Annotated in this window: 46 protein-coding genes, 1 tRNA gene and 1 pseudogene (2 of these 48 cut by a window edge); 21 read left to right on the plus strand and 27 right to left on the minus strand. The window is 70.0% G+C overall.

All coding sequences use genetic code 11. The annotated features are described in order from the left end of the window. Both ACZ7OI_RS19870 and ACZ7OI_RS19875 read left to right on the plus strand, forming a co-directional pair. A protein-coding gene (locus tag ACZ7OI_RS19870) for an ABC transporter ATP-binding protein (protein WP_470265659.1) crosses the window boundary here: on the plus strand, positions 1 to 589 show its 3' portion. Its footprint begins 347 nt before the window's first position; the window shows 589 of its 936 coding nt (coding positions 348–936); its start codon lies off the left edge, out of view; it ends in the stop codon at positions 587 to 589. Continuing rightward, positions 586 to 1407 carry an ABC transporter permease gene (locus tag ACZ7OI_RS19875; RefSeq protein ID WP_470265660.1) on the plus strand — a complete coding sequence of 274 codons (822 nt, stop codon included), beginning with the start codon at positions 586 to 588 and terminating at the stop codon, positions 1405 to 1407. The genes ACZ7OI_RS19870 and ACZ7OI_RS19875 overlap by 4 nt, the downstream gene beginning before the upstream one ends. An 18-nt stretch (positions 1408 to 1425) precedes the next feature. Here the strand turns inward: ACZ7OI_RS19875 and ACZ7OI_RS19880 are convergent, their stop codons facing one another. The 5 genes from ACZ7OI_RS19880 to ACZ7OI_RS19900 are packed head-to-tail and all read right to left on the minus strand — an operon-like array spanning position 1426 to position 13193. Then, complete coding sequence (locus ACZ7OI_RS19880; RefSeq protein ID WP_470265661.1) at positions 1426 to 2559, minus strand: glycosyltransferase; 1134 nt, start codon at positions 2557 to 2559, stop codon at positions 1426 to 1428. Beyond that, entirely contained in the window at positions 2535 to 3311 is a 777-nt protein-coding gene (locus tag ACZ7OI_RS19885; protein ID WP_470265662.1) for an alpha/beta fold hydrolase, read from the minus strand. The genes ACZ7OI_RS19880 and ACZ7OI_RS19885 overlap by 25 nt, the downstream gene beginning before the upstream one ends. Then, positions 3299 to 3589: a phosphopantetheine-binding protein gene (locus tag ACZ7OI_RS19890; RefSeq protein ID WP_470265663.1), complete on the minus strand. Its 291-nt coding sequence runs from the start codon at positions 3587 to 3589 to the stop codon at positions 3299 to 3301. Before ACZ7OI_RS19890 ends, ACZ7OI_RS19885 begins: the two co-directional genes overlap by 13 nt. Then, on the minus strand, positions 3586 to 7422 hold the full coding sequence (locus ACZ7OI_RS19895; RefSeq protein ID WP_470265664.1) for a beta-ketoacyl synthase N-terminal-like domain-containing protein: 3837 nt from the start codon (positions 7420 to 7422) through the stop codon (positions 3586 to 3588). The genes ACZ7OI_RS19890 and ACZ7OI_RS19895 overlap by 4 nt, the downstream gene beginning before the upstream one ends. After that, positions 7416 to 13193, minus strand: a complete 5778-nt coding sequence (locus tag ACZ7OI_RS19900) for an SDR family NAD(P)-dependent oxidoreductase (protein WP_470265665.1) — start codon at positions 13191 to 13193, stop codon at positions 7416 to 7418. Before ACZ7OI_RS19900 ends, ACZ7OI_RS19895 begins: the two co-directional genes overlap by 7 nt. A 272-nt stretch (positions 13194 to 13465) precedes the next feature. On the opposite strand from ACZ7OI_RS19900, the gene ACZ7OI_RS19905 reads away from it, so the two are divergent. The 3 genes from ACZ7OI_RS19905 to ACZ7OI_RS19915 are packed head-to-tail and all read left to right on the plus strand — an operon-like array spanning position 13466 to position 16117. Further along, positions 13466 to 14254, plus strand: coding sequence for an SDR family oxidoreductase (locus ACZ7OI_RS19905; protein ID WP_470265666.1), 789 nt, complete (start codon positions 13466 to 13468; stop codon positions 14252 to 14254). Position 14255: 1 nt separating this feature from the next. Continuing rightward, positions 14256 to 15224 carry an aldo/keto reductase gene (locus ACZ7OI_RS19910; protein WP_470265667.1) on the plus strand — a complete coding sequence of 323 codons (969 nt, stop codon included), beginning with the start codon at positions 14256 to 14258 and terminating at the stop codon, positions 15222 to 15224. 53 nt (positions 15225 to 15277) lie between these two features. Next, positions 15278 to 16117 (plus strand): hypothetical protein, encoded by an 840-nt coding sequence (locus tag ACZ7OI_RS19915; RefSeq protein ID WP_470265668.1) that lies wholly within the window; start codon positions 15278 to 15280, stop codon positions 16115 to 16117. 10 nt (positions 16118 to 16127) lie between these two features. On the opposite strand, the gene ACZ7OI_RS19920 is transcribed toward ACZ7OI_RS19915, so the two are convergent. Continuing rightward, positions 16128 to 17045 carry a helix-turn-helix transcriptional regulator gene (locus ACZ7OI_RS19920; RefSeq protein ID WP_470265669.1) on the minus strand — a complete coding sequence of 306 codons (918 nt, stop codon included), beginning with the start codon at positions 17043 to 17045 and terminating at the stop codon, positions 16128 to 16130. Positions 17046 to 17194: 149 nt separating this feature from the next. On the opposite strand from ACZ7OI_RS19920, the gene ACZ7OI_RS19925 reads away from it, so the two are divergent. From ACZ7OI_RS19925 to ACZ7OI_RS19945, 5 genes are all read left to right on the plus strand, one after another. Next, entirely contained in the window at positions 17195 to 18133 is a 939-nt protein-coding gene (locus ACZ7OI_RS19925; RefSeq protein ID WP_470265670.1) for an aldo/keto reductase, read from the plus strand. Between the two features lie 99 nt (positions 18134 to 18232). Beyond that, the gene (locus tag ACZ7OI_RS19930) at positions 18233 to 18439 is read left to right on the plus strand and encodes a hypothetical protein (protein ID WP_470265671.1); all 207 of its coding nucleotides are present in this window, start codon (positions 18233 to 18235) and stop codon (positions 18437 to 18439) included. 8 nt (positions 18440 to 18447) lie between these two features. Next, a complete protein-coding gene (locus ACZ7OI_RS19935; RefSeq protein WP_470265672.1) occupies positions 18448 to 19512 on the plus strand; it encodes a serine hydrolase domain-containing protein in 1065 nt (354 codons plus the stop codon). 37 nt (positions 19513 to 19549) lie between these two features. Further along, positions 19550 to 20599 (plus strand): serine hydrolase domain-containing protein, encoded by a 1050-nt coding sequence (locus ACZ7OI_RS19940; protein ID WP_470265673.1) that lies wholly within the window; start codon positions 19550 to 19552, stop codon positions 20597 to 20599. Positions 20600 to 20817: 218 nt separating this feature from the next. After that, a complete protein-coding gene (locus ACZ7OI_RS19945; RefSeq protein ID WP_470265674.1) occupies positions 20818 to 22056 on the plus strand; it encodes an LppP/LprE family lipoprotein in 1239 nt (412 codons plus the stop codon). An 8-nt stretch (positions 22057 to 22064) separates the two neighbouring features. Here the strand turns inward: ACZ7OI_RS19945 and ACZ7OI_RS19950 are convergent, their stop codons facing one another. The 6 genes from ACZ7OI_RS19950 to ACZ7OI_RS19975 all read right to left on the minus strand — a co-directional run bounded on the left by ACZ7OI_RS19950 (position 22065) and on the right by ACZ7OI_RS19975 (position 26242). Next, positions 22065 to 22220: a hypothetical protein gene (locus tag ACZ7OI_RS19950; protein WP_470265675.1), complete on the minus strand. Its 156-nt coding sequence runs from the start codon at positions 22218 to 22220 to the stop codon at positions 22065 to 22067. 202 nt (positions 22221 to 22422) lie between these two features. Continuing rightward, a complete protein-coding gene (locus ACZ7OI_RS19955) occupies positions 22423 to 23064 on the minus strand; it encodes a plastocyanin/azurin family copper-binding protein (RefSeq protein WP_470265676.1) in 642 nt (213 codons plus the stop codon). Beyond that, entirely contained in the window at positions 23061 to 23588 is a 528-nt protein-coding gene (locus ACZ7OI_RS19960) for a hypothetical protein (RefSeq protein ID WP_470265677.1), read from the minus strand. The genes ACZ7OI_RS19955 and ACZ7OI_RS19960 overlap by 4 nt, the downstream gene beginning before the upstream one ends. Positions 23589 to 23656: 68 nt before the next feature. Further along, a complete protein-coding gene (locus tag ACZ7OI_RS19965) occupies positions 23657 to 24676 on the minus strand; it encodes a cupredoxin domain-containing protein (protein WP_470265678.1) in 1020 nt (339 codons plus the stop codon). Between the two features lie 29 nt (positions 24677 to 24705). Next, positions 24706 to 25620 carry a copper resistance D family protein gene (locus ACZ7OI_RS19970; protein ID WP_470265679.1) on the minus strand — a complete coding sequence of 305 codons (915 nt, stop codon included), beginning with the start codon at positions 25618 to 25620 and terminating at the stop codon, positions 24706 to 24708. Between the two features lie 4 nt (positions 25621 to 25624). After that, the gene (locus ACZ7OI_RS19975) at positions 25625 to 26242 is read right to left on the minus strand and encodes a hypothetical protein (protein WP_470265680.1); all 618 of its coding nucleotides are present in this window, start codon (positions 26240 to 26242) and stop codon (positions 25625 to 25627) included. Between the two features lie 104 nt (positions 26243 to 26346). On the opposite strand from ACZ7OI_RS19975, the gene ACZ7OI_RS19980 reads away from it, so the two are divergent. Both ACZ7OI_RS19980 and ACZ7OI_RS19985 read left to right on the plus strand, forming a co-directional pair. Beyond that, complete coding sequence (locus ACZ7OI_RS19980) at positions 26347 to 27117, plus strand: copper resistance CopC family protein (RefSeq protein WP_470265681.1); 771 nt, start codon at positions 26347 to 26349, stop codon at positions 27115 to 27117. A 157-nt stretch (positions 27118 to 27274) separates the two neighbouring features. Beyond that, positions 27275 to 28126: a formate/nitrite transporter family protein gene (locus tag ACZ7OI_RS19985; RefSeq protein ID WP_470265682.1), complete on the plus strand. Its 852-nt coding sequence runs from the start codon at positions 27275 to 27277 to the stop codon at positions 28124 to 28126. Positions 28127 to 28411: 285 nt separating this feature from the next. Here ACZ7OI_RS19985 and ACZ7OI_RS19990 read toward each other — a convergent pair whose 3' ends face one another. The 3 genes from ACZ7OI_RS19990 to ACZ7OI_RS20000 all read right to left on the minus strand — a co-directional run bounded on the left by ACZ7OI_RS19990 (position 28412) and on the right by ACZ7OI_RS20000 (position 31341). Beyond that, the gene (locus ACZ7OI_RS19990; RefSeq protein ID WP_470265683.1) at positions 28412 to 28765 is read right to left on the minus strand and encodes an MFS transporter; all 354 of its coding nucleotides are present in this window, start codon (positions 28763 to 28765) and stop codon (positions 28412 to 28414) included. A gap of 268 nt (positions 28766 to 29033) precedes the next feature. Continuing rightward, positions 29034 to 29855, minus strand: a complete 822-nt coding sequence (locus tag ACZ7OI_RS19995) for an MBL fold metallo-hydrolase (RefSeq protein ID WP_470265684.1) — start codon at positions 29853 to 29855, stop codon at positions 29034 to 29036. Between the two features lie 649 nt (positions 29856 to 30504). Further along, complete coding sequence (locus tag ACZ7OI_RS20000) at positions 30505 to 31341, minus strand: helix-turn-helix transcriptional regulator (RefSeq protein WP_470265685.1); 837 nt, start codon at positions 31339 to 31341, stop codon at positions 30505 to 30507. Between the two features lie 102 nt (positions 31342 to 31443). On the opposite strand from ACZ7OI_RS20000, the gene ACZ7OI_RS20005 reads away from it, so the two are divergent. Next, entirely contained in the window at positions 31444 to 32334 is an 891-nt protein-coding gene (locus tag ACZ7OI_RS20005; protein ID WP_470265686.1) for an alpha/beta hydrolase, read from the plus strand. Positions 32335 to 32416: 82 nt separating this feature from the next. Here the strand turns inward: ACZ7OI_RS20005 and ACZ7OI_RS20010 are convergent, their stop codons facing one another. Next, positions 32417 to 32626 (minus strand): hypothetical protein, encoded by a 210-nt coding sequence (locus ACZ7OI_RS20010; protein ID WP_470265687.1) that lies wholly within the window; start codon positions 32624 to 32626, stop codon positions 32417 to 32419. A 378-nt stretch (positions 32627 to 33004) separates the two neighbouring features. Continuing rightward, complete coding sequence (locus tag ACZ7OI_RS20015; protein WP_470265688.1) at positions 33005 to 33277, minus strand: hypothetical protein; 273 nt, start codon at positions 33275 to 33277, stop codon at positions 33005 to 33007. A 274-nt stretch (positions 33278 to 33551) separates the two neighbouring features. On the opposite strand from ACZ7OI_RS20015, the gene ACZ7OI_RS20020 reads away from it, so the two are divergent. Next, on the plus strand, positions 33552 to 33749 hold the full coding sequence (locus tag ACZ7OI_RS20020) for a hypothetical protein (RefSeq protein ID WP_470265689.1): 198 nt from the start codon (positions 33552 to 33554) through the stop codon (positions 33747 to 33749). Beyond that, a complete protein-coding gene (locus ACZ7OI_RS20025; RefSeq protein ID WP_470265690.1) occupies positions 33749 to 35572 on the plus strand; it encodes an HEXXH motif domain-containing protein in 1824 nt (607 codons plus the stop codon). The genes ACZ7OI_RS20020 and ACZ7OI_RS20025 overlap by 1 nt, the downstream gene beginning before the upstream one ends. A gap of 3 nt (positions 35573 to 35575) precedes the next feature. On the opposite strand, the gene fxsT is transcribed toward ACZ7OI_RS20025, so the two are convergent. From fxsT to ACZ7OI_RS20040, 3 genes are read right to left on the minus strand one after another with little or no spacing between them, the layout of a single operon-like run. Further along, positions 35576 to 39973, minus strand: coding sequence for an FxSxx-COOH system tetratricopeptide repeat protein (fxsT, locus tag ACZ7OI_RS20030; protein ID WP_470265691.1), 4398 nt, complete (start codon positions 39971 to 39973; stop codon positions 35576 to 35578). 1 nt (position 39974) lies between these two features. Further along, on the minus strand, positions 39975 to 41054 hold the full coding sequence (locus tag ACZ7OI_RS20035; RefSeq protein ID WP_470265692.1) for an AAA family ATPase: 1080 nt from the start codon (positions 41052 to 41054) through the stop codon (positions 39975 to 39977). 13 nt (positions 41055 to 41067) lie between these two features. Further along, on the minus strand, positions 41068 to 42879 hold the full coding sequence (locus ACZ7OI_RS20040) for a VMAP-C domain-containing protein (protein ID WP_470265693.1): 1812 nt from the start codon (positions 42877 to 42879) through the stop codon (positions 41068 to 41070). A gap of 347 nt (positions 42880 to 43226) precedes the next feature. Here ACZ7OI_RS20040 and ACZ7OI_RS20045 point away from each other — a divergent pair. After that, positions 43227 to 43858: pseudogene (locus tag ACZ7OI_RS20045) on the plus strand (hypothetical protein); the annotation flags it as partial. Between the two features lie 1246 nt (positions 43859 to 45104). On the opposite strand, the gene ACZ7OI_RS20050 reads toward ACZ7OI_RS20045, so the two are convergent. After that, positions 45105 to 45178, minus strand: a tRNA-Ile gene (locus ACZ7OI_RS20050). A gap of 153 nt (positions 45179 to 45331) precedes the next feature. On the opposite strand from ACZ7OI_RS20050, the gene ACZ7OI_RS20055 reads away from it, so the two are divergent. Beyond that, positions 45332 to 45592 (plus strand): hypothetical protein, encoded by a 261-nt coding sequence (locus ACZ7OI_RS20055; RefSeq protein ID WP_470265694.1) that lies wholly within the window; start codon positions 45332 to 45334, stop codon positions 45590 to 45592. Between the two features lie 18 nt (positions 45593 to 45610). Here the strand turns inward: ACZ7OI_RS20055 and ACZ7OI_RS20060 are convergent, their stop codons facing one another. Next, positions 45611 to 46219, minus strand: coding sequence for a TetR/AcrR family transcriptional regulator (locus tag ACZ7OI_RS20060; RefSeq protein ID WP_470265695.1), 609 nt, complete (start codon positions 46217 to 46219; stop codon positions 45611 to 45613). Between the two features lie 45 nt (positions 46220 to 46264). Between ACZ7OI_RS20060 and ACZ7OI_RS20065 the strand changes: the two genes are divergently transcribed. Then, positions 46265 to 46714, plus strand: a complete 450-nt coding sequence (locus ACZ7OI_RS20065) for an SRPBCC family protein (RefSeq protein ID WP_470265696.1) — start codon at positions 46265 to 46267, stop codon at positions 46712 to 46714. Between the two features lie 51 nt (positions 46715 to 46765). Here the strand turns inward: ACZ7OI_RS20065 and infA are convergent, their stop codons facing one another. From infA to ACZ7OI_RS20085, 4 genes are all read right to left on the minus strand, one after another. Next, entirely contained in the window at positions 46766 to 46987 is a 222-nt protein-coding gene (gene infA, locus ACZ7OI_RS20070) for a translation initiation factor IF-1 (RefSeq protein ID WP_344284179.1), read from the minus strand. Continuing rightward, the gene (locus tag ACZ7OI_RS20075; RefSeq protein ID WP_470265697.1) at positions 46977 to 47768 is read right to left on the minus strand and encodes a GNAT family N-acetyltransferase; all 792 of its coding nucleotides are present in this window, start codon (positions 47766 to 47768) and stop codon (positions 46977 to 46979) included. Before ACZ7OI_RS20075 ends, infA begins: the two co-directional genes overlap by 11 nt. Before the next feature lie 189 nt (positions 47769 to 47957). After that, positions 47958 to 48890, minus strand: a complete 933-nt coding sequence (locus ACZ7OI_RS20080; RefSeq protein ID WP_470265698.1) for an NADP-dependent oxidoreductase — start codon at positions 48888 to 48890, stop codon at positions 47958 to 47960. Then, positions 48890 to 49288 (minus strand): hypothetical protein, encoded by a 399-nt coding sequence (locus ACZ7OI_RS20085; RefSeq protein ID WP_470265699.1) that lies wholly within the window; start codon positions 49286 to 49288, stop codon positions 48890 to 48892. The genes ACZ7OI_RS20080 and ACZ7OI_RS20085 overlap by 1 nt, the downstream gene beginning before the upstream one ends. A 36-nt stretch (positions 49289 to 49324) precedes the next feature. Between ACZ7OI_RS20085 and soxR the strand changes: the two genes are divergently transcribed. Continuing rightward, positions 49325 to 49777: a redox-sensitive transcriptional activator SoxR gene (soxR, locus tag ACZ7OI_RS20090; protein ID WP_470265700.1), complete on the plus strand. Its 453-nt coding sequence runs from the start codon at positions 49325 to 49327 to the stop codon at positions 49775 to 49777. Between the two features lie 271 nt (positions 49778 to 50048). On the opposite strand, the gene ACZ7OI_RS20095 is transcribed toward soxR, so the two are convergent. Then, positions 50049 to 52301, minus strand: coding sequence for an ATP-binding cassette domain-containing protein (locus tag ACZ7OI_RS20095; protein WP_470265701.1), 2253 nt, complete (start codon positions 52299 to 52301; stop codon positions 50049 to 50051). A gap of 923 nt (positions 52302 to 53224) precedes the next feature. On the opposite strand from ACZ7OI_RS20095, the gene ACZ7OI_RS20100 reads away from it, so the two are divergent. Then, the gene (locus tag ACZ7OI_RS20100; RefSeq protein WP_470265702.1) at positions 53225 to 54331 is read left to right on the plus strand and encodes an aldo/keto reductase; all 1107 of its coding nucleotides are present in this window, start codon (positions 53225 to 53227) and stop codon (positions 54329 to 54331) included. Positions 54332 to 55194: 863 nt separating this feature from the next. Further along, positions 55195 to 56936, plus strand: the 5' portion of a protein-coding gene (gene helR, locus ACZ7OI_RS20105; protein ID WP_470265703.1) for an RNA polymerase recycling motor ATPase HelR. Its footprint extends 439 nt past the window's final position; the window shows 1742 of its 2181 coding nt (coding positions 1–1742); it begins with the start codon at positions 55195 to 55197; its stop codon lies off the right edge, out of view.

Here is a 56936-nt window from a genome sequence, read left to right on the forward strand (position 1 = left end):
GGCCGCGGAACTGCTCGCGTCGTTCGGGCTCGAGGACGCGGCGGACCGGCCGTCCCGCACCTATTCCGGCGGCATGCGGCGGCGGCTCGACCTGGCCGCGGGACTGGTGGGCGCGCCGGAAGTGCTGTTCCTCGACGAGCCGACCACCGGACTCGACCCGGTGAGCCGGTCCGGGCTGTGGAACGTCGTCGAGGAACTGGCCGCGCGCGGCACCACGGTCGTGCTGACCACCCAGTACCTCGAAGAGGCGGACCGGCTGGCCGACCACGTCGTCGTCCTCGGTCTCGGGCGCGTCACCGTTTCCGGCACGCCCGCTCAGCTCAAAGCGCGGCTCGGCAGCCGCACCGCGACGCTGACCCTCGGCAGCGAGCTCACGCTGCGGCGCGCGTCGGACGCGGTGTCCCGCCTCGGTCTCTCGGCGGGCCACGCCGGGCTGACGCTGACTGTCCCGCTGCGCGGCCCCGGAGACATCACGATGCTGGTGCGCGCGCTCGATGCGGCCGAAGCCCCGCTGCGGGACCTGACGGTGACCGAGCCGACGCTCGACGACGTGTACCTGTCCCTGCACGCGACGGCGGCGGGTTCGTGACGCAATCCCGCCACCGTGCGCCGGTCGCGCCGCTGGCATGGCCCGAAGCCGGCTTCTCGACCCAGGTCCGCGTGCTCGCCGAGCGTTCGCTGCGCACCGCGTTCGGCGACTGGCGGCTGGTTTTCTTCGGCTTGCTGCAGCCGGTCGTCCTGCTGTTGTTGTTCAGCCAGGTGTTCAGCGGCGTCGGGGCGTTGCCGAGTGTCGCGGCCTACCAGGGATACGTGAACTTCCTGGTGCCCGCGACGCTGGTCAACATCTCGATGACGACCGCGATGAGTTCGGGCGCGGGCCTGCTCGCGGAGATCTACAGCGGGTTCACCGCGCGGCTGCGCTGCCTGCCGATCTCGTTGTTCTCGGTGCTGGCGGCCCGCACCCTCGCCGATTCCGCGAGGCTCGGCGTGCAACTGCTCGTGACATCGGCCGCGAGCGTGCTGTTCCTCGGTTTCCGCCCGGCGGGCGGGGTGGTCGGGCTCGGCCTGGCCTTGGGGCTGACGCTGGTCGTGGGCTGGTGTTTGAGCTGGGTGTTCGTCGCGATCACGACGTGGCTGCGCAAGGCCGAGACGCTTCAGGCCGCGTCGTTCGTGGTGATGTTCCCGCTGATGTTCTCCTCCAGCGCGTACATGCCGCTGGACTCGATGCCGGAATGGGTCCGCGCGGTGTCGGCGGTCAACCCGCTGACGTACGCGATCGACGCGACCCGCGCGCTGGCTCTGCACCGCCCGGTCGGCTGGTCGGTCGCGGCGGCGCTCGCGATCGCGGCGGTCGCCGCGGTGGCGGGGAGTACGTTGGCGGCGCGTACGTTTCGCGATCGCGGCTAGCCGCACCGCCAAGCTCGCCTAGGCCAACGCCTCCAACCGAGACGCCGCCTCCGACGCACCCCCGGCCGCAGCGAACGACGCACCGATCCGAGCCGCACCCTCGCGATACTTCGAAGCCGATTCGATCGCCTCGCGAATATCCGCGGCCTGGGCACGGTCGAACCGCAACCGAACCCCGGCCTGCGCGGCGACCACCTGCTGCGCCAGCATCGACTGGTCGTCCCGAATCGGAGCGAGCACCAGCGGCAGCCCGGCCGCCAACGCCTCGCACACCGTGTTGTGCCCGCCGTGGCAGACCACCACCGACGCCTGCGCGAACACCTCGACCTGCGGAATCCGCCACGCCAGAGCGACTTCCTCGCTCTCCAGCGTGCCCGTCGGATCGACGACCAGCCCTTGCACGTGCGGCATTCCGGCCAGCGCGGCGACGCTCTCGGCGAGAAACCGCTGTCCCGCCGAAGCGTTGGAGGTTCCGAGGGTCACCACCACCAGCGGCCGAGTGTCCACAAAGGACCTCGCGAATCCGCTGGGGGAGGCGGGAAGCACTGGTCCGACGTAACAGACCGGTGCCGCCACCCTGGCTTGCCCGGCCAAGGCCCGCGTGGTGAACGCCAGCACCAGGTGCGGCGAGAACCGCAGATCGGCGACGGCGGCTCCGTGCCGCGCGCACAGTCTCGTCCGGAGCCCGGCCGCCCAGGACGCGATTCTCGGCATCGAGGCGAGGGGGTCGGCCAGTTCGGTGGACGTCGAGGCCGACGTCGCCCACGGCAGCCCGCACCGCGCGGCGACCAGCGCGCCCGCCAGCGCCTGCTGGTCGGCCACGACGACGTCGGGGCGAAACGCGTCGAGCGCCCGCTGGACACCGGGGACCATCGCGTCCGCGAGCGGGACCAGATAGGACTCCCAGAGATATTTCAACGCGGCGAACCCGCGCAGTTCCGGCGGCCGGAGCGCCACCGAAAACTGCCGCGAGTCCCCCGCTGCGAACACCTGTCCGGAGACCATTTCGGACACTCCTGGCGAGGGCCCGCACCAAGCCACCTCGTGCCCGCGCGCGGAAAGCTCCTCGGCCACTCCGCGCAGCGGTGCGATGTGCCCGGCCAGCGGCGGGACGACCAGCAGGAACCTCATGCCGAATGCCGTCCGATCCATTCGAGCACCAGCTTGCGCACCTCGCGATGCTGTTCCACGAGCACCGAATGCCCCTGTCCTTCGAACACGTGCAGTTCGCCGCGCGGCAGCATCGAGGTCAGCGCTTCGAGATCGTCGGCCTGGTAGCCGTGGCTGCCCAGCACGGACAGCACCGGGCAGCCGATCGCCGCCACCTGCTCCCAGGTGAGCAGCGGTCCGAGCGGCACCTCCTCGGCCATTTTCGTCGACATGATCCGCTCGGCCGCCAGCCGCGCCAGCCGCCGGTGGTGCGCGCTGAAGTTCGCCTCGATCCAGGCGAAACTCTCCTCCGTCCGGAGGAAGCGCAGGGTGTGCGCGAGGATTTCGCTCATTTTCCCGGCCCACACCTCGGTCGCGGGTTCCGATTCGATGCACACGATGCTGCGGACCCGCGCCGGATTGGCGACCGCGTAGCTGTAGGCGAGCGTTCCGCCGAAGCTGTTGCCCACCAAGTGCACCGGCCGCTCGACGCCGAGCTGGCACAGCAGGTCGTCGAGGTCGGCGACGAAGTCGGCCAGGGTGTAGCCCCGTTCCGGCCGCTCCGTCTTGCCGTGCCCGCGCAGGTCGTAGCTGATCACGTCGATGCCCGCGGCCGCGACCGGCGGCGCCAGCGTCAGGTAGAAGCTCGCGAGGCTGTCGGTGCCCATGCCGTGCAAGAACACCACGGTCTCCGGCCCGCCCGCGCGGACGAGCTGCACGTTGGTGCGCAGCCCGTTCACCGTCATCGTGGGCACGTGCGCTCCCCCACGAACCGGGCGATGTCGCCGACGGTCAGCCCGATGACGTCGTCGAGATCCTTCTCCGCCAAGTACTCGGCGAGGTTGACATCTTCGCCGAAGTGCTCGGCCAGGATGCTCGCGAAAGTCACCAGGTCGATGCTTTCCAGTTGCAGGTCCTCGTGGAACGTCGTGCCGGGCGTGATCTCGACGCCGAGCACCTCGGCGTCGCCGACGAGCTCGCCGAGCAGTTCCGCGACGACGTCGAAGACAGCCGAGGCGTGGTCGATGGTCATGTCGTGCTCCTGAGTTGTGCGATGGCGGTGTCCCCGTTCAGCTCGACGGAGACGGCGAGGAGAGGCAACTCGCGACCGCGACCGGACACCCGGCCGTCGGCGTGCACGCGGATCTCGGCCGGATAGATCCCCTCGCCCAGCTCGGCGCGGGCGACGTCCTTCGCCGCGATCCGGGTCAGCAGCCAGCCGCGCTGCTCGCGCGGCGGCACTGCGGCGAATTCGGCCCGTTCCTCGGCGGCGAGGTAGACGCCGGCGTAGATCTCGCGCGCGGCGACGGTCGGCCAGCGGTCGGTGACGCATACGCGCCCGCCGTCCAAGCGCTCCGAAAGCAGGTGGCGGTCCGGGAAGGCGTAGACCCGATGGGCCGCGCGGTCGCACGGGAACCGGACGTCCCGCCAGCCTTCGACGGTCGCGACCACCCGGCCGTCGCGTACCAGTTCGGCGTCCATCTCCAGGACGTCGGGCCGCGGCAGCCGCGTCCGCACGAGGCATTCGACTCGGGCGCCCGGCTCGGGTTCCGCCTCGTGCCAGGTGATCCGGCCGATCGAGCGGGGGAAGGCGAGCAGGTCGTCGGACCGGGTCGCCATCAGCCAGCAGCCCAGCAGCTGGCCCACGTTGTCGAGCAGCCCGCCGGGAGCGGACGGCGCCACCAGCTCGCCTCGGATGTGCTGTTCGCCGAGACCGGTCAATCGCGCCAAACCTTGGTACGCCGGGCCGTGGAACATCTCGCGGCGCGCGTAGATCTCGGCCGCGGACAAGGGCGGCGGGGTCTCCGGCGCCGGAATTCCGGTGCGCGGAGGTGGCGGCGGATACGGTCCCAGCTCGACGGTCAGCAGCGCGTACGGTCCGATCTCGACGGTCACGCGGTCGCCCCGGCGGCTGAGAGACAACGGCACCCGCTGAGCCGGAGCGGCGGTCAGCCACCGCGAGAACACCGCGTCGCGCACCGTTGCCGCCGTCGTGCCCGGCCAGGTCCGTTCGACGGTTCGGCAGGCGAGATCCACCAGCGTGGTCGCGGGAACCACCGGGCGGAAGTCGGTCTCGTCGGGCCAGTCGGCGCGCTGCCGGAAGAACCGGTGGTCGCGCAGGTACGGCATCGCGTCGAGCGAGACGTCCACAGTGGACTCGACCGGACGCTGGACGGCGGCCGCGACGACGTCCGCCGCCGTCTGGCGGGTCTGGTCGAGCAGCGCGCTGAACTCCGCGGCGATCGCCTCGGGCGTCCCCGCGGGCAGCTCCGGCAGGCTCCGGTCGTCGAGCAGGCCGCGCGCCCGGTTCCCTAGCGACAGCAACGGCTGTCCGGTGTTGAGCCGGATCCGCCGCGGCTCCGCGGCGGCGAAGTCGGGGGCGCCGCCCTCGGTCCACAAGGCCGTCGCGACCCGGCGGAGCTGAGCGAGCCCGGAGCGGGACCCGGACCCGGCCGCGACGACGAGGTGCCGCCGGTCGCCGAGCGTGTCGGCGACGAACGAGCCCAGCTGCCCGGCGCCGACCTGGACGAACACGCGGAACCCGGCGTGGTGCAGCTCCTCGGTCAGCTCGCGGAAGCGGACCGGGCGCACGAGGTGCTCCAGGTACAGCTCGCGGATCGCGTCCAGTTCGGCGGGATAGGGCCGCGCGGTGGTGGCCGACCACACCGGCGCCGCCGGTTCGCGCAGGTCCAGTTCCGCGGCGAGCCGGGCGAACGGCGCCAGATGCGGCCGCAGCAACGGGGTGTGGAAGCCCGACCGGAACGGCAGCGTCCTGGCCACGATTCCGTTGCCCCGGCACGTCTTGGCGAACGCCGCTACCGCGTCCGGCGGGCCGCACACGATCGTCTGCCGCACCGCGTTTTCGTGGGAGACGACCAGATCTCCGGTGAGCAACCCGGCCGCGCGCTCGGCCGGGCAGCCCAGCACCAGGTAGTCCGCGACGGGCAGCTCGAATCCCTCCGGCCAGTACCGGTCGAGGAGATCCGGTTCCGGCCGGTACATCCCGGCGGCCTGCATCGCGGTCCACTCGCCGGCGCTGTGCCCGGCGAGCGCGTCCGGGCGGATCGCCAGCCGCCGCAACGCCTGGTCGAGCACGAGCCCGGCCGCCGACACGCTCGCCGCCCGCGCGGGCACGCTCGCGGTCGACCAGCGCGGAAGGTCGAGCCCGAAGTGCCGGGCGACATCAGCCAGGCGGGGTTCGGCGTCCGCTTCCAATCCCGGGTACAGGAACACGGTTTTCCCGTGCGGCAGAAGCGGATCCGCGGTGCACCAGAGGTCGGCGCTGTGCCACGCCCGGCCGGTGGCCGCCACTTTGCCAATCACCTTGCGCGCCATGGCCAGTTTGCGCTCGTCGGGGCCGACGATCCCGATCCGGCACCGCCCGTCCCCGGGCTCCCCCGGCCGGTCGAGCTGTTCCAGCAGCTCCTCCGGAGAGTTCGCGGCCAGCCGCAGCACGCGCTCCGGCTCGGTGACGCGCGCTGTGCGTTTCGGAGCCGGGTCACCGGCCCCTACGACCAGGTGCGCGTTCACCCCGCCGAATCCGAACGCGCTGACCGCGGCCACGCGCGGCAGCGCGTCCCACGGCTGCGCCTCGGCCAGCACCCGGAACCGCGTCTTGTCGAGCAGCGGGTTCGGGTCTTCGCAGTGCAGCGTCGGCGGAAGCACCTCGTGGTGCAGCGCGAGCGCGACCTTGACCAGCCCGGCGACCCCGGCCGTCGGCAGCGTGTGCCCGATCATCGACTTGACCGAGCCGATCACCGCGCGCGGGCCGCCGGTCGTGCCGAACACCTCGGCGACGGTGGTCAGCTCGGCCGCGTCCCCGGCGGGCGTTGCCGTGCCGTGCGCCTCCAGCAGGCCGATTTCCGCGGGGTCCATCCCGTCCCAGGCCCGGCGCAGCGCGAGGACCTGCCCCGCGACGGACGGGCTGAGCAGGCTCGCGCCCCGCCCGTCGCTCGACGTGCCGCTGCCCCGGAGCACGGCGTACACGCGGTCGCCGTCGCGGCGGGCGTCGGCCAGCCGCTTGAGCACGACGATCGCGGTGCCCTCCCCGATCAGCATCCCGTCGGCGGCGCGCGAGAGGGGGCTGATCCGCTGGCTTGGCGACAGCGCGCCGAGCTGGGTGAACAGCGACCAGAGCGTGTCGTCGTGCGTTTGGTGCACGCCGCCGGCCAGTACCGCGTCGCAGCGGCCCCGGACCAGTTCCCCGATCGCCTGGTCGACCGCGACCAGCGACGACGCGCACGCGGCGTCGACGGTGTAGGCCGGGCCGCCGAGGTCGAGCCGGTTGGCCACACGGGCCGCGGCGAGATTGGGCACCAGCCCGGCGGCGGTCTCCGGCCGGAACTCGCCCAGGGTTTCGCGCACCGCCGCGCGCAGCCGGTCGAGCACGTCCGGCCCGGCGGACGGGACCAGCTCGCCGACCGTGCGGGCGAGCTGCCGGACCGTGCGGACCCGCTGGTCGAATCCTTGCAGGCCAGGCGAAAGATAGCCGCCGCGGCCGAGCACGACGCCGATCCGTTCGGGGTCGCCGAGCCCGCTGAGACCGCCCGCGTCGTCGACCGCGGCCACGGCGACCGCGAGCGCCGTCAGCTGGTCCGGCTCGATCCCGGACAGGGAGGTCGGCGCCACTCCGTGGGCAGCAGGGTCGAATTCGAGAGTGTCCGGAGCGAAACCGCCTCGACGGCCGTGAGTCCGGTCCGGCGCGGAGCCGTCTCGCCCGTGGAACGCCGGGTCGCGGCGCTCCACCGGAATCTCGGTGACGGCGTCGGCGCCTTCGACGAGGTTCCGCCAGTATTGGTCCACAGTGGACGCTCCGGGGAGGAAGACACCCATCCCGACGAGCGCGACCGGTTCCTGCCTCACCACAGTGACGCCGTGTACAGGACCGCGCGATCAGTTCCGTAGGCGAGTTCCCGCAACAGGGCCGCGACGCCTTCCCCGGCGTCGAGCAGGCCGATCTCCCGGCGTTCGTATTCGCGGGCCAGCTCCGGCGACACCATCCCGCCGTGGCCGCCGCCGGGGGCCCACGGTCCCCAGTGGACAGTGACCGCCCGGCCGGGCCAGCTCGTGCTCAGCGCTTCCAGGACGTCGTTCGCCGCGGCGTAGTCGGTCTGACCGCGGTTGCCGAGCACCGCGGCGATGCTGCCGAAGAAGGCGACGAACCCCGGCTCGACCCCGAATTCCGTCAACGCCGAGAGCAACGCGCGGGCACCGTCCACTTTGGTCTCGAAGACGTCGCGGAACGACCGCTCGTCCTTGTCCGCCATGAGCTTGTCGTCGATCACGCCCGCGGCGAAGACGACTCCGTCGATCCGGCCGTGGCGCGCGACGAGGTCTTTGACCAGCTGGTGCACGGCGTTCGCGTCGCGCACGTCGAGCGACTGGTACGCCGGGTCGCCGCCCGCGGCCCGGATCTCGTCGAGGGTGCGGCCGATCTCGCGTTGCGCCAGAACGGTCCGCACCCGGCGTTCGATGCCGGCCACCGACCCGCCGCGTCCGGCGAGCACAGCCCGCATCGCGGCGGGATCGGCGGGCAGGTCGTCGGGTTCGCCGGGCCACGGGGTCCGGCCGGCGAGTTCGACCCGGCAGCCGGACGCGGCGAACGCGACCGCCGCGCCGGCGGTGATCCCGCGAGCCCCGCCGACGAGCAGCACCAGGGAATCCGGGCCGAGGTTCAGCGCGGCGAGTTCCCCGCCGCCCGGTCCGGCTCCGGAGTAGGCGAGCGACCCGAGATCCTGGGGCTGCGGCTCGATCGTGAAGCGGCCGTCGTGGTCATGGCCGACGACGGACGGTCCGTCGCTGCAGGCTTCGTCGACGAGCACCTTCGCGAGATCCTGGGCGACCTCGACGAGCCGGGTGGTTCCCTCGCGTTCGAGCGCGGCCGAGCGGACCAGGCCGCGGAGCCCGGCAGCGCCCGGTTCCGCCGCGATCAGGACGGATCCGTGCATTGCCTTGAGCCGGGCGAAAACCTCTGGGGCATCAGCGCCTTCGGTGAGCAGCACGGTGAGCTCGGCATCCTCGGTGACGATTTTCGCTCCCGCGCAAGCGAAAGCCTCGCGGACCGACTCGTCGCCGCCCAGCAGCGCCACCCGCTTTCCGCGCAGCCGCGCGGGATCCGGGTCGAGCGGCACCGGCACTCTGGCCAGCCGGTACCGCTTCGGCGCGGCGGCCGCCCGCGCGGGCGACAACCAGCTCTCCAGGTGCGCGGTCAGGGCATTCGCGGTCCGGTCGCGGCTGAGCTGATCGGTGCGGTCGTCGGCGGGCAAGCCCAGCCTGCCCAGCAAGGTTCCGGCGATCTCGGTCCGCTTGATCGAATCGATCGACAGGTCCGCCTCGAGGTCGAGGTCGCCCGCGATCATCTCCGCCGGGTAGCCGGTGCGGTCGCTGATCACGCCGATCACCGTCGTCAGCACGTCGGGCGCTGCCTCGGGCTCGGGAGGTTCCGGCGCGGCCGCCGGTGCCTCGATCGCCGCCGGAACCGCCGCTGGCACTGGAACCGGAGCGGCCGGGGCGGGTGCGGCGGCCGGGGCGCCGAGGTAGCCGAGCATCACGTCGCGCTGCGCCGCGACGAGTTCGCGGGCGGTGCGCAGGAAGTCGACCACCGCTTGGTCGCGGCTGGGGGCGGGTTCGGTCATCGCGGTGCTCCGTATCCGTCGGGCAGGCGGGAGGGCGGGGACTTCGGCGCCGGGTGCGCGGACGGACCGGCCGTCGACTGTCCAGGCGGTGGCGGCGGGTTCGGGGCGCGGCGGCCGGGCCAGCCGTTCGGTGCGAACGGCGACACCCGCTTGCGCGAGGCGGGACAACGCGGTCAGGAACCCCTTCAGGTCGGGCCCGCACGCGACGGCGGTGTGCGGGCGGTCCCCGAGGATCTCCGCCACCAGCCCGGTCAGCACCCGGCCGGGCCCGACCTCGACGAATGTCCGCGCGCCCGCCGCGTACATCGACTCGATCTCGTCGAGGAACCGCACGGGTGCGCCGATCTGCGCCGCGAGTTCGCTGCGGACGTCGCCTTCGTAGGGACGCGCCTCCCGGTTCGACCACACCGGCAGCCGGGGCGCCGAGATGTTCTCCTCGGCGAGCGTCGCGGCGAAGGCGTCGCCCGCTCCGGCGACCAGCGGGCTGTGGAACGCGCAGGCCACCGGAATCCGCTTGGCCGCGATCCCGGTCTCCCGCAGCCGCCGGATCGCCCGTTCCACCGCGGGAACCGGCCCGGACAGCACGCTTTGCCCGGGCGCGTTGTGGTTGGCCACCACGACGTCCGGGCCGATCAGGGTCGCGGTCAGCACGTCGCGCGACGCCTTGACCGCGGCCATCGTGCCGGGCGCGGCGACGTCGGCGATAGCCTTCGCCCTGGCCCGGCTGAGCCGCACGAGCGTCGCGGTGTCGAACGCACCCGCGACCGACAGCGCGACCAGCTCGCCGTAGCTGTGCCCGGCGAGGAAATCCGGCCGGACGCCGACTTCGTCCAGCAGCCGCGCCACCGCCGTTTCGACCAGCCCCAGCGCGGGCTGTGCGACGCGGGTGTCGGTCAGCGCGTTCTCTTGTGCCGCAACGGCATCGGGGCCGAACGCGTTCGGCGGGAAAGCGGTCGCGGCGACGTCGGGCGCGAGGCGCAGGAGGTCGGCCAGTTCCGGAAAGTGCACGAACAGCTCGGCGAGCATGCCGACGCGCTGGCTTCCCTGGCCGGGGAACAGGAACGCGACTTTGCCGGGATCGGTTGCGGCCGTGGTGATTCCGCCGAGGATCTCCCCGGTTCCGGCGGGCCAGTCGCGCAACCCGTGCCGCCGGTCCGGAGCGACCGGGCCGGTGCCGAGCACAGCGTGGAAATTGGTGCCGCCGAAGCCGAACGCGCTCACCCCGGCGAGCCGGGCCGGGTCCGCCCACGGCCGGGCCGAGGTCGTGAACGTGAACGGGCTGGCCGCCGCGTCCCAGGCCGCGCTGGGCTCGGCCAGGTGCAGCGTCGGCGGGACGACCTCGTGCCACAGCGCGAGCACGGCCTTGATCAGCCCGGCCAGCCCGGCCGCGCATTTCGTGTGGCCGATCTGGCTCTTGACCGAGCCGAGCGCGCAGGAGCCCGGCTCGGCCCCGGCACCGGCGAAGAACCCCGTCAACGTGCGCAGTTCGGTCGCGTCGCCGACGACCGTGCCGGTGCCGTGCGCCTCCACCAGCCCGACGTCCGCCGGAGACACCCCGGCGTCGCGGTACGCCCGTTCCAGCGCGCGAGCCTGTCCCTCCGGACGCGGCGCGGTGAGCCCCAGCGCCTTCCCGTCGCTCGCCGCGCCCACTCCCTTGACCACGGCGTAGATCCGGTCGCCGTCCCGCTGGGCGTCGGCGAGCCGTTTGAGCACCAGGCAGGCGACGCCCTCGCCGAGCGCGATGCCGTCGGCGGACGCGTCGAACGGACGGCACCGCCCGGTCGGCGACAGCGCGCCGGCGGCGGTGAACATCAGGTAGTCGTGGATGCCGTTGTGCAGATCGACCGCCCCGCACAGCACGAGCGAACTGGTCCCGGAGCGCAGCTCCTTGACCGCGAGATCCAGCGCGGCCAGCGAGGATCCGCAGGCGGCGTCGACGGTGTAGTTCGCGCCGCCGAGGTCGAGCCGGTTGGCGATCCGGCCGGAGATGACGTTGGCGAGCGTGCCGGGGAAAGTGTCCTCGGTCGGTTCGGGCAGCTGGTCCCGGAGTTCGGCTGGGACCTCCTCGAAATAGCCGTCGAGCAGGGAGCGCAGCGTGCTCGCGTTGGCGAGGTCGCCGCCTGCCTCGGCGCCGAAAACGACGCTCGTGCGTTCTCTGTCGAAATCCCGGTCCTCGTACCCGGCGTCGGCGAGCGCGCGGCGCGCGGTCTCCAGCGACACGAGCTGCGCCGGGTCGATGCTGCCCATCGCGGACGGCGGAATGCCGTAGTCCAGCGGATCGACCGGCAGCGGCGGCAGGAAACCGCCCCATTTCGACGTTGACTGTCCGAAGTAGACTTCCGGATCCCAGCGCCCCGGCGGCACCTCGGTGATCGCGTCCTCGCCGCGCAGGATGTTCGACCAGAACGCTTCGAGGTCGGGCGCGCCCGCGAAAGTACCGGCCATGCCGATGACCGCGATGTCCCTGCTTGAACTCTCCGGCTCTTCGAGGGGTCGCGCGAACGTCCGTCCCGAGGCGACTTCGGCATGCAGTTCCGCGATCGTCGTCCGGCGATCGCGCAGCACGGCCACCTCGCCGGCCAGGTACATCCCGTCGGCGAGCTGGGTCCGCGCGCTCAGCCGCGTTCCGTCGCGGCGCACGCCCTTGCTGGCGATGCGCGACCGTCCGGTGTTCAGCTCTTCGAGCCGTTGCCAGGCTTCCCGCGCGGGCACGTCGGTCAGGTTCGCCTTGAGCTGCTCGAATTCCGTCGTGTACGGGCTGAGCAGGCAGCGCGTGCTATGGCCCGGCGCGGTTTCGAGGGTGACGGTGGTGTCGGCGGCGAGCACGCATTCCTGAAACAGCCGGGTGATCGCGCCGTGCTGCACGGCTTCCTTCGTGAAGAGGTAAGCGGTGCCGAGCAGAACGCCCGCACCGTCGAGCGGCGCCGCCATCGCGGCGACCATCGCGGCCGAACGGGCGTCATGGATCCCGCCGGCGAACAACACCTCGACGTCCTTCTCCCCCGCGAGGACCGCCATCTGCTCTTCCCACAAGGCGAAGCTCGACCGCGGACCGACGTGCCCGCCGCATTCGGCGCCCTCGAAGACGAACCGGCGCACTCCGGCGTCGAGGTACTGGCGGAGCAGGATCGGCGAGGGAACGTGCAGGAACGTCGCGATGCCCTCGGCTTCCAACGCCTTGGCCTGCCCCGGTTTCCCGCCGGCGATCAGCACGCACCGCGGCCGGGCGGCCCGGATCGCGGCGAACTGCTCGGCCCGCAGGCCGTCGGGCACGAAGCCGAGAATGCCCGCGCCCCACGGCCGGTCGCCGAGCCGCTCGGCGGTGCCGCGCAACAGCTCCGTCGTCCGCACGCCGTTCGCGGTGGCGACCGCGAGGAAAGGAAACCCGCCCGCGTCCGCGACCGCGGCGGCGAACGCGGGCTGGTCGCTGACGCGCGTCATCGGACCCTGCACGATCGGCAGCGCGGTGCCCAGCGTGGCGCACAGCCGATCGCCCAACGAGATCGCGGGCAGCTCCGCACTGATGATCCGGCGCACGCCGGCTTCCGTCGCGGACGGCAGAAGCACTCCTGCCGCACCGCCGGCGAGCGCGCCCACCGCCGTCCTAGGCCCGGCGACGCGGCCCCACACCGGGACCTCGAACCTCGCCAAAAGCTGTTGCACCAGAACGAAATCGCTCAGCTCTCCGGCCCCGGCGACGAGACCCAGCGCACCGCCTCGGACCGCTTCGGCGGCGGTTTCCGCGTCCGCCGCCTCGGCGAGCGCGCCCCGCCACGGCGCTTTCGTCCGGATCGCAAAGGCCGCACCAGCGGGCACCGGACCGTCAGTGCGCACGCCGTAGGGCACGCGAACCCGGGCCGCGACCAGTCGCAGCTCCACCGGGTCGGTCCCGTCGAGCACGCCCAGTCCCCCGCCGCGGGCGACGGCCGCCACCGTGCCGGGATCGCCCACGCCAAGGCACCGCAGCCGTCGAGCGTGCGACGGCGGGACAAGCTCGACCATCGGCTGACCTCCTGTACCGGGATGGGCAGTTGTCCGCGGGTGATCGTCGCGGAACCGTTTACAGCAATAACGCATCGGCCGCGGAAAACGCAATACCGGCAGTGAATAATTGCCGCGGAGCGTACCATCGACACCCCCGCCGTGCTAATGTCCGAAACCGTGCAGAGAACTCATCGCAAGCCTCTGAACAGGGCTTTTATCATCCGGATCACAGTCGGGAAATACAATTTGCTCACCTCCGTAACAATGTCCCGGGAAATAGTGGAGCGCAGGTGGAACTGACCGGACGGGTAGTCGTGCTGACCGGCGCGGCGCACGGAATCGGCGCCGCCATGGCCCGCAGATTCGCCGCCGAGGGCGCGCACGGGGTGGTCGTGTCCGACCTCGACGCGGACGGGGCCGAACGCGTGGCGGCCGAGATCAGGGACGCGGGCGGCCGGGCCGTCGCGGCGGCGACCGACGCGACGTCCAAAAAGGACTTGAAAGCGCTGGTGGCGGGCGCGCGCGGCGAGTTCGGGCCGGTGGACCTGTTCTGCGCCAACGCAGGCGCCGCGTTCGGCACCGGCGTGCACGCCGCGGACGAACAGTGGGCGAAGTCCTGGGAAATCAACGTGATGCAGCATGTCCACGCCGCACAGGCGGTGCTGCCTTCGATGCTCGCCCGCGGCGAGGGCTGCCTGCTGCTCACCGCGTCGGCCGCCGGCCTGCTCGGAGTGCCGGGCGACGCGCCGTACTCGGTCACCAAGCACGCGGCCGTCGCGCTGGCCGAATGGCTCGCGATCACCTACCGGCCGCGCGGGGTGCGGGTCAGCGCGCTGTGCCCGCTCGGCGTCCGCACCGCGCTGCTGGAGCCGGGCCTCGCCGCGGGCCACCCGGCCGCGCTGGCGATCGCGGCCGCCGCGCCGCTGCTCGAACCCGAGGACGTCGCCGACGCGGTCGTGCGCGGGCTGTCCCGGGACGAGTTCCTGATCCTGCCGCACGAATCGGTGCGGGAATCGTTCGCCCGCAAGGCGGGCGCGGTGGACGCGTGGATCGACGAGATGGCCGTCCAAGGAGGCTGAAGTGGAGTACCGCAGGCTCGGCGCGAGCGGGCTCGCCGTGAGCGAAATCGCCTACGGCAACTGGTTCAACCACCACGCGCCCGGCTGCGTCGCCGCGGCGCTGGACGCGGGCGTCACGACGTTCCACACGGCGGCGGCCTGGGACGGCGGCGCCGCGGAAGCCGCCTTCGGCGCGGCGTTCGCCGGCATCCGCCGCGACGATCTGGTCCTGTGCACCGGGGTGTTCTGGCCCGAAGGCCCCGGGCCCAACGACGCGGGCCTGAGCCGCAAACACGTGATCGCGTCGCTGGAGGGCTCGCTGCGGCGGCTGCGCACCGACTACGTCGACGTCTACCAGCTGTTGCGCTTCGACTACAAGACGCCGGTCGCGGAGACGTTCCTGGCCCTGTCGGACCTCGTGCGGCAAGGCAAGGTGCGCTACGTCGGCACCGCGGAGTGGACGGCCGAGCAGCTGACGCAGGCAGCCGAGGCGGCCGCGCGGTACGACGTGCCGCTGATCTCGAACCAGCCGCATTACTCGATGCTGTGGCGGGTGGCCGAAGCGCAGGTGATCCCGGTGTCCGACCGGCTCGGCATCGGCCAGTTCGCCGCGGTCCCGCTGGCGCAAGGCGTCCTGACCGGCAAATACGGCAACGGCGCGGTCCCGCCGGGTTCCCGCGCGACCGGACCGGCGTACGCACGGCCGGTGCGGTACCCGGAGCTGGTGGACCGGGTGGAGCTTCTGCGCGGCGTCGCGGACGACGCGGGGTTGACCATGGCCCAGCTCGCGCTCGCCTGGACCCTGCAGCACGAAACCGTCGCCGCGACGGTGGCGGGAGCGAGCACGCCGGAGCAGGTGACCGAAAACGCGAAGGCCGCGGGGGTCCGTCTGGATCTGGACGTGCTGATGCGGGTGGACCAGCTGCTGGGCAGCTTCGTGCAGACCGATCCGCGGCTGGTGTGGACCCCGCCGGCCGGGCCGGTTAACTGAATCGTGACGAGCGGCGACGCCAGCGGTAAACGCCCGCCGCGACGCTGGAGGGCATGAAAGCATCCGAGAGCCGGAAGCGTTCGGTCAACCGGGAACTGGTCGAGCTGGCGGCGTTGTTCTTCGCCACCGGTATCGCCGATCTGTTCGTCAGCACCCTCTCGAACAACCGCGTCGGGCCCGCGCTGATGTTCGCCCTGGGCGGGCTCTTCATCGTCTCCGCCGCCTTGCGGCACCGCTGGAGCCACCGGCCGCCGCGACGCGCCACGGCGGCCGAACCGGCCGACGCGACCGAATGGCGCCTCCGCGCGACCGTGCGCGACGTGCCGGGAAGCCTGGCCGCCCTCACCGCCACCCTGGCCGCGCATCGCTACGACATCGCGGCCATGCAGGTCCTCGCCGTGCCCGACGGCGCCGTCGACGAATTCCTCCTCCGCGCCCCGGACGGCACGACCGAAGCCGACCTCGCCGAAGCGGCCAGGTCCGGCGGCGGCGACCACGTCTGGGTCGTGCGCGCGGACGTGCACGAACTCGTCGACCTCCCGACCCGCATGCTCGCCATCGCCGGACAGGCGGCCGCCCCGGGAGCCGATCTCGCCCAGCTGCTCGGCACACTGCTCGGCCCGTCCTGCACGGTCCAGCGGAAAACCGGCCGCCGCGCGCGAGACGAGCGTTTGACCGGCGCCACCATGCTGCTGCACGGCCGCGCCGGCGAACTCATCGAGGCACACCGTCCGTCGCTGCCGTTCACCCCCGCCGAATTCGCGCGGGCCCAAGCTCTCGTCCGCGTGTACCGCCAGTCCGTCTCCCGCTCCAACGCCGCAGAACCTTTGCCGCGCGGAGGAAATCCCGCACAGGTCGGCTGTCCCTCGCCCGGTCGCCCCGACGAGCAGTGACCGTGACGGATCAGCGCGGCCCTGGCCGAGAGTCGCGAGCGGGTGCTGCCCCCCGGGATTGCGTAGCTGCCCAGCTGGCGAGGAGTTTGAGCCGGTCCTCGGATTCGGTGCCGGGTTCGGCGGTGTAGGTGATCAGGTCGTGCACGGCTCGGCCGGGCAGGGGCAGGTCCAGGGACTGGAAGGTCAGCTCCAGACGGCCGGCCTCAGGATGCTGGAGCCGTTTGACGCCGTCGTGGCGGATCAGGACGTCGTGCGCGGCCCATTGCTCGCGGAACTCGGGGCTGACAGTGCTCAGTTCGCCGACGAGTTCGCGCAGTGCCCGGTCGCGGGGCTCGCGCCCGGCCTCGGCGCGCAGCAGGGCGGCGGTGGCGTTGCCGGCGGCGTCCCAGTCGACGAAGAAGTAGTGCGCGCCGGGGTCGAGGAAGATGTAGCGGGCGATGTTGGGGCGGCCGAGCCGGTCGACGGTGGCACTGCCGAACATCGGCGCGTACAGGGCTCGGGCGAGCGGGTTGCTCGCGACGATGTCGGTGCGGCCGTTGCGCACGAACGCCGCGGACATCGTCATGGAGTCGAGCAGCCACTGCACCCGGGGCAGGACCTCGACGTCCTTGCGCCGCGACGGCGCGCGGCTCGCGGACCGCGACGACCGGGCCAGGTCGAACAGGTAGGTGCGTTCGTCGTCGTCCAGCCGCAGGGCGCGCGCAACCGCGTCGAGGACGGCTTCGGACACGCCGCCGATGTGCCCCTTCTCCAGCCGCGTGTACCACTCCGTGCTCACGCCGGCCAGGACCGCGACCTCCTCGCGCCGCAACCCGGCGACCCGGCGACGGGAGCTGGTCGGCAGCCCGGCCTCCGCCGGCGTGATCTTGGCGCGCCGGCTGGAGAGGAAGTGCCGGATTTCGCCGCGGTTTCCGGGCTGCTGGTCCATGTCGTCCACGGTAGCCGCCGGTCACGGCGCGAGGGGGGGTTGAAGCCCTACCCCCGATAAGCACGCCCTTCTCCAGCTGCGGCCGGCGCAGTCTCCTGAAGATCGAACGACCCCAGCGGTGAGGGGAAACGAGAATGGAGTCAGAGGACATGACGAGCAAGACGGTGGCGCTGGGCACGTGGGCCTGGGGAGACAGCGGCGAGGCGGGCGACGGCTACTTCGGCAGTCAGCTGACCGCGTCCGGCCTGCGAGAGGTCGTCGAGAAGGCACACTCGAACGGACTCGCCACGTGGGATACCGCGGTGGTGTACGGCATGGGCCGCTCGGAGACAGTCCTCGCTCAGGCGCTAAAGGGTTACGCCCGCAGCGAGTACCAGCTGTCGACGAAGTTCACCCCGCAGATCGCGGGCGACGGCGACGATCCGGTCGCGGACATGCTGGAGCAGAGCCTCGACCGGTTGGGCACGGACTACGTCGATCTGTACTGGATCCACAACCCGGCCGACGTGGCCCGCTGGACGCCGCTGCTGATCCCGCTGCTGCGGAGCGGCAAGATCAAGCACGTCGGCGTCTCGAACCACAATCTGAAGGAGATCGCTCTCGCCGACGAGATCCTCGGAGAGGCAGGCTTCCGGGTGGAGGCGGTCCAGAACCACTACAGCCTCCTGTACCGGAGCTCCGAGCGCGCGGGCATTCTCGAGCACTGCCGCGAGCACGACGTGCGGTTCTTTTCCTACATGGTCCTCGAACAAGGGGCGCTGACCGGCAAATACAGCCCGGCCCGTCCGTTGCCGGAGGGCACCAGCCGGGCGGCCGTCTACAACGGCATTCTGCCCCAGCTTCAAGCGCTCACGGACAGGATGGGAGCGATCGGCGAGGACCGGGGCGCGTCCGCCGCCGACGTCGCCACCGCCTGGGCCATCGCCAAGGGGACCACGCCGATCATCGGGGTCACGAACGCGAGCTACGTCGACGGGCTGGTCCGCGCTCAAGGCATCGCGCTCGCCGACGACGAGATCGCGGAGCTGGAGTCGCTGGCGGAGGCGGCGGACGTCGACACGCGCGGCAGCTGGGAGCATGAGATGTAGACAGCCGGTCCGAACGACTTCACGGTAGCGCCAGCGCTACCGTGAAGTTGGGGGTTCAAGGCATGTTGACGGACGCCGCCGGTTTCTAGTGTCGTCGGCATGGAAATGGAAGCTACCCGCAGCCGCCAGGCCGGCGGCCCGGTCGTCACCACCCTGCTCGGCCTGTTCTTCGTCGCCGGGGCCGCGACGAACTCGATCGGCGGTTTCACCGGACTGGACACCATGTTCCGGATGACCTCCGACGGGATCGCCGTGGCGTGTCTGCTGGTCCTGATCGTGCGCTTCGCCGCGCGCCGCAAGGACTGACGCCCGTGGTGACCGCTGTACCGCTGGCGCTGGCCGCGTCGCTGCTCGCGCCCGCGGCGCCGACCGCCGCTGCCCCGGACCCGGTTAGCACGCTCGCACGGGACATCGTCTCGTCCGGCGCGACCGGCGTGCAGATCCGGACAGTCCACAACGGACACTCTCGCACGGTGGCCGCCGGAGTGTCCGAACTGGACTCTCGGAGGCCGGTCTCGCCGACTGGCCGTTTCCGGATCGGCAGCGCGACCAAGATGTTCACGTCCACCGTGGTCCTGCAACTCGTCGCCGAACACCGGCTGCGGCTCGACGCTCCCGTCGAGCGGTATCTGCCCGGGCTCCTGCCGCACGGCAACGAGATCACCGTGCGGATGCTCCTGCAGCACACCAGCGGGCTCTACGACTACACCGAATCTCTCCCGCTGCTCGGGTCCGGACTGGAGAAGATCCGGTACCAGCACCATTCGCCGGAGTCGATGGTCGCGATCTCGACCGCGCGGCCGCTCGATTTCCCGCCTGGCAGCAAACATTCCTACTCCAACACCAATTTCATCGTGCTGGGGATGCTGATCGAGCGGACCACCGGGCATGCTTGGGGCGACGAGGCGGCGAAGCGCATCCTGGCACCGCTCGGACTGCACCATACGTCGGTTCCCGGCGACCGCACCGGCATCCCGGGTCCGCACGCGCACGGGTACCAGGAGATGGACGGGAAACTCGTCGACGTCACCGAACTGAACCCGAGCGTCGCCGGGGCGGCCGGCGAGATCATTTCCACCACGGCTGACCTGGACAAGTTCGTCCGCGCGCTGGCGGCGGGACGGCTGGTGCCGCCGGACCTCCTGGCACAGATGACCACCCCGCGTTCCGCGACCGAGCAGTACGGGCTCGGAGTGCGAACCCCGACCACCGCGTGCGGAGTGCGCGTGTTCGGGCATACCGGCGGGATTCCCGGGTTCCAGACCGTCGCGTTCACCAGCCCGGACGGGACACGGCGCGTCGAAGCTTCGGTGACTTTGGGGCGGGGCCCCGATTTCGACTGGACTCGCGCCGTGCTCGACAAAGTCTTTTGCCACTGAATGCCCACACTGAACGAGGAAACCAATGCTTACCACTATGCCTTTCGTCCTGACCGCTGCCCTGCTCGCTCCCTCCGCACCGACCGCGGCTGACCCCCTTCGCACCGTCGCGCAGGAAACGGTCGCGGCCGGCGCGACCGGCGTGCAGATCCGTTCAGTCCACGACGGACACTCTCGTACCGTGTCCGCCGGAGTGTCCGAATTGGACTCCCGAAAGCCGGTCTCGCCCACCGGCCGGTTCCGGATCGGCAGCACGACCAAGTCGTTCGTGGCCACTGTGGTCCTGCAACTCGTCGCCGAACACCGGCTCGGGCTGGACACCCCGGTGGAGAAGTACCTGCCCGGACTCCTGCCGCAGGGCAACGAGATCACCGTGCGGATGCTCCTGCAGCACACCAGCGGGCTCTACAACTATCTCCGGACGATCTCGCTGAAGGGCACCGACCTGGAGAAAATCCGTTACCAGCACCATTCGCCGGAGTCGCTGGTGGCCATCGCGACCGCGCGGCCGCTCGATTTCCCGCCGGGCAGCAAGTTCTCGTATTCCAACACCAACTACGTCGTGCTCGGCATGCTCGTCGAACGGGCCACCGGGCATGCGTGGGGCGACGAGGCGGCCAAGCGGATCCTGCGCCCGCTCGGCATGCACCAGACGGTGATTCCCGGCGACCGCACCCGGATTCCCGGCCGGCACGCACACGGGTACCAGGAAATGAACGGGCAGCTGGCCGACGTCACCGAACTGAACCCCAGCATCGCCGGCGCCTCGGGCGAGATGATCTCCACCACCGCGGACCTGGACAAATTCGTCCAGGCGCTCGCGGCGGGGCGGCTGGTGCCCCCGGCACTGCTGAAGCAGATGACCGCCCCGCGATCGGCGGCCGAGGAGTACGGGCTGGGGTTGCAGATCCGGACCACGCCGTGCGGGATCCCGGTTTTCGGGCACACCGGCGGGATTCCCGGATACGGGACGATCGCGTTCACCAGCGCGGACGGGAAGCGCCGGGTGGAAGCGTCGCTGACGCTCGGGCGCGGACCCTCCGATGCCGCCTTCTACTCGTTGATCGACAAGGTGATCTGCGCCTGAGCGAAGCTCGGTCTGGGCCCGGCCGGAGAGCCGGGCTCAGACCGTGGCGACCGCCGCCGCGGGGACATCGCGAGCTTCTCGGACCCCGGCGTCTCGCGGACGGCGCAACCGCTCCACCGTGCCGGGCGTGAAACGATCGAGCGGCACGAGTATTTGAAGGCTCGGTAACGCGATCCAGGATTCCGCCGTCTGTCTTGGTACAGACGAGGAGTGCAGCGATGACCGATTCCCATTCTGGCGGCCCCGCGCCGTGGCCGGGCGCTCCGCCCGCCGCGTTCCCGTGCCCGTACTGCGCACAACCCGTCCCGGCAGGCTCGGTGCGGTGCTGGCGATGCGGAAACCGGCTGGCTCCGGCGGCCACGCCGGGCGAGAACGTCCGGCGGTTCGCCGCCGCGACCGGGCTGGCCGCGGGCGGCGTGCTGGTCGGGGTGTCACCGGTCTTGCCGTGGTTTCAGGTCATGCTGCTGGGGAACGCGAGCCTGTTCGACGTCGCTCGCCTGGCCAGCAGCCGGACCGTGCCGCTCGTCTTCCTTCCCGTCGCGCTGGTGGTCTGCGGGGTCGCCGCGATCGTCTCGGCTGTCGTGCTGCGGGAGGGCGTCGCAGCCCGAGCGACCGGCTTCGTCCTGTTCGGCGTCTCCGGAATCCTGGGCGGATTGCTCCTCGTCAGCCTGTTGAGCGGTCTCGCCAACTCCGGCGGCCTCCTGCATATCGGGCTAGGCCCCTGGGCCAGCGTCATCGGCGCGCTCTTCATGCTCGCCGGCGCAGTGGTGCCGCGGCCTGTAACCCGACCGCCGCGAGCCTCCGGCCATGCCGTCTTCTCCAGCATTGCCTGCGCGGTCGCGATCGTGGTCGCCACGCTGGGATTGACCGCCGCCACCGGCATCGACCGAGCTACCCGCTCCACTGCGGACAGCACGACGGACCCGCCCGCACCGGCCCTGGCCGTTCCCGCGTCGCCGGAACCCGTTCTCCCGGCACCGTCCACCAGCGACCCGCAGCCGAGCAGCGACCCGCAGTCCAGCACCCCGACCTCCACCGCGACCGAGGATTCAGACTCACCGGCTGCCCCGCGCAACACCCTCGCCGACGCCGAAGCGGTCGTCCAGGCGAAGGGATACCGCCCCTATCCAGGCACCTCCTGGGAATCGGCCGACGGCCTGCAGGTCATCCTCGCCACCATCGCCGAGTCGGCCGACGGCTACGCGAACCGGGCCTTCTTCTTCCACGACGGCAAATACCTCGGCACCGACACCTCGGTCGACAGCGCCGGCATCCAGGAAGCGTGGTCCACCGACACCACCATCGCCCTCTCCTACGAGCTCTACAACGCCGAAGACCCGCAGTGCTGCCCCACCGCCAACTCGGCGACGGTCCGCTACCACTGGACCGGAACCCGCCTCGTCCCCCTCGACGCGATACCGCCCGCCGACCCCACCGCGAACTCGAGCCGTCGCTGACCTGAAGCTCAGCGACGACCTTCGGCTCGGTCGCGCACTCGCTCCGGCAGCTTCGGATCGGCGCGTTTCCGAAGGAGATCCTCGATCATCGCCTCCAGCACCGCAGGATTCCCGTCGTCCACGCCGAGGATCACCTGGCTGAACTCCAGACCGTAACGGCCCACGACAGCGAAGTCGCGACTCGGCCCGCCGTGAGCAGGCCCGCCGGATCCAGCAAACTCGTCCGTTGCGGGATCGCCACCGCGCGGAGATAGTGCTGCGCCTGAGGGCCGTACTCGTCGATGGTGTCCGGAAGAAAATCCCAGACATAGCCGCCAAGATGCGAAGCCGCTTGACCCCCTCCGATCGGCCCGTTTCTCGCCGCGGTCAAGCTTTCCGCGAACTCACGAGCAGGAGGCAGCCGATCGCGACCGCCGTCACGAGACCGGCGACGAGCAGCTTGGGGTCGAGGCTAGTGGTCGCGGCAGCCTGAGCGACCGGCGGCGCCGCAGCCGACGGCGGAGGGGCCGCCGCCACACCTGGCTGGCTCGGTGCCGCCGAAGTGGCCACTGTGGACGGTGGGGTCGTAGCAGTCGGCACCACAGGAGGCGCTGCCACGGCGGTACGGCTGGGAGCGGCACGCGAAGCGGGTGCGGCGGAAGGCGCCCGAGGTGGAGGCGGCGGCTGGGTGGCCGCCGGCTGGACGATGACCTGCGCTCGCATGTCCGGGTGCACCGAGCAGTAGTAGGAGTAAGTGCCGGGGGTGCGGAAGGTGTAGTTCCAGCTTTGGCCCTGGGACAGCTGCGGGCTGCGGAACGCGACGGGCGCGCTGGTGGTGACCACGTCGTGCGGAGCGGTGTCGTGCTGGGTCCACGTCACAGTATCGCCGACGTGCACGGTGATCGACGCGGGCGAGTAGGCGTAGTCCTGCATCATCACGGTCTGGGCCGCCGCCGCGGCCGGAGCCGTCACGGGAGCGGCGAGCGTGAGCAGTACCGCGGCGGCCAGCAGAGCGAGAAAACGTTTCACTGCACGAACTCCCCAGCGAACTCGACGCGGATCGGCCGGCGGACGAGCAGTCGCGCGAACCAGCCAACGGTCCTCAGTGGACGGCGTGGTGGCGGCAATGTCCCGCGCAGCCACAGGATGACGCGATCCGGTCCGGCCTCGCGAAGTTCGCCGCCGAGCACCAGATCGCGCGACGAGTCGCCGAAACCGAGTCGTCCGGCGAACTCGATCGGCGGGCGTTCGGCGATCTCTTCGCCGGTGAACCACACCTCGCCCAGTTCCCGGGTGACCAGCGCGGCCGGAAGCGGGAAGGCGGACCGGAACGACGAACCGTCGATTTCGGCGGTGAGGCTGCTGCCTTCCGGATCGCGGGCGAACGTCGCCCGGCGGACCGTCAATCGCCCGCGCAGCACGGGAATCCCGAGCAGCCGCTGCGTCAGCTCCAGGACGCAGCGGTCGGGCCGGATCCGGTGGGCGGCGTGGGCGGTGTGGTCAGAGGAGTCGGCGGCGCCGGCCGAGGGCAGGAACCGGGTGTCAGTGGGCACGAAGTCCTCCGGGGTCGAGGTGGTCCGGGGCGGGCGCGGCGGCCCGCCCCGGACCGGGTCGGCACGCCTCAGCAGGACGCCTGGTTCAGCAGCGGCGTCAGGACGCTTTCGAGCCAGACGGTGTGCGTTTTGATGTACTGGTCCAGATTCAGCAGGTCAGTGACCTGCTGGCCGGGCGACTCCTCGAGATGCGCGGCCTTGATGTGCGCGATGATCGGCGCGAGCGTGTCGGTGACGACCTTGTCGGCCGAACCGTCGAGCACGGGCTTGAGCACGCTTTCCAGCCAGACGGTGTGCGTTTTGATGTACTGGTCCAGATTCAGCAGATCGGTGACCTGCTGGCCCGGCGGCTCCTCCAGGTGCGCGGCCTTGACGTGGTCGATGATCGGCTGCAGCACACCCTTGGGCACGCAGTTTCCGGGCGGGGCGTCGGTGGGCATCGGCATCGGATGCGTCGGGCTGGACGGCGCGGTCGGAGCCGAGGACGACGACGGCGGGGCGGTCGGCGAAGACGGCGGCGGGGCGGGCGCGCCCTGGACGGTCACGGTCGCCTTCATGTCCGGGTGGATCGAACAGTAGTAGGAGTAGGTGCCCGCCTTGGTGAAGGTGTGCGAGAAGGTGCCGCCGGTCTGCATGGTCGGCGACGTGAATTTCTCCGGCCCGTCGGTGACGACGACGTTGTGCGGCGCGGAAGCGTGGTTGGTCCACGTCACCGTGTCGCCCGCGGAGATGGTCAAGCTGGCCGGCGAGAACTTGTACCCGCTCATCTCGACCGACTTGGCCGAGCCCGCCGCCGGGCCCTCCGCCGCGGCCGGTGCCGCAGCGCCGCCTTGCCGCTGCGCCAGTCCCTGGTAAAGCGGGACCGCGAGCGGGCTCTGCTTGGCCAGCGCCGCGAGGTCGACTTGCGGCGAGGCCGGCGCGGCGACCGGGGCCGTCTGCTGTCCCGTGCGCAAGGTGGTGAGACTGACCAGGGCCAGCGCCAGTGCGACGACCGCGACCGCGATCGGCCACCGGCGCCGGCGAGCCGCCTCGGGCGGGCCTTCCGGCCGCGTTCCGGCGGCGGCAGAGGTGGGTTCCGGGTTGTCCATCAAGGAGATTCCTTTCCGGGGTGGGACGTTCACCGGCCGGGACTGGCGGTGACGAGGAGGCTCGCCGCGAACAGCACCACGACGACGAGCGTGGCTTCCGCGGCGACGGAATAGACGAAGGGACGGACCGCGCCGGCGTCTCCGCGCAGCACCACCGCGAAGTCGAGCCGGCGCGCGACCCAGCTTTTGCTGGCCTGGGCGAAGAGCAGCACTACCGCGAGCGCCGCGAGTTTCGTCAGCAGGATCCGGCCGTAGCCGGTGGTGAACACCCGCCCGACGTCGCCGAGCGTCCCGATCGCGAGCACGGCCCCCGCGACGATCACCAGGAGCACCGACGTCAAGGCGAGTTTCGAATAGCGGGGAACGACTTCGGCGAGCTCGCCGGGATCGCGCCGGGACAGCACGCCGAACAGCAGCATCGCGAGCCCGCCGACCCACGCGCAGATTCCCGCCAGGTGCCCGAAATCCGCGAGCTGGCTCAGCAGCGGATGCGCGCTTTCCGCGGAGTGCCCGGTCAGGCCGGTCGTGCGCAGCAGCCCGGCGGCGACCACACCCGCGCCGACCCGCCACGCCACTGAACTCGCGGCCCGGCGGCCGCGTTGCAGCACATCGGCGAGCACCACTCCGGCGAGCACCCACACGAGCGCCTTGGCGAACCAGATCCGGCCGAACTGGCTGTCGAGGACCTGGCCGAGCAGATCCGGATCGACCAGATCCGCCGGGGACCGCTGTGCCACCCACGCGCCCTGCAACCCGAGCCCGGCCACTGTCCCGGCGAACCCGAGCACCCAACCGGTCACCAGCACACCGCGCGCCCGGCGATGGTCCGCTCCAGCGGGCCACAGCAGCGCGAGAAAGAACAGCCCGCCGACGAACAATGCGAGCCCGGAATAGTCCACGCAGCGCGCGAGGACGTACCAGAATTTCGCGGAACCGAGGTCCATGGGCTCAGCCGCCGCTCGACGGAATCGCCGCGGGGGCCGGGGATCCCGCGGGTGGCGCCGGAGCTGCCGGGCAGGAACCGATGAGCGTCGCGAGGAGCCCGTCCGGCCCGGTCACCGCGAGCCCGGTCGTCAGACCGCCGACGAGCGGCAGCCCGCTCACCGTGTCGAGCACCGGCTGGACCGCGCCGGGCCGGCACGTCGGCGTCCCCGTCGGCGGAGGAGTGTCCGGCGGAGTCTGCGGCGGTGTTTCCGGCGGGGCGGGCGGCATCGGAGCACCGGACGGCTGCGGGAGACCCCCGGTCGGCGGCGGGACTTCGCCGGGCGGCATGTCGGCCACCGGAGCCGCTGGAGGTGCGTCGCCCGGCGGGATCCCGCCGGCGGGCATCGGCGGCATCGTCTGCACGGCGCCAGGGGGAGGCAGTTCGCCGTCGGGCAGAACCGGTTGCGGCGCGGGCGCTGCCTGTGCCGGAGGCTGATCCGAAGAGACCGGACCGCTCGCCGCTGTCGTCTTCAACCCGATTCCCGAGGCATACCCCACCACGACCACGACCGCGCCCGCCAGACAGGCCGCGACCACCTGGTCCCGCCGCGGTCCGCGTCCCACTGAAGCCACCACAAGCATTTCCTTCCCCGACGCCTGCCGCCGACCCGGCCGGATCACGACGGGGAGCACCACATCAAACCGCGCGTTTCGGCAGGCGACTGAATCGTGACCGGAGCGTAAAATTGATCTCCGAACAACAACCGGCAAGCAGTGAATTCGCCACCGCGACCGGCAGTGAGAACTATTTAACCTTCCCGTTTCGCCTTCGACCCGCCGCCGACAACGCGGCGCCGAAACCATCTCGTTCCGACACCTGTCCCCTCAGCGAAGCAGGGTTCATGCGACCATCATGCGGGATTTCCGCCCCCGTCCGCCGCCAGCCGGGCCCGCGCGCGCTTCTCGTGCGCGTCCTCGCGGTAATTGCCTTCATTCTCTTGGCAACGTTTTTCCCCACCTCGGCAGCCGAGGCGCACAGCTTTTTGGAATCGAGCACACCCGCGAAGGATTCCGAACTCTCCTCGGCACCCGGGAAAGTAGTGCTCACCTTCAACGAACCGCTGGACCGCGGTTTCACCGAATTGGCCGTACTCGGACCGGACGGCGCGACGCATTGGGAGTCGTCGGCCGCCACAGTCGCCGGCCCGACCCTTTCCGCGCCCGTGAAACCACTCGGCCCGGCCGGGAAATACACCGTGGAATACCGCGTCGTGTCCGCCGACGGGCATCCGGTGTCCGGCTCCTATTCCTTCACCCTCGCCAAGGCAGGCAGCGGAGTCGCGCCGCTCGCCGCTCCCCCGCCCGCGACGCAGGCCGCGCACGCCGCACCGGCCGCCGCCAGCAACGAAGCGAGCGGCGGGATACCGGTCTGGGTATGGATCGCCGCGGTCGCGGTGCTGCTGATCGCGGGCGGAATCGTCGCGGCACGCATCAGCCGAGGTCCCGAGCGGGACTGAGCGGACTGTCCGAAATGGGCCTCGGCGCGGCAATTCACCCGCGCGGGCCTCAGGCTGTGCGCACTCGGATACCCGGTGCTGATCACCGCGCTACCGGGACGAAGAATCCGCGCGGTCGAATGCCCGGGTACCTGACCTCACCGGAAGGCTTTGTCCCATGCCGATTCCCGTGTCCGATGCCCTCGACCTGCAAGCAGACGTCGCCGACGGGAAGATCGACGACCTGCGCCGCCCCGGCCGGTACCTGGTGAGCTCGATGCTCGCCGGGGCGTTCATCGGGGTGGCGGTCGTACTGCTGCTTTCCGCGACCGGGCCGCTCAACGCGGCGAGTTCCCCCTGGACCAAAGTGGTCCAGGGGCTGGTGTTCGGAATCGCCCTGACCGCCGTCGTGTTCGCCGGCGCGGAACTGTCCACCGGCAACATGATGACCATGGTCCAGGGCGTCCTGGCCCGGCGCCGCGGCGTCGGCGCGGCGGCCGCGGTCATCGTGGTGTCGTTCGTCGGCAACCTGCTCGGTTCGATCGTGTTCGCGTGGCTCGTCCACGAAGGCGGGGTGCTGTCGATCGGCGGCACCGGCGGCCACGCCGGGCCGGGAGCGGCGTTGCTCGCGAGCCTGGTCAAGACGAAAGCCGCGGAGTCCGCCAGCGCACTGTTCTTCCGCGGTGTGCTGTGCAACTTCCTGGTGTGCCTCGCCGTGTGGATGGCCGCGCGCACGAAGTCGGACGGGGCCAAGCTGGCGCTGATCTTCTGGTGCCTGCTGGCCTTCGTCAGCTCCGGATTCGAGCACGTGGTCGCCAACATGACGACGTTCTCGCTCGGCCTGATGGACGGCGTTCCCGGCGCGACCGTCGGCGAGTTCGGCCGCAACCTGCTGTTCGTGGGCCTGGGCAACCTGGTCGGCGGCGGCGTTCTGGTCGGAGCCGCCTACGCCCTGCTGGGCAAGCGATCCCGCCCGGAACGCCCCGCCGCGGCGCCCGCCCCGGAAGAACTCGCCGCGGCTGGCAGCTGACCGAGCTCCCTCCGACGCTGCGGCAGACGATGAGTCTGTCGCAGCGTCGGCGTTTCCGGAAACGTGTCAGGCCGCCACTGCCCGGCTTTCGTCCGCCGCGCGCGGTGACCCAGTTCTTCAAGCGGCGTCCGGCAAGTCTCGCGCATGGTCAGCACCGCGAGCCCCGCCGCCACCGCCGCCCCGGCGGTCAGACCGGCGACCGGCAGCCAGTTCTTCAAGTCCGCTCCGGCAAGAGCCGCGGCGATCGACGGCGCGAAACCGCCGAGCGCGAAGCCCAGTTGATCGTCATCGTCTGGGGCGCCAACGCGGCGGCCCCTGCACCGCCCGAGCGGCGATGAGCTGCGCCGGATCTCGCGACAACGCACACAGGACGGACGCCGCCGTGAACACCGCGGTGCCCGCGACGAACATGGTGCGCGGTCCGAACACGTCCCCCAGCCTGCCGAACGCGATCAGCAGCGCGGCGAGGACGAGGATGTAGATCACCCACAAGACCTCGTCCAGCGAGGCGCCCATGCTTTCGCTCATGCTCGGGATCGCGACGTTGACCGCCGTCAAATCCAGCAGGGTCAGGAAAAATCCCAGGCTGAGCGTCACCAGCACCGCCCAAGGATTGCCGCGCCAGCGGTTCGTTCGCATTCCTCCCAGACATCCGCGCTCGCCTGAGACGTCCGACGGAAACCGGGTGCCGGGAGCCGCTCATGCTGTCGGCTAGGCTGCCAGCGTCCTAGCCGGACTATCGCGCTAACCCCGCTGCGGGCGCTGGCGTGAGGAGACGATCGTGACGTGCGATCCAGCGTGGCCGGGAGCGGATCTCCCGGCCATGAGGCAATGACAGCCGAAGCAGGCGCAACCTGGAGAGTGGCTCGCAGCTGGCAGCCACTCTCCAGTAAGCCCATTCCTCCGGTCAGGTCAGATGGTCGAATTCACCGCTGACCCACCGGATATGCGCCTCGGCGGAACGATGCACAACGGCCTTTGCCTCTGCGTCGACGGTGTCGCCGCCGAGCGTGTACAACCGGTCGTAGGACCAGCCGTCGAGCCGGTCCACGATCCGCCGGACCACCGCGGCGGACAGCGGGATGTGCTTCGGGAAATTGCGCTGGAACGACACCCAGTTCGGCGCCAGGCCGCCGCTGATCGTGTCGCCGGACAGGATCGTGCCGTCCGGGGTCCGCAGCACCGCGCTGCCCAGCATGTGGCCGCCGACCTGGATCAGCTCGACCCCGGGCACCGGCTCGGCGTGCTCGGTCCAGAACTCGAGCACCGGGTCGGTGCGGCCCAGCCATTCCCGGCCCGCGGCGTTCACCAGCACCGGAATCCGCCCGAACGCGTGACTCCAGCTGACCTGGGCGGCGAACATGTGCGGGTGGCTGGTCGCCACCGCGGCGACCTCGCCGAGCGCCCGGACCGCGGCGAGCGTGTCCGGTTCGATGGAGGTCGGCGGATCCCACAGGACGTTCCCCCGCGCGGTCCGCACGACGAACGACCACTGCCCGATGCCCACCACCGGTTCCCGCCTCAGACTGTGCACCCCGCGGCCGTGATCCCGCTGCCGCACCGCATGCGGTTCGGCGGCGAGCTGTTCGTGAGTGCGCCAGCTCCCGGAATGCGGGCCCAGATCCCCGCGCTCCTCGATGCCGACCTCGCCGCGGTCCATCACGCAGTGCGGGGGCTCCGGGGAGCCGGGCTGCTCGATGCCGCATCGGTCGCAGATCCATAGTGTCATGACCGCGATTCTCAAACCTCTAGATAGCTAGAGGTCAACCGGTCGTCCAGGAACTGCTTTGGACACAAGTGGAAAGCCGTCGATTGTCGAAGCGAGATCAGCCCACAGCGGCGCGCGCAAGCGGAGCAGCAGCTTCGACGACCGACGCAAGTTCGCTCCACTGCCCGCCGTTCAACTGCCGAGAGTCCACCAAATGCTGTTTGCGCTTGCCACGGCTCGTGTTCGCGTACAGGGCAACAGCGGAATCGTACCCACTCGCCGTGAAGTACACCTTTTCGATCTCTCTCCACCCGAGTTCGACGTATCTAGTCCAGGAGCCGCCCTGCTGTCGGTACGCCACCAGCCCGCCCCCGCTCGAAAGTCAAGATCCGATTCGCCGACTTCCTCACCATGCTCGACCCGACCAGCCGCCAGATCCTCGTCCTGCTCAACAGCGGACACACGAACCTCGGAGACGTCACCGACCTCCTCGGCTCGATGCCACGCGCGCCGTGCTGCCGCGTCTTCGCTCGAGACCTGGCTTTGCGCGATTCGGCTGGCAGCGCAAGGAAACTGGCGAGGTCGTGTTCGGCTTAAGGAAGAGGCCCCGGCTGTCCGGTCGGCAGTGACCGTGGCCCAACTCATGAGAACCCGCGCTGCTCCCCGAGTTTCAGCGAGCTCGCTCGGGAGACCATTGCAGCAGGAACCGCAGCGCCTCCTCGCTCGGCGAGTCCGGTTCCGCGGTGTAGGCGACCAGCAGCTGCTCCGGATGAGTGTCCACTGTGAACTGCTGGACGTCGAGTTCGAGCTTCCCGGCCACCGGATGGCGATAGACCTTCGACAGCGCGCGCGGCCCGCGCACCTGGTGATCCGCCCACCACCGCCGGAAATCCGGGTCCCGCACGCTCAGCTCGCCGACCAGCGCGCTCAACGCCGGATCGTGCGGCGTGCGGCCGGCTTCCATCCGCAGCACCGAAACGCACTCGCGCGCGGCACGCGGCCAGTCCGCGTACAACGACCGAAACGATTCGTCCACAAAGGTCAGCCGGATCAGATTTCTTTCGGCCGCCGGCAGCTTCCCGAAATCGGTCAGCAATGCGGCGCTCCCGCGGTTCCAGGCCAGCACGTCCATGCGGCGGTGCAGCACCATGGCCGGAATGTCGCGCATCGTGTCCAGCAACTGCCGCAACCGGGGCGCGACCTCGGGCCGGATCGGGGGCCGCGGCGAGACCGGCGCGACGTCAGCGACCGTGAAGAGGTACGCGCGCTCGTCCGGCGCGAGTTGCAGGGCATCGGCCAGCGCGTCGAGCACCGACCGGGAAACGCGGTTCGTGCGGCCCTGCTCGAGACGCACGATGTAATCGATGCTGAGGTGTGCGAGCTGAGCCAGCTCCTCGCGGCGCAATCCGGGGACACGCCGTCGCCGTCCGTCGTCCGGATACCCGGCCTGCCGCGGATCGAGCGCCGCTCGGCGGGCACGCAGGAAGTCGCCCAGTTCGCTTGCCATGTCACCAGTGTGCAGGGTGGGTCGAACTGCTTGCCTGGTACTGGGGTGCATAGGCGACACTGTCCCTGGTTCGCGGCCCTGGACCGCGCCGAAACTGAAGGCATGCGAAACGACGTCTCCTTCCCCAGCAACAACCTCCGCATCGCCGCCCACCTCTATCTCCCGGACACCCCTGGCCCGCACCCCACCCTGGTCGTCGGGCACCCGGGCACCGGTGTCAAGGAACAGACCGCGGGCTCGTACGCCGAACTGATGGCTGCGCACGGCTATGCCGCTCTCGCCTTCGACGCCGCTTACCAGGGCGAAAGCGAAGGCCTGCCGCGCGGACTCGAAGACCCTGCTCAGCGAGTCGAGGACTTCAAAGCCGCCGTCAGCTACCTGACCAGCCGAGAGGACATCGACGCCGCCCGGATCGGTTTGCTCGGCATCTGCGCGTCCGGCGGCTACTCGCTGACCGCCGCCTCCACCGACCGCCGAGTGCGAGCCGTCGCCACGGTCAGTGCCGCCGATGTCTCCCGCCAGCTGCGCCTGGGCGCCGACGGAACCCAGAACCCGGCGGTGTTCGACGCGATGCTGACCGCTTCCCGCACCGATTCCGGCGGCCTGCCGGTCTTCCCCGCGAACGAACAGGAAGCCCGTGCCGCCGGCCAGCACGCCTACGAGGGCTGGGAGTACTACTGCACCCCGCGTGGCGCGCACCCCCGGTCCGCCAAGACGCTGACCAGTGACAGCATCGACCGGCTCGCGTTCTTCGACGCTTTCGCGCCGCTCTCGCTGCTCGGCCCGCGGCCGCTGCTGATGATCGTAGGCGACCGCGCCGAGACCGCGTGGATGAGCATCGAGGCGTTCCAGCGGGCCACCGGCCCGAAGGAGATGTTCCGAGTCGCCGGAGCGTCCCATGTAGACCTTTACGACCGGCCGGCGGCGGTCGGCGCGGCGGCGGTCGGCGCGGCGGCGGAGAAGCTGGCGGAGTTCTTCGGCAAGCACCTGTGAGCGTGGGGCGGCAGGAGGTTCCCTGCCGCCCCACGAGCCTCAGCCGCGCCAGGGGTTGTCCAGGAAGCGTCGTCGCCACCGGTCACGGACGTCGCCGCCGAGCCGGGTTCGTCGCCGAACTCGCGGACCCGAACGCGAAAGGCGGTTCCGCCCTCGGCCAGCCGGTGCTCCAGACGGGCTTGGTCTTGCGTTTGCCCGTCTCCCGCCAGTGCCGGACGTACCGTTCGGCCGCCTGCGCCTGCCTCGCTAGGCACTCCTGCGGCTGCGTCTTGAAGAGGTCCAGCTCGATCACGACCGAGTTGTGCGGAGGTATTCGAAATACCGCCCCAGCTCCCGCCGCCCGATTTCCAGGGTCAACATCGAGATGTCGACCAAGCTCGCGGATTTCATCGGGCCCGAGCACCTCCGCGAGAGCTTCCGGCCCCGCCGCCGGAACTCGCTCCAAGATCGCCATTGGACCTGGTTTCGCAGTTCAGACCCTATGCAAAGGGAGGGCAGAGTGCGCCGGGCCGGGCTCGAACCGACGGCCACGGGAGGATGAGCCCTCCTGGGCCGAACGGTGTGCTGACCCGCGAAAACGCAGGTCAGCGGTGAGCATGAGCGGCGAAATCCCTTGGGTTGGGGAAGATCCCCCCAATCGGGGATCACAGCCCAGCCTCCACCGTACCCCTCAATCTTCGCCCCCGGCGGGGACCTTCAGCTGCGCTGTCACCCGGAACTGCTCGGCTGCCGCCCGCAGGCCGCTCTCCAGGGCTTCGTTTGCCCCACGGGCTGCCACGCGACCTTGCGACGTCTGCTGGACGACCACTTGGTCGTGGTGTGCGGCCGCCGGAAGACCGGTCGCAAAACTGGGGCGCTCGATATGCTGAGCGATGTCCGCCGGCATGTCCGGTCTCCCCCGGTCCGCCACGATGTCGGCGATCGACGAGATGCGTACGTTCATCGTGCCGAAGGGAGAAGCTCCTTGAGGCACTGCCGCGACCGGCCGCAGCGGGCCGGATTCGCGCGCGTCTCCCGCACCACCCCGATCCGCGGCCTCGACGAACTCCGGCACCGGGGGGCGGTGCGCACGGCCCTCAGCGTCGCCATCACCGGGCCCCGCGGCTCGGTGAACTGGCCGCCCCTCCGGAAGAGGACTGATCGGGCACGAGATCTCGGCTATCCTTGTCAAGGTCCAACTCTCGCAACCGTTCCACGGGGTGGAGGGAATCGGCACGATGAGTTCTTTCTCGGCCAGTACGGAACCGGACATCGAATCCGCGTTGATCGATCTCGACGCGGTCTCTTTCACCGCGTTACGGGAACTGGACAGCGAAGCCTTCCGCCATTCGGCGCACCACGTCGTCGAGCGCACCAGGCATGTGCACGCACGCTACCGGAGCGGGAACGCCACAGGTGGCGAGCGGATCGACTGATGTCACCTCCAGCCGAGGCCGGCCCCGCGTTCCACCGCTTGCCCTGGCGGGATTTCGACGCACTCGCGCGCCTTGACGGCGACGAGGAGATGGCCCGCCGCCTGCGCCGGGCCGAGCGGAGCAGACGCAAGCTCCTGATCCACGCCCTGCTGACCGAGGCCACGAAGATCCCGGACCACTCAGGGCCCTTGCCGCCGCTGGATTCCGCCTGGGAGCTCCTCGGCCGAGCGGAAGCGAGGGAACCGCGCGCGGTCAAACGGATGCTCACCAATCCGTACACCGGGAGCTGGGCGGGCTACACGACTCGCTTGCTGCGCAACGGAATCGACGGCGTCGGTCCTTTGTGGATGCACCTGGGCCACGCGTACGCGATCGCGGCGGCCGCGGCGATCCGGGCGGGGCTGGATTTCGAGACCGCCATCCCGGTGTGGCACGGCAACGCGATGCTCCCGTCCCTCGGCATGGCCAGATTCCCGGGCATCGGCACGTTCGCTTCGGCAGTCGTGCGAGGAGCGGCCGGCCGGTACTCCGTATCGAACGCCGAAACGACGGTCCGCATCCCGGATGCGCCCGATTCCGACGCCCCGGGCTGGTGGGGAATCCGCCAGGTGCGGAGCCAGGTCGGCGCGCACCGGTTTTCGCTGTGGCTCGACGACCTCGACCCGTATCGCGGACTCTACGAGCCGATCCCGCCGGATCGCCTGCCCGGCAAGGACATCGCGGACTGGCAACGGCTGATCGACGAGGCCTGCCGTCTGATCGACGCCCATCTGCCCGGGCTGGCCCGGATCATGCCGGTGGGGCTGGCCACGCTGGTCCCCAAACCGCACGTGCTCTTCCGGAATCCGAGCGCGTCGACCGGCGAGGCTTTCGGCAGCGCGGTGGTCGCCCTTCCCGCCGACGGCGCGGCGCTCGCCGAGACCCTGATCCACGAATTCCAGCACATCGTGCTCGGCGGCCTGCTGCACCTCGTCGAACTGTACGAGCCGGATCCGAGGGAACGGATCTACGTCGCCTGGCGAGACGATCCGCGGCCGTTGAGCGGTGCGCTGCAAGGGGTCTACGCCTTCTTCGGCGCGACGGCCTTCTGGCGGGCGCTCGCCAACGCCGGTCTGACGCCACGGCGCTCGGCCTTCGAATACGCCTATTGGCGCGGCCAAACCTGGCGCACCCTGCAGGTGCTGCGGACGGACTCGACTCTCACCGACGCGGGCCGTCGTTTCCTCGACGGTATCGCGGAACGCCTCGGCCCCTGGCAGGACGAGAGCGTCCCGGCGGAGGCGAGCGAACTGGCCGACGCCGCCGGCCGGGACCATCTCGCAGGCTGGCGCGTCCGTCATCTCCGCCCGAGTCCGGCGCTGGTCACCGCGGTGACGGAAGCGTGGCTGAGCGGCCGTTCACGACCGCCCACCACCCTGCACACCACCGATCTGCCGCCCACACCGGTGCCGGACGGCGCCTGGTCCCCGGCGCGGACCGATCTGATCCGGCTCACCGTCGGTGACGCCGCACCACCGCTCGACCCGGCCGGACGGCCCGCGGTCCCCGGCGCCACCGCCGCCGATTTCGCTTACGCCCGAGGCGAATTCACCGAGGCGGCAGCGGGCTATCGCGCGGAACTCGCCACGGACCCCGACCGTCCGGCCTCGTTGGCCGGGCTCGGCCTCACGCTCTCCGCGCGAGGTCCGGACCCGGCCGCCCGCGCTTTGCTGCGCCGCCCGGAACTCGTCCGCGCGGTGCACCGTCGGTTGCGCACGCTGGCTCCGCCGCCACCGTCGGTGGAGCGGATCGCCGCGTGGATCGGCCAGCTCGTTTCGGGCTGACCCTCACATCAGCATGGGGTCGATGTCGCAGTCGGCACGAGCACCGCGCACCGCCGCCTGGGTCCCGGGATGGGCCTCGCCGAGCACCCGGCGGTACTTGCCCAAAATCGGGTCCTGGAAGGGAGCCGCCTCCTCCGTGCGGCCCGCGGCGGCGAGATCCAAGCCGAGGTTGAAACTCGCGGCCAAGGTGGTCGGGTGGTCCTCCCCGAGCACTTGGCTGCCGCGCTCGACGGCATCCCTGCCCAGCTCGATCGCCTTGTCGAGTTCACCCGACGCGGACAGCTCGCTGGCCAGGTTGACCGTGACGATCACCGCGTACGGGTGATCCGGGCCGATGCCGGCGCGGAAGTACTCGAGGGCGCGTTCGTCGAGGACGCGTGCGGCCGCGACGTCGCCCTGGAGCCGCAACGTCACCGCGAGGTCGGCGCTGGCGGCCAGCGTGTGCGGGTGGTGCTCGCCGAGCCCGTTCCGGTACCGGTCGAAGGTCTCCTCGCCGAGTTTCTTCGCCGCCGCCAGGTCGCCCGAGTGCCGGAGATCGATCGAGTGGGCGAGGGCGCAGGCCATCGTGGTGGCGTGATCGTCCCCGTAGACGAGCCGGAACCGACGGAGCGCGTCCGTCGACAGGTACAGCGCGCCGGGGTGGTCGCCGTCCTTCCGGCGAGCCACCGACAGCAGGAAGGAGTTGGTGACGGAGTCCGGCTGGTCCTCGCCGTAGCGCGCTTGGAAGGTCTCGGTGAGCCGTTCCTGCTGGACCCGGGCCTGACCGTACTCGCCTGCCTCGCGCAGGTCCACGATCATCGCGCTGTTCGCGCTGAAGGTGCGGACGTGATCACGGCCGAGGATCTCGGTACGCCGCCGGTGCGTTTCCTGGTCGAGTTCCAGTGCCGCCTGGTAGGCGCCGGAAAGCCGGAGGCTGATCCCGTGCTGGAACGCCGCGTTCAGCGTCTCCGGGTCGTCCTCGCCGAACATGCGCTCGGCCTTGTGGTAGATCTCTTCGCTCAGTTTGTTCGCCGCGGCGAGATCCCCCCGCGCGCGAAGGTCGATCGTGATGTTCCGCTGAAGAGCGAAGGTCTCCTCGTTCTCCTCGCCGGATACCTGCAGGCGCAGCGCGAGTGTGCGCTGGTTGAGTTCGGCGGCCTCGCTGTAGCGGCCGATCGACCACAGGTAGAGCCCGAGCCGCGAGGACACTTCGAGCGTCTGCGGATGGGTCGGGCCGAGGACTTCGGTGAAGCGGCTCCGCGCCTCGAGCCCGAGGCGGGCGGCTTCTTCGTGGTCGCCGTATTCGAACAGGTAGCGCATCAGGTTGATGTGCAGCTGACGCGGCCAGTCGTCGTCGCAGTCCAGCACGTTCGCCGCGTACGCGTGCGGCAGGAGTTCGCGGTAGCGCGGCCAGTGCCTGCTGGACTCGGGATCGTTCGGGTCGAGCGCGGCCAGCAGCTGATGCGCGCCGTGCTGCATCCGCGCGTGCACCTGGGGAGCCATGACCCGGTTGCGCAGCACCAGCTGGACCAGACGGTGCAGCTGGAGGGTGTTGCTGCCGTGGTCGATCTTCGCGAGACCGTGCCGGTTGATGTCACGGATGGCGCGAGCCAGCTTGATCGGCTCGCGAAGAGCAGCGTCGAGCTCCGGGGAGATGGACACCCGGCTGACCCCGGTCAGCAGCTCACGCGAAATCGGTTCCGGGGAAAAGAAAGCACAGATGTGCAGGATCTGATGTGCCGCCGGGTTGCGGGTCTTCAGCTCCTCGAACGAGACGTTCCACGCCGCGGCGACGGAGACCTCGTAATCCGGAGCCGACGCCGTGTTGAGGATTTCCTCGACCGATTCGTCGAACAGGCGCAGATACTCCTGCACCGGCATCCCGGTCACCGCGCGCCAGGCCGCGGCCTGCTCGACGGCCAGTGGCAGATCGCCGAGTTTCTCCGCGAGTTCGTCGGCGTCGTCCGGGTCGATCTCCGGTCCGCGGCGGCCGAGCAGTTCGATGCTCTCCTCGCGTTTGAAGACCGCGAGTTCGAGCGGGCGCGCGATGCCGGCCCAATCGGAGTTCCGGGAGGTGACCAGGATTTCGCCGGGACCGTTGCGCGGGAAGAACGGCAGCACGGTCTCCGGGCTTTCCGCGGCGTCGAAGATCAGGAGCCAGCGGCGGAACGGCCGTCCGGTGCGGAGCGCCTCGATCACCGCGGGGACCGCGATGTTCGCCTCGGACGCGCCTTGGAGACCGAGGACCCCGGCGAGTTCGGTGAGGCTCGCGCGGATCTGCGTGGTGTGCGCGGCGTCGATCCACCACACCAGGTCGTAATCCTGGAGATGCCGATAGATGTATTCGGCGGCCATCTGCGTCTTGCCGATACCGCCGAGACCGTGCAACGCCGACGGGAGCACCGCGGTGGTACCGCTGCTCAACCGCTTGGTGAGCTGGTCGAGCAGCTCGTCGCGTCCGGTGAAGTTGGGGTTGCGCGGCGGGACGTTCCCGAAGATCAAGGGCGGATCGTCCGGCCGGCGCGCCGGGAAGGTGCGCGAGGTACTCGCGGTCGCGGGATGAACGATCCGGGTCGTCGGCTCGTTCGCTTCGGATTCGCTGAGGTAAGGCGAGCGTCCCTGCGTCGCAGGTGTCGCGGCAGGTGGACGTTCGGCCGTCTCGGGCATCTTTGGGCTCTCACTCTTGATTGATTTCTTGATTGATTCAGATCCGGACAGGACGGCACTTCGGCCTTGAACCACATTCCGCAACCGGTCCGCGCGGGACAGATACGGCCCGGACAGCGCGCGCATGACGACGCTTTCCAGTTCGACGTCGGACGAGGACTCCTGGGTGAGCACAGGATCCGGCGTGTTGTTCGGGTCGGCGATGGCGTCTCGGAGGTGACCGAGCAGCGGAATCCGGCCGCCGAAATGGGTGGCGGCCACTCGGACGACACTGGCCGTTTCCGACCGTCGCGCGCCGCTGAGCAGCAATTCCCGGACTGCCTCGGGAAAAGCGAAGACCCCACCTGTGTCCCAAGTGGACTTCCCCTCCCTGAGTCCGGGAGCGTACATGATCCCCGAAAGCAAAAGTTCGAGGAGGTGCTCCAGTCCGGCTTCCGGCACGAACCGTTGTCCCACCAGCTTCGCCACGTCGAGTCGGACCGGTACCGCCGCGAGCACCTGGGCCAAGCGTAGCGCCGGCGGCGACGCGACACTGCGGAATTGGTGCACTCGTTCGACGGGCGACAAAGCTGCCGGCGGGTCGGGGGGATCAGGCCGGGAAGTCCGTTCCGCGGCAAGCACGATCGTGCCTTCGGCGGCGGCGTTTTCGCCGGTCATCAGTCCGGCCCACCACTCCAGCGCGCGCGGGCGCAGTTCGAGCACCGGTACCGGCACGACGCCGGCGGGCGCCGGCGGACCGGGCTCGAGCCAGGAGTCGGCGAGGTCGAAAGCCCACCGGCCGTTGGGGGCCAACGCGTTCGGGACCCGCAGCCGGGCCTCGCGGGGGTTCATCCCGCAGCGTCCCCACAGCCATCGCGGGAGCAGATGCACGATGCTCACCGGCATCGCCGCGCCCCAGCGCGCCAGAATCGGGTACAGCGCGTCCTTCTTCTGCCAGGTGTCCCCGACCCCGTCGGTCAGCAGCAGCACCGCGCGCCGTCCCGACGCGTCCAGGATCTCGTTCGGGTCGCGGGCGGCGGCGCCGGCCGTGCCGCCGCGGATCACGAGATCTTGCCGGCCGTTGTCCTTGGCTGTTTCCAGCAGGCGGACCTGAATGGTGCGGAAAGCACCTGCCTGCCGGAGCAATTCGACGAAAGCGGACACACGAGGGCGCCACAGCGCCATCGACGGCCCATTGTCGAGGACGAGCGTCAGGTCCAGCCAGCGCTCTTTTCTCGATCGGGTGACCGGCCACCACCGGCCGGTCTCCGCGACCCGGACGGCGGTCGCCTCTTCGTCCAGGACCACATTGTTGTGTCGCCGCGAGGGCTTCTCTCGTTTCAACGTTCTCAGCGCCCGGAAGTACTCCAGCGATTCCAGGAGCGCGGCGCCGCCGGGCCCGGCGCCGTCGACCGCGGGTTCGGGCAGTTCGCCGCGCACGACGCCGATCCCGGTCGCCTCGCCCCCGTCCTCGCCCGGCGACGGGACGTCGGCGATCGGGGACCGTCGCGGCTCGGGCGGCGGGGAGATCTCCCGGCGTTCCGAAGGCGCGTTGCGAATCCGCACGTCTTCGGCCGCCGGTTCCGGCTCCTGGACGCGATCCTCGCGCACGGGAGAGGCGGGCGCGATGGCCGCTGCCAGCCAGACGATGTCCGCGACCTCGGTCCAGTTCAGGTCTTCGAACTCGAACCGCCGGCCGCTCTGGGGAAAGTCGGTCGCCCGCTGCTCCGCCGCCGGGACGGAGCGCGAGGCGGGGGCACCGCCCGGCACGCCCATGTCACCGCACCGTCAGTCGTTGCCAAAGAGCGTCCACCAGCCGCGGCCATGCCTCCTGATCCGGCCGGTAGGCACCCGAAGTGGCCAGATAGACGGCGTCGAGCAGCCTGTCGGTGGGAAGTCCGCCTTCCGCCTTGCTGCGTTCGGCGAAGTCGCGGACGAGCTTGTCACGGTGTTCGCCGTTCTCGCCGACCAGATGACTGGCCACGATCGCCGCGAGCTGGTCGTGATCCGGGTTCTCGATCCGCAGTTGCAGGCACCGGCGGAGGAACGCGGGCGGGAATTCCCGCTCCCCGTTGCTGGTCATGACGATGATCGGGAAGGCGTGGCACGCGATCCGGCCGTCGCGGACGACGGCGGTGCGCTGCGGGTCGGCGGTGTGCACGGTGACTTCGGGATGCCGGTTGCGGACCCTGGCCAATTCCTCGACCGAGAATTCGCCGTCCTCGAAAATCGACAACAGGTCGTTGGGCAGGTCCGCCTCGGATTTGTCCAGTTCGTCGATCAACAGCACCCGCGGCAGCCTGCTGGGCAGGAACGCGGTGCCGAGCGGGCCGATCCGGACGAAATCGCCGATCGGCGGCTCCTCGGCCTCGCCGCCGCGCTGGGCCTGGCTGGTCGCCGCGGCCTGGACCCGGCCGATCGCGTCGTAGCCGTACAGCCCGGAACTCAGCGCGGTATGACTGGTGATCGCCCAGCGCAGCACCCGGCCGAGGCCGAGTTCCCTGGCGATCCGGTAGGCGAGACTGGACTTCCCGGTTCCCGGATTTCCGGTGACCAGCAAGGGTCTCCGCAGATACAGGGCGGCGTTGACCATGTTCAATTCGCCCGCGTCGGCGTCCTGCTCGGAAAGCGTGAACGCGGTGCCGAGCCGGCGCTCCGCCTCGCCGTCGTCCGGCGGCGGCACGTCGTCCGGCGGCGGGTCGCCGCGATAGGAACGCCACGGCGGCGGCGCGGGCAGCAGCTGGGCGAGATCGATGTCGTGGATCGGCCTGCCGGTGCCCCGGTAAATCCACCAATCGGGTGCGTCGGGCTGCGGCGTCCGGCCGTCCGCCGTCGCGTCCTGATCGTTCGCGCTCATCCGCGGCGTCCCCTCACTGTCGGCTCGGGATCAACGGCCGGTCCAGAACGATCACGCGTTTCGGGTCGTCCCACATTACCACCAGATCGTGAGCCAGAGAATTCTTGAACGGTACCGCCGCACCGGAATTCGCCAATTTCCGGCGGTCCGGAAGTTCGATGAATCCGGACTCCGCGGCCAGTACCCAGTCGAGCAGCTCGCGCAGATCCTCCGGCTCGGCGTCCGGATGCCACAGCACCACCGGAAGTCCACTGCGGAGGGCACACGTCAGCCCGTCCGGTTCGGCGCCCGGTTCCGCCTGGGACGGCGGCGGTTTCTCCAATACGAGCCCGACCCAGTGATCGTCGCTGAGTATCTCGTCGATCGGATGCTCTCCGAACTCCGCGCTGCCGGAATAGTGCAGGCGGTCGGCGGACGGATCCTTCACCATCGAGTCCCAGCGGACATGCCATGCGCGATGCCAATGCCTCGCCCGCATCCTCTCCAGAGACCGTATTCCCAGCCGGTACCCGTAGCGCAGGGGCAGGGGCTGGCCGGTCTCATGTTCCTTGGCCCACCGCTGCACGGGCAAATTGATCAACGTCCTCGGCAGCAGGAATTCCACCGACGCGGACACGCTCTGGGCTGCCCAGACGCTCTCAGTCTCCAGGATGACGTCGTCGACCCTGAACTCGACCTCGTCTATTCCGATTTCGCACACCCCGCCGAGCGCCGGCGGCCACACTTCCGGGTCATCCTGACGCCAGAATGCGAGGGTGCATCGCGTCGGATCCGCGGAAACGGGTTCGAGCATGATCATCAAATGCACATGCGGGCATTCCGGAATCGGCAGCCTGTTATGCCGCTGGCGGTCCAGGGCGGGCCCGAGGCGCAGCGATCGGGCCTGGTCGGCGATCCAGTCGGCGATCGTGGCGCCCGGCTCCCCCTCGGCGTTCTCGGCGAGCAGGCGCAGAAACGTTATGGCGGGCGGGATCCCGTCCGGACCGGCGTTGAAGTCGGCGAGCAGGTGAAAGGCGCTCCACGCATCGGTGATTCCCTCCAGTCGCGGCAGCGGAACCGCCGGGCCGAGCGCGCGGCTCACCATAACCGCCAAATGGGGGACCTCCATCCGGGTCAGATGGCGGTGGAGGCCCGCGAGATCCTTGCGGGGGATCAAATCCAGAACCGCACTGTTCACGTCCGCGAGGAACAGGGCGTCCGGGGGTTCCGGCACGACGGCGGACGGTTTCGAGATCAGCGCCGCGGGTTCGCCGAGCAGTCGTAAATAAGCCGTTCCAGTGAAAGTCTTCACCGAAACCGGTATCGGTGTGTACGACTCGGGCACGAGTCCGGGATCCCGCTCGATGACGTCGGCGAAGAAGCGCTCCGAAGAGATGACGGCGACCATCCGGCCGGATTCCGCGAACGCGTCCTTCGCGAGTTGCGCGTCCAGAATGCGGAAGGCCGTGTCGACGGCCTCGCCGACCCAGCCGTTGCCGTCGTTCAGCACCTCACCGGAGTTGAGGCTCACCCGAAGCCGGATCTGCGCCTGCGGAGTCCGGGTGTGGTTGTACCGGCGGAGGGCGACCGTGATCCGGTCCGGCAAGCGGTCGGCGACAAGGCTTTTGGCCGTGCCGGGCGGCAACAGGATCAGCGCGCCGTCGCCGCGATCCTCCCGCGCGCAGGAATCGAAGTCGACGTCGCTTTCCGCGAACGCGGTCTTCAGCACGTCGTACATGCCTTGGCGGACGGCCAGCCGATCGGGAAGGTACCTGTCCGGGGAGGTGAATCCCGCTACGTCCGCCACGACGATCGTCCGGTCAAGAGCCTGCGTCGGTCGCGCCACTGGCCCCCTCCCAAGGTCCGCGGCGCCGACCCGCCGGCGCCGACCGCCACATTATCGCGTCCATCAACCCCGGGATTGAGTGTCAATTGACAAATGAGTCCTTTCCGTCCGGTGCTACGGCCGCGTGGGTCCCCACGGGACGAGTCCGTGAAGGCTCCCTTCCCTGTTCTGAAGGCAGGGGCTGTTCAGTGCTGTTCTTGACGTGTCGGTGCGGCTCTGCCGCAGGCCGGGAGTCTCCCATGCGGCACGGGAGACTCCCTGTTTCTCCCATGCCGCATTGAGGTTGTCCCAGCAGGGCTGGGCGGGGTGTGTGTCGCCGGGGGTGGGGCGCGGGGGCGCTGGCAGGACTGGATTTTCGAAGATCGAGTCCGAGAACTCCGGAGATTGCCTATGGTGCCGCGCTTGACGTGGAGCGCGAGTCGGCCCTGTTCGTCGCGCTTGTCCTGCACGCCGAGCGCCGCGCCCGCGGCGGGCCCTGTCGCCCTACAAGCAGGCGGTGCTGGTGCTGGCCTGGTTCCGCGACGCGACACCGGTGCACCGCCTCGCCGTCGGCCACGCCATCAGTGTCGCGACCGCCTACCGGTATCTGCACGAGGCGATCACCGCGCAGGCCCCGGACCTGCCCCAGGTCCTGCCCGAGCGCCGCGCGGCCGGGACGCGCACGTGATCTCGACGGCGTCCGCATCGGCTGCGACCGGGTCACCGCGGCCAAAACCACAGGCCGCAACAGCGGAGCCACCGTGCACCTGTGGTACGCGGGCAAACACCGCCGCTTCGGCGGAAACGTCCAGTTCCTCCGCAGGGCTCCCGCTCTGAAGCTGCCCCCTCCCCTCGGCCGCACCTGCTCCCCACCCGCTTGCGCTGCCTCAGCGAACGCGCCGCCGCCATCCTCGAAACCCGCTGGCGAGCCCTCCGCCACCTCACCCTCTGCCCCAAACGAATCGGCCGCATCACCCAAGCGACCCTCGTCCGCACCCACCACGACCACCACCACCGCTGCCGAGAAAACCTCGATGTGGCCATGCCTTCATCGGAACTCGGCATGAGCGGCCCGGCGAACTCAACTGCAGCCGACCGCCCTGCCCTGGCAACTGGCTCTGCCTCGGCAGGAGCCACCGCGACGCCGCGCACGCCCACAGCCAGCACCGCCTGGCACCGCATTGTGAGAACCCCAGAAGACGACCAGCAAAGGTCAGCGCAGACGAGCACGCGAAGCAATAAAGCTTCGAGACAGCTGCCAGCCCGCCGTCTCCGAGATGGCACGCGCCCGGGTCGCCGAACAGCTGCGCACCGCAATCTCCCACCCGGCTGGAAAATCCGGCACAAGGCCCGCCGGCCGCGGTCGCCGACGAGCGGATTGATCGGCCGTCCGGACGCGCCCGACGTCACCTTCGACGAAGGAGTCGAGCACTACAGTGGAGCATCGCGATTCGACGGCGCGCTGGTATCCACCGTGGCAATGGGCGATCCGGAATGGATTCGGCAGTTTGACCTCAAATAGGCGAGGCGACCGAGCCAAGCCGCCGTCGTGCGCCTGCCGTAAGGATGGCGTGCACGGGCACGAAAGTAGCGCCTGAGCACCTCCGCCGTCGCAGGGTTGAAAGGCACGTCGCGCGCGCGGCAATCGCCGGTCCCGGAGTTCAGCAAACCCCTTCCCTTTTGCAGTGTCGAGCAGCGACTTCAGTTCGGACCCACGCAGAACCGCCGGAGGCCCCTCCGAGACGTGAGGCACCTCCATTTTGTAAAACGGAGACAATTCGACGATCTCTTCCCCATCGTCGGGCCAACGCCAGAACTGTTGCAGGTGCCGATACTGCTTCGCTATGTAGCTGTGCGGCAGCGACTCACCGGTGCGGAAATTAGGCCGCTGGCGAAGGTATTCTAAATACCGCTCCAGCTACCGTCGCCCGATTTCCAAGGTCAGCATCGAGATGTCTTCGTCGTCGAGGTAGTCGACCAGCATGGCCAGGCTGCGGAGGCACGCATCGATCGTCGAGCCGACACGGCTCTCAGGTGCGTTCTCCAGTCCGGGACAAGCTCGCGGATGTCATCGTGCTCGAGCACCTCCGCCGAAGCTTCAACAACGGTCAGGAAAGCAGTCGTCCTTGAAGGTCCCTTGGCCTACCAGCGCCGTGCTCGTCTCGAACCCCGTCGCCGGAACTCGTCCCAAGATCGTTATTAGACCTGTTTCCACAGGTCAGACCCTATACAAGGGGAGGGCAGAGTGGGCCGGGTCGGGCTCGAACCGACGGCCAAGGGATTATGAGTCCCCTGCTCTAACCAACTGAGCTACCGGCCCCTGGGTTCGCTTCCGCAGGTCGATCCCCCCAGTTCAGGTCAACTTAGCACAGGGCCCGCGCGGGCCGGGGGCGTAGGCCGATCGGGTCGGGAACCCTCGCGGAGCTCTCCGGTCGCCTACATTGCTGGGGTCGGGTCCCGAGAGGAGACCGCCATGCGCATCCCCGGACAGGTTCCGCTCGCGCTTCTCGATGCTCTCGCCGCCGGGCTCGGGCTGGGCTATCTCGCCCGCGACTACCGGGACACCCTGATCTCGCACGGGGTGGTCCTGTCGATCGCCTCGGTCGTCGGGATTGCGGTAATCGTGGCGGCGCACCGGGGATACCGTGCGCTTCGCAGTGCGAACACCCGTCTGGACGCGATAATCGCGGACGAGCTGTCACGGCGTAAGCCTTCGCCGCGACCTCGTCGGTGACGCCGAATTCCGTTGCGGTTACGTGGGAAAATGAGCAACGCCGCCCAGTTCGGCAAGGGCGCCGTACAAACCCGGCGCAAGCGCCTCGGCGAGACCGCCGGGTGGCACTGCTTCCCGCAAAAGGTGCAGCCACGCGAAGACTGAACCGAGCAGCATCGCGTGCACTACGGGCACTTCGGGGCGTCGAAGCAGCTCACCGCGGTTGACTGCGCGGTCGAGCACCTCTGCCAGATAAGCCCGCTCCCGCACCAGGAACAGCTCGCCGAGGCGGGCTGTGGGCGCGTCTTCGGCGCGGAGGTCGGCGAGCAGGCCAGGCAAGGCGTTTCGCACTTGCGGTCCGTCCAAAGCGGACTGGATGTCGGCGAGAACGCCTGCCACGTCACCGCGCAGAGTGCCGGTGTCGGGTGGCGGTGTCAGCGCGTCGTCGTGAACGACGGCTGCGAAGACGAGTTCCGCCTTCGACTTCCAGCGCCGGTAGAGCGCCGCCTTGCCGACGCCGGCGCGCGCGGCGATCGCGTCGACCGTGCATCGCTGGTAGCCGACCTCCTCCAGCAGTTCGTTGACCGCGGCCCGCACCGCCTCGTCGATCCCCTGCTCCCGCGGCCGTCCGCGCCGGTTGTGCGTCATGGCGCACAGTTTACGAGACTGACAGTTCCGTATATCTTCAGGGGCATGACCTGGGACAGAACCTCCGCCCGGACCCTCGCCGTCGACCCGGCTGCGCTCTGGGACGTCCTCGCCGACGTCGAGAACTGGCCGCGCTGGGACCCGGACGTCGCGCGCGTCAAGCTGCACGGCCCGATCACTACCGGATCGACCGGATTCCTTTACCCCAGCGGCGGATTCCGCGGCAGGGTGCACGCGAAAATCGCGAAGGACTTCACCTTCACGAACTGGCGGCCCGGACACGATTTCACGCTCCGCCAGCCCGTTCCGCTCGGGACGATGGACCTCCGGCTGAGCGTCGCGGCTGCCCCCGGCGGAGCCGAGCTGACCCAGCGCATCGTCCTCGACACTCCGCTGCGCGCGGTCATGGTCCGGATCATCGGCGCCGACATCGTGGCGAACTTCGGCCGGAAATGCGACGCGCTGACCCGGCTCGCCGCCGCGAAAACGAGCTGACCGCTCCTGCGGTCCCGGCCGGAGCACCAGGACCGCAGGCGGCTGACCGGGCTAGTTCCGGTACCGGAACAGGATCCGGCCCCGGTCGAGGTCGTACGGGCTCAGCTCCACCAAAACCCGGTCATACGGCACGATCTTGATGAAGTTCTTCCTGATCTTGCCGCTGATGTGGGCCAGCACGTGGTGCCCGTTGGGCAATTCGACGGTGAACCGGGCGTCGCGCAGGCACTCGACCACGGTTCCTTCCACTTCGATCCCGCCCTTACCGGCCATCGCGCATCAACTCCACCGTGCTGTTCGCCCGCCGTGCGCCGATGCCCTCGAACAGCGCCGTCGCCGCCGCGTTGGCCTCGTTCACCTCAGCCGACGCCGTCTTAATCCCCACTCGATGCAGGACGTCGAGCGTGTGAAGCAGCAGCCCGCGCGCGATGCCCCGGCGTTGCCGGTCAGCGCGGACGGCGACGAGCCCGATCCGGGGCAGGCGCGTCACCTGAACCACGCGAATCAGCCCCACGTATTCGCCGCCCTCGACAGCCACGGCGTATTTCGACGGATCCACGACTGTGTCGCCAGCCGGATGCGGCAGCACTTCGGCTGGCATCTCCGACCAGCCGACGCTCGCCTCGACCTCGGCCCGGACGACGCGGTCCAGCTCGCGCAACGGACCCTCTTCAGCGGATCCGGCGGGCACGATGGCGACGCCGGGCGGCGGGACAACCGGCCCGGCACCTCCCGCGTCGGTGGGCACGACGTACTCCCACTCGCGGCGGCGGATCGTCAGACCGGCCTGCTGCCAGCCGTCCAGCAGTTCGTGGTCGGTCTCGTCGACCACGGTGTGGAGAGGGTCCGGCAGCCCTGCCAGCATTTCGCGGGCGAGCTGGTCGAAGACTGAGCGGTGCCAGGCGTCGATGCTCAGGAAAACCCGTCCGTCCGGCCGGGTGGTGGCCTCGCCGCGACCGGCCAGCCTGCCGTCGTCCGACGCTTGCCACAGTCCGGGTTCGACCCGGGTGATGCTCACCGCGGGTTCGCCCGCGGTGAAACGCACAGTGTCCATGATGGTCACCTTTCGGAGTGCCTTCAGCTCAAGGCGCTCCTGGCAACCCCTACGTCAGTCGCCCGACCGTGACGACACGGGGAGCACCCACATCGAAACAGCGTTCATGGGGCTCACCTCCCGGTGTCGAGTCACGGTCGGGCGAACCATAACGGCGTCCGGCGACCCCGTCCACCGATTAATTCCTCCTCAGCCGATCCGCAGCACTACCTTGCCGCGACCGTGCCCGACGGCTACCGCGCGATGGCCGCTCGCGGCGTCGTCCAGCGGGTACTCCGCCCGGACGGTGACCCGCAGTTCGCCTCGCGCGCACAGGTCGAGCAGTTCGCCGAGCCGCCGGGCGGACCGGTCGCTGGTGATCCACTGTCCGCCGAGTTCGGCGGCCAGCGCAGGCTCCACAATGGACCCGATCCGGCCGCGATCAGCCACGATCTCCGCCGCGGCGCGAAGGTTTCCGTTTCCGGCCGTATCGAGAGCGAGGTCTATACCAGCTGGGGCAGCCTCACGGAGGCGTTCGATTTCGCCTTCGCCGTATATCACTGGTATGGCACCAAGTGCGCGGAGATATTCCTGGTTCTGCGCGCTGCCGGTCCCGATTACCCGCAGCCCGCGATGGCGCGCCAACTGAACCGCCATCGAGCCGACGCCACCAGCCGCGCCGTGGATCAGGATCGTCTCGCCGGACCGTGCACCGAGCCGTTCCAACGCGGTATGCGCCGTCTGCCCGGACGCGGACAGCGCCCCCGCCGTCAGCCAGTCGACCTTCTCCGGCTTAATGCTCAATTGGTCAGCTGGCGCACTGACGTACTCGGCATAGCAGCCCAGCGTCCGGAACCCGGCAACCTGTTGTCCTGTCTCGAATTCAGCCACCCCAGCACCGACCTCGACGATCGTCCCGGCGAACTCGTTGCCCAGAATCTGCGGAAACTCGATGGTCGCGCCCGGCGGCGTCCAGCCGTCCCGGATCGCGACGTCGGTCGGCTGAACGCCGGCAGCCTCGACGCGCACCAGCACCTCGCCGGGCCCCGCGACCGGCGTCGGCACGCGGTGGACGGTCAGCCGTTCAGCCGGGCCGAATTCGTCAATCGCGGCAGCACGCATCACAGCCGGAATCTCGGACATCACGCCACCGCCTTCGCTGCCGACCGAACGAATTCCGTCAGATCCTGGACGCTTCTCGCCCCGGCGACAAAGCGGTCGCCATGCACGACTGTCGGTACCGAATGGCCCCCCAGCAATCGTCCTTCTTCGTGATCCGCCAACACTTCCGCCACATAGTCCTCATTCTCGCCGATCCGCCGCCGCTGCGGACCAGGACCTTCCGGCACCAGAAGAAAACCCCGATGCTCTATCCGCGCCGGGACGCCAGACTCCGCAATCGCTTGCGCGAGGCGGCGATGTCCCGTCCAGCACCACCGACACAGCACGTCGGCCCACACCCGCAGGGTCGTAGTCGTCACAAAATCCCCTTCACGCGCGATCTCCGCCGCCGTCCGGGCGGTGCTTACAGTGGACTTCATCAAGCGGACTTGATGTCAAGCACGGAAAGAGCTGCCATGCCCCAGATCACGCGCGAGGTCGTCTGGCTGAAGCCGGGACAGATCGCCGAACGCGCCGGCGTGAGCGTCCCGACGCTGCACTATTACGAGAGCCGCGGGCTCATCGCGAGCAGGCGCACGAGCGGCAACCGGCGCGAGTACCGGCGCGACACGCTGCGCATGATCGCCTTCATCCGGACCGCGCAGCGGGTCGGAGTGTCGCTGGAAGAGATCAAGGACGCGCTCGCCGAACTGCCGGACCAGCGCATCCCCACCAAACGCGACTGGGCGCGCATTTCCCGCCGCTGGCACGACCGCCTCACCGCCCGGATCGAGGAGCTGACCGCGCTGCGGGACCGCTTCACCGACTGCATCGGCTGCGGCTGCCTGTCGCTGAAATCCTGCCCGTACTCGAATCCGGACGACGTCCTCGGCCAAGGCGGCGCGGGGGCGCGCCGGTTCCCGCATTGACCGCGCTCCCCTGCCGCGTGACTGGCGGGTCCGTGGGTCGCGAGGGTCGTGAGGGGAACCCTGAGGGCCTCAGAGTCTGTGAAGGTGGCCCTCACGGAACTCCGCGGTCCCGAAAGCCCGCGAGGATGGCCCTCACGGAACCCCAGGCCCCGAAAGTCCCTCAGGGTGGCCCTCACGGAACCCCACGTCCCCGAAGGTCCGTGAAGGGGCCCCTTACCGAATCCGCCTGCCACTGCAGCGCGAGCTACGGGCTCGCACCGGCGGATCGCCGCTATTCGCCAAGCGCCGCCCGGAAGTACCGTCCCGTCGCGCCGTCGTGCTCGGCGAGTCCCTTCGGCGTGCCGGTGTAGAGCACCTGGCCGCCGTTCTCGCCCGCGCCGGGGCCGAGGTCGAGCACCCAGTCCGCCGCGGCGACCACGTGCAGCGAATGTTCGACCACGACGAGCGTCCGGCCTTCGTCGACGAGCCGGTCCAGCAGCGCCACCATCCGCGTGGTGTCGCTGGGATGCAGGCCCGCGGTGGGTTCGTCGACGAGCAGGTCGTCGCTGGTCGAGTCGAGCTGCCGGGCGAGTTTCAGCCGTTGCCGCTCGCCGCCCGACAGCGTGTCGAGCGTGCGGCCGCTCGCCAGGTGCCCGAGCCCCAGTTCGCCGAGCAGCGCGGCCAGCCGGACCACGTCCGGATGCGGGACGTACCGGGCCAGCGCCGACACCGGCGTGCCCAGCACCTCCAGCACAGTCCGCCCTTCCAGCCGCGTCTCCAGTGCCTCAGCGCGGAATCCGGTCGCGTCGCACTCCTCGCACGGCGTGTCGACGTCCTCCAGGAACGCCAGGTCCGTCCGACGGACGCCGGTGCCGCGGCAGGCCGGGCACCCGCCCTGCGAACGCGGGTTGAACAGCTTCGGCGACTCGCCGCTCACCTCCGCGAACGCGCGCTGCACCGGATCGGCCAGCCCGAGCCAGGTGCCGACCGTCGACCGCGCCGTCGCGACGATCTGGCTCTGGTCGACCACCGTGAACCGCGGGTGCCGCTCGGCGAGTTCGCCCGCCAGCGTGGACTTCCCGGACCCGGCCACTCCGGTGATCACCGTGAGCACGCCCGTCGGCACATCGACGTCGATGTCGCGCAGCGTGTGCCGGTCCAGCCCGCGCAACGGCAGCCAGCCGGTCGGTTCCCGCAGCGTGTCCTTGAGCCGGACGCCCGTGCGCAACGCCCGCGCGGTCGTCGTGTCCGCCTTCCGCAACTCCGCCGGCGGGCCGTGAAACACCACGCGCCCGCCGGCTTCTCCCGCTCCCGGCCCCAGATCGATCACGTGGTCCGCTGCGACCATCACCGCTTCGTGGTGATCCACCACCAGCACCGTGTTGCCGTGATCACGCAACCTTCGTAGTACATCAACGAGGGACGCGACGTCAGCGGGATGCAGCCCGTCCGTCGGTTCGTCGAGTACGTACGTGAGGTCGGTGAGGCTCGATCCCAAGTGCCGCACCAGTTTCAGCCGCTGCGATTCGCCGCCGGACAACGTCGGGGTCGCGCGGTAACAGTGCAGATGCCCGAGGCCGAGCGTGATCATCGATTCCAGCCGCAACCGCAGCGCCGCCACCAGCGGCCGCGCCCACTCGTGCTCGAGTCCGGCGCAGAATTCCAGCAACCCCGCCGCGTCGCGATATCCGAGGTCCACAATGGACACCCCGTTGATCCGGCTCTCCCGCGCGGCCGGAGCGAGCCTGCTGCCGCCGCAGTCCGGGCACGGCCGCTGCCGGGTCACGTCCGCGAGCGCCGCGCGCACCGCCGGCCCCATCTTGGCCTCGCGTTCGACCAGCAGCCGCCGGATCCGCGGCACCATCGACTGGTACTTGGCACTCGCCGGAAACCGGGGCAACGGATTCGGCGGCTTCTGCGTCGGCCCGTGCAGCAGGAACTGCACCAGTTCCTCAGGCCACTCCCGCAACGGCAGGTCGTTGTCGAAGAATCCCGAGTAGACATAGCGCTTCCAGATCCAGCTGTCGACCGCGAAGCTGGGGAAGACCATCGCCCCGTCGTTGAGCGAACGGCTGCGGTCGATCATCCGCTCGCCGTCGATGTCGGTGACCGTGCCGAGCCCCGCGCAAGCCGGGCACATGCCGGACGGATCGTTGAACGAATAGGCGGGCGAGTACCCCGCGGACGGTTCGCCGAGGCGGGAGAACAACATCCGCAGCATCGTCCACACCTCGGTGGCGGTGCCGACCGTCGACCGCGAATTCGTGCCCAGAGGCCGCTGATCCACCACGACGACGGTGGTCAGCCCGCTGAGCGAACTGGCCTCCGGGGCCGGATCGTGCGGCAGTTTGGTCCGGACGAACGCGGGCATCGTCGAGTACAGCTGCCGCCGCGACTCGGCCGCGAGCGTCGCGAACGCCAGAGACGACTTGCCGGACCCGGAAACGCCGGTGACCGCGACCAGCTGGTGCTTCGGAATGTCGACGTCCACGTCGGCGAGGTTGTGCGTGCGCACGCCGCGGAGGCTGATCATGTTCGACGGCATGTCCCGCAGCTTACGTCCCGGCGGGGGTTCGGGCGGGGTGGGTTGAGTCGGGCGGGGTGGGCTGGGTTGGGGCTGGCGCGGTGCGGCTGGGCGGAGGCGGGTCGGCTGGGTGGGTCGGATGGGTGGGTTGTTGCTGGGCGGGTTGGGATTCGCCGGGTTGGGTTCGCCTGACTGCGGCTGAGCGAGTTGCGGCTCGGCGGGTTGAGGTTCGGCGGATTGCGGTTCGCCAGGTTGGGGTTCACCGGACTGCGGCTGAGCGAGTTGCGGCTCGGCGGGTTGGGGTTCGCCGGGCTTGCGGCTGGGCGGGTTGCGGCTGAGCGAGTTGCGGTTCGTCGGACTACGACTGAGCGGGTTGCGGTTGGCCGGGCTGCGACTCGGCGAGTTACTGCTGGGCGGGGTTGCGGTTACTGCTGGGCGGATTGCGGCTGGCTGGGTTACGACTCGGCGGGTTGCGGCTGGACAGGTTGCGCCTCGGCGAGCAGCGGCCGGGGCGATGCGGCTCGATGAGCAGGGGTTCGGCGGGCAGCAGCTCGGCGGATCACAGGCGAGCGGGCGGAACGGGCGGCGTTCGTTCAGGGAAGTCATTGGCAGACAAGGGAAGCGCACGCTCTGCGAGTTGGATTATTCGGAGCGGAACATTCGGCTTGTCGCTCACGCCAGCCGACGCTTCTTTCGCTTGCGGCTGCTATTTCAGTTCACCTCGCGACCGGCTCAAGGCATCCCGACGTCGAGCACCCTCCCGGGCATCGGTTTGCTCCAGGACCCCAGCCGACCGCGGCCTGCTCGCCGACAACCCACAGCCGCTCCCTCCTGCCCGGCGCCCTTCAGATTCTGGACTTGCTGGTCCATTTTTCCGAAGGCACCCTGGCCGAGCCAGGCGGGCACGGCCCGCACGTGTTTTCGGGAACGGAGCGATGACCCCGATGTCTCTTGACCAGTATTACCTGCTCGGCCGGTCCGGATTGCGGGTCAGCAGGCTCGCGCTCGGCACGATGAATTTCGGCACCGACGGGTTCCACGCGGCCTACGGGAAGTCCGAGGAAGAGGCGCGGCCGGTCTTCCGCAAGTACGTCGAGGAAGGCGGCAATTTCATCGACACTGCGGACTTTTACACCGCGGGCGAGAGCGAGCGGCTGCTCGGCAAGTTCATCGCCGAGACGGGCGAGCGGGACCGGCTGGTGCTGACCTCGAAGTTCACCAACAGCGTCGGCCCGGGCGATCCGAACGCCGGCGGCAACGGGCGCAAGCACATGATCCGGTCGGTGGAGGCGTCGCTGCGCCGGCTGGGCACCGACTATCTCGACCTGTTCCTGCTGCACACGTGGGACCGGATCACGCCGGTCGAGGAGGTGCTGCGAACGTTCGACGATCTGGTGCGGGCGGGGAAGATCCGGTACGCCGGGCTGTCCGACGTGCCCGCGTGGTACGCCAGCCGCGCGCAGACCCTCGCCGACGCGCATTCGCTGCCGCCGATGATCAGTCTTCAGCTGCCGTATTCGCTGATCGAGCGGACGATCGAGACCGAGCACGTCCCGGCGGGCCAGGAGCTGGGCCTGGGAATCACCGCGTGGAGCCCGCTCGGCAGCGGGTTCCTGAGCGGCAAATACCGCAGTTCGTCGGCTGGGCTGAGCGGCGAGGGCCGGTTGGCGGGCGAGGGTGCCGCCGGGACTTGGACGGCGCAGCAGTGGGACCTGCTGAAGACGCTCGAGACGGTCGCCGACGAGCTGAACGTCACGATGGCGCAGGTCGCGATCAACTGGGTGGCGACGCAGCCGGGCATCGCGTCGGCGATCGTCGGGGCGAGCAGCGCGGACCAACTGGACGCGACGATGCACGCGCTCGACTTCACCCTGCCCGCCGACCTGCGCGACGCCCTGGACCGCGCGAGCGAGACGCCGCCGGCCGGGCCGTACCGGATGTTCACGCCGGACTACCAGTCGTGGCTGATCAACCCCGGCGCGAAGGTGGGCGACAAGCCGGAGGGCTATCGGCCGGCGGTGCGCAACTGGGTGCCGGCGAAGCAGCCGTGAACCGCGCGGGATTCCGCGCACTGTGAAAAATGATTTCCCTCGCCCTTTCTAAGATATAGCGCACCCCGGGGCTTGCCGCAAGCCCCGGGGGATGCCGCAGAATCGCTGCTCGATCACGGAATTCGAGTTGTCGGGAGCGAGCGTGCGATTGTCGCGGGCAAGGTCAGGGGTTGGGGCGCGCGGGAAGACAAGCATGGCACTGCGCAGACGAGACGTCCGCACGGCAGGAGCCAGCCCGCCCGCCGGATCGGGACGGCTTGGCTTACCACGGCCCGAGGCTCGGTCCTCGACACCACGATCCCCGCCTGCCGGGGGACTCAGCTCGGCTCGCCCTCGGACTCGGCCGTCCTGCCGGAGCACTCGACTCAGCCCGCCTGCGGGCTCGGCAGCGCTGCCCGGGACCTAGCTCGAATCGCGTCGGGCCGGCCAGCGCCAGTTCGACCAGTTCCTGCGGCCGGGATACGTCGTGAACCGGCTCGGCACGGCTCGCCTGGGGGCTCAGGCTCCTTGCCCGGGACCCAGTTCAGCCCACCTGGAACTCGGCTCGTCTGGAAACTCGGCCGCCCCACCAAGCGACTCGGCCCAGCCCACCGAGGGACTCGACTCAGCTCACCCGAGGACTCGGCCCAGCCCGCCGCTCCCGAGCTCGCCAGCACCTAGACGTCCGCGATGAGCCTGGCGAGCCGCGAGCCGCGAGCCAGTCCCACTCGCATCGGGCTCGACCCCGGCGAGAAAAAGCCGGAAAAGCACCAGTCCAACCCACCACTTGACAAAGGGTGGACAATAAAAAATCGACGCGTCTTCACCAGGAAATCAGAAGTTCGCGCCGAATCTGGGTTCAGAATAACAGCAGCGAGGGGCACGTGTCAACTCAGGGGTACGAAGAAGAACTGCGGTCCGAACAGGACTACGTCGCCGGTCTGTACCGGCGGCTCGACGACGAGCGCCGGCGGGCCGGCGAGCGCTACACCGCTGCTCTCAAGCGAAACGACGAGACTCCGGGCGAGCGCGACGTCGAGGTGCGCGCGCTCACTCGCGAAACGCGGCGGTTGTCGGTCGCCGACTCCGGGTTGTGTTTCGGGCGGCTCGACACGCTCGAAGGCGACCATTCCTACATCGGCCGGATCGGGCTTTTCGACCAGGACGACGAGTACAAACCCGTCCTTCTCGACTGGCGCGCCCCGGCGTCGAGCGCGTTTTACACCGCTACCGCCGCCACCCCCGAGGACATGCGGCGACGGCGGCAGTTCCACACGCATGGCCGGCAGGTCACGTCCTTCACCGACGAGGTCTTCGGCCGGCCGGGCAGCGACGAGGAGAACGACGCCGACGCCGCGCTGCTCGCCGCGGTCAACGCGCCTCGCGGCGAGGGGATGCGGGACATCGTCGCGACGATCCAGGCCGAGCAGGACCGCATCATCCGGCTCGACCATCCCGGCGTCCTGGTCATTGAGGGAGGGCCGGGAACCGGGAAAACCGTCGTGGCGCTCCACCGCGTCGCGTATCTGCTGTACACGCAGCGCGAGCGGATGGAGCGCCACGGCGTCCTCGTCCTCGGGCCGAATCCTTCGTTCCTGAACCACATCGGCCGCGTGCTGCCGTCGCTCGGCGAGTCCGACGTGGTGTTCACCACTCCGGGCGGGCTGCTTCCGGGGCTGCAGACGAGTGCCGAAGACGAGCCGGAAGTCGCGCGGTTCAAGGGATCTCTGCGGATGCTCGACGTCCTCGGCGCGGCGGTCGCGGACCGGCAGGAGCTGCCTGAGGAACCCATCCTGATCGAACTCCGCGACACCACAGTCCGGATCGACGCGGCGACCGCCGAGTGGGCCCGCGACGAGGCGCGGCAGAGCGGACGGCCGCACAACGAAGCGCGGGCGGTGTTCGTCGAGATCGTCACCTACGTGCTCACCGAACGCGCCATCGCCCGCATCGGGCGCGGTTGGCTTACGCGCGACGACAAGGAGGAGTGGGAGGACTTCCGTTCCACGCTCGTCAAGGAACTCCTCGCCGACAGCGCGTTCGTCAAGGCCATCGACCGCCTCTGGCCGATCCTGACTCCGGAAAACCTGCTGGCCACGCTGTACTCCTCCCCCGCACGGCTCACCGCGGCCGGTGCCAGCCAGGCGCTGCTGCGCGAGCCGGGCGACGCCTGGACAGTGTCGGACGTCCCGCTCCTGGACGAGCTGATCGACCTCCTGGGCAAGGCACCGGACCGGGCGAAACAGAAGGAGGACAAAGCCGAACGCGAGGCGGAGGCCGAGTACGCGGCGGGTGTGCTGGACATCATGCGGCTCGACCGCGAGGAGATGGACGAGGACATCGGCCTGTCGGCGGAGCACCTGCTCTACGACACCGACTTGGCCGAGCGGTTCGTCGAGTACGACACCCGCGACCTCGCCGAACGCGCCGCCGCGGACCGGGACTGGACCTACCGGCACGTGGTGGTCGACGAAGCCCAGGAACTGTCCGAAATGGACTGGCGGGTGCTGATGCGGCGGTGCCCGAGCCGGTCGTTCACCGTGGTCGGCGACTTGGCGCAGCGCCGCTCGGCAGCCGGGGCGACGGACTGGGGCACGATGCTGGATCCGTACGTCCCGGGCCGCTG

The sequence above is a fragment of the Amycolatopsis sp. NPDC114503 genome (assembly GCF_055633655.1).

Bases quoted from the DNA above. Each gene is read 5' to 3' on its own strand.
- ACZ7OI_RS19940 (WP_470265673.1), top strand. From the start codon at position 19,550: ATGCCTTTCGTCCTGACCGCTGCCCTGCTCGCTCCCTCCGCACCGACC.
- ACZ7OI_RS19920 (WP_470265669.1), bottom strand. From the start codon at position 17,045: ATGGACCAGCAGCCCGGAAACCGCGGCGAAATCCGGCACTTCCTCTCC.
- ACZ7OI_RS20065 (WP_470265696.1), top strand. From the start codon at position 46,265: ATGACCTGGGACAGAACCTCCGCCCGGACCCTCGCCGTCGACCCGGCT.
- ACZ7OI_RS19900 (WP_470265665.1), bottom strand. From the start codon at position 13,193: ATGGTCGAGCTTGTCCCGCCGTCGCACGCTCGACGGCTGCGGTGCCTT.
- ACZ7OI_RS19890 (WP_470265663.1), bottom strand. From the start codon at position 3,589: ATGACCATCGACCACGCCTCGGCTGTCTTCGACGTCGTCGCGGAACTG.
- ACZ7OI_RS19975 (WP_470265680.1), bottom strand. From the start codon at position 26,242: ATGCTTGTGGTGGCTTCAGTGGGACGCGGACCGCGGCGGGACCAGGTG.
- ACZ7OI_RS20060 (WP_470265695.1), bottom strand. From the start codon at position 46,219: ATGACGCACAACCGGCGCGGACGGCCGCGGGAGCAGGGGATCGACGAG.
- soxR (WP_470265700.1), top strand. From the start codon at position 49,325: ATGCCCCAGATCACGCGCGAGGTCGTCTGGCTGAAGCCGGGACAGATC.
- ACZ7OI_RS20080 (WP_470265698.1), bottom strand. From the start codon at position 48,890: ATGTCCGAGATTCCGGCTGTGATGCGTGCTGCCGCGATTGACGAATTC.
- ACZ7OI_RS20000 (WP_470265685.1), bottom strand. From the start codon at position 31,341: ATGGCAAGCGAACTGGGCGACTTCCTGCGTGCCCGCCGAGCGGCGCTC.
- ACZ7OI_RS20005 (WP_470265686.1), top strand. From the start codon at position 31,444: ATGCGAAACGACGTCTCCTTCCCCAGCAACAACCTCCGCATCGCCGCC.
- ACZ7OI_RS19990 (WP_470265683.1), bottom strand. From the start codon at position 28,765: ATGCGAACGAACCGCTGGCGCGGCAATCCTTGGGCGGTGCTGGTGACG.
- ACZ7OI_RS20035 (WP_470265692.1), bottom strand. From the start codon at position 41,054: ATGAGCGCGAACGATCAGGACGCGACGGCGGACGGCCGGACGCCGCAG.
- ACZ7OI_RS19985 (WP_470265682.1), top strand. From the start codon at position 27,275: ATGCCGATTCCCGTGTCCGATGCCCTCGACCTGCAAGCAGACGTCGCC.
- ACZ7OI_RS19930 (WP_470265671.1), top strand. From the start codon at position 18,233: ATGGAAATGGAAGCTACCCGCAGCCGCCAGGCCGGCGGCCCGGTCGTC.
- ACZ7OI_RS19945 (WP_470265674.1), top strand. From the start codon at position 20,818: ATGACCGATTCCCATTCTGGCGGCCCCGCGCCGTGGCCGGGCGCTCCG.
- ACZ7OI_RS20085 (WP_470265699.1), bottom strand. From the start codon at position 49,288: ATGAAGTCCACTGTAAGCACCGCCCGGACGGCGGCGGAGATCGCGCGT.
- ACZ7OI_RS20055 (WP_470265694.1), top strand. From the start codon at position 45,332: ATGCGCATCCCCGGACAGGTTCCGCTCGCGCTTCTCGATGCTCTCGCC.
- ACZ7OI_RS19965 (WP_470265678.1), bottom strand. From the start codon at position 24,676: ATGGACAACCCGGAACCCACCTCTGCCGCCGCCGGAACGCGGCCGGAA.
- ACZ7OI_RS19970 (WP_470265679.1), bottom strand. From the start codon at position 25,620: ATGGACCTCGGTTCCGCGAAATTCTGGTACGTCCTCGCGCGCTGCGTG.
- ACZ7OI_RS20095 (WP_470265701.1), bottom strand. From the start codon at position 52,301: ATGCCGTCGAACATGATCAGCCTCCGCGGCGTGCGCACGCACAACCTC.
- ACZ7OI_RS19925 (WP_470265670.1), top strand. From the start codon at position 17,195: ATGACGAGCAAGACGGTGGCGCTGGGCACGTGGGCCTGGGGAGACAGC.
- fxsT (WP_470265691.1), bottom strand. From the start codon at position 39,973: ATGGGCGTGCCGGGCGGTGCCCCCGCCTCGCGCTCCGTCCCGGCGGCG.
- ACZ7OI_RS20015 (WP_470265688.1), bottom strand. From the start codon at position 33,277: ATGAACGTACGCATCTCGTCGATCGCCGACATCGTGGCGGACCGGGGG.
- ACZ7OI_RS19995 (WP_470265684.1), bottom strand. From the start codon at position 29,855: ATGACACTATGGATCTGCGACCGATGCGGCATCGAGCAGCCCGGCTCC.
- ACZ7OI_RS19915 (WP_470265668.1), top strand. From the start codon at position 15,278: ATGAAAGCATCCGAGAGCCGGAAGCGTTCGGTCAACCGGGAACTGGTC.
- ACZ7OI_RS20025 (WP_470265690.1), top strand. From the start codon at position 33,749: ATGTCACCTCCAGCCGAGGCCGGCCCCGCGTTCCACCGCTTGCCCTGG.
- infA (WP_344284179.1), bottom strand. From the start codon at position 46,987: ATGGCCGGTAAGGGCGGGATCGAAGTGGAAGGAACCGTGGTCGAGTGC.
- ACZ7OI_RS20075 (WP_470265697.1), bottom strand. From the start codon at position 47,768: ATGGACACTGTGCGTTTCACCGCGGGCGAACCCGCGGTGAGCATCACC.
- ACZ7OI_RS20100 (WP_470265702.1), top strand. From the start codon at position 53,225: ATGTCTCTTGACCAGTATTACCTGCTCGGCCGGTCCGGATTGCGGGTC.
- ACZ7OI_RS19880 (WP_470265661.1), bottom strand. From the start codon at position 2,559: ATGGATCGGACGGCATTCGGCATGAGGTTCCTGCTGGTCGTCCCGCCG.
- ACZ7OI_RS20020 (WP_470265689.1), top strand. From the start codon at position 33,552: ATGAGTTCTTTCTCGGCCAGTACGGAACCGGACATCGAATCCGCGTTG.